The organism is Micromonospora sp. LH3U1, from assembly GCF_028475105.1.
Lineage (GTDB): Bacteria > Actinomycetota > Actinomycetes > Mycobacteriales > Micromonosporaceae > Micromonospora.
The window spans coordinates 740,162-794,637 of the sequence record NZ_CP116936.1; the positions used below are offsets into that span (position 1 = coordinate 740,162).

Below are 54,476 nucleotides of genomic sequence, written 5' to 3' on the forward strand. Positions count from 1 at the left end.
GCCACCCTCGGCGCCGCCGCGCTGCGCCTGCCGGTCCGGGTCACCACGCTGGTCCCGCTCGCCGAGAACATGGTCAGCGGCTCGGCGTTCCGCCCCGGCGACGTCGTCCGGCACTACGGCGGCACGACCAGCGAGACGACCAACTCCGACGCCGAGGGCCGACTGGTCCTCGCCGACGCACTGGCGTACGCGGTGCAGCAGCTCAAGCCTGACGTGCTGCTCGACCTGGCCACCCTCACCGGCGCCAACGCCGTGGCGCTGGGCAAGCGCACCGCCGCCCTGTACAGCGAGAACGACCAGTTGGCCGCCGACGTGCAGGCCGCGGTCGAGGCGGCTGGCGAGTCGGCGTGGCGGATGCCGCTGCACAACGACTACGTCGAGTACCTGGGCAGCGAGATCGCCGACCTCTACAGCGCGCCGGCACAGGGCGCCGGCTCGGTGACGGCCGCGCTCTTCCTACGCGAGTTCACCGGCGAACTACGGGACCGCTGGCTGCACCTGGACATGTCGGCACCATCCTGGGCCGACGGGGACCACGCCGAGGTCAGCCGCGGCGCCACCGGCTGGGGCGTCCGGTCGTTGCTGCGCTGGCTGGCCAGCGTCGACCAGCACCTGCGCCGCTCTGAGTGAGGGTCAGCACTTCACCGCGGCGAGCACCCCGTGCCCGACCGGAAGCAGCGCGGGGATCCAGTGCTCCGACTCCCGGACCGCCTTGATCGTCTCGCGGACCGTCACCGTCTCCGCGTCCCGGGCGGCCGGGTCGCCGATCCGGCCGCCGGCCAGCACGCCGTTGAGCGCGAGCACGCCCCCCGGCCGCAACAGCCGCAGCGCCGCCTCCACGCAGGCATGGAAGCCGGTCGCCTCCGCGTCCACGAACACCAGGTCGTACGCGCCGTCGGCGAGCCGGGGCAGCACATCGAGCGCGCGGCCGGTGATGATCCGCGTGCGACCGGCCGCGAAGCCCGCCTCGGCGAAGATCCGCCGCGCGATCCGCTGGTGCTCCACCTCCACGTCGATGGTGGTGAGTACGCCATCGGCGCGCATGCCGCGCAGCAACCAGACCCCGCTCACGCCGGTCCCGGTGCCGATCTCCACCACCGCGCGGGCGTTTCCGGCCGCGGCCAGCAGCCGCAGGGCCGCTCCCGCGCCGGGGGTGACCGCGTCGAGGCCCACCTCATGGGCCAGGCTGCGGGCAGTGCGCAGGACGAGATCCTCGGTGACGTACGACTCGGCGAACTGCTGAGCCTGGGCCGTCGAACTGTCGGAACCGGCGACCGTGGCGATGAGGCACCTCCGGGGGCGGTGCGTGGTGCGGGGGCGGGTTGGCACTGTGAGCGTAGAGGCGACCGCCGGAGGGCGCAGCCGCGCCTCCGTCCCATCGCGATCACCGGGGGCAACCGCTGACTCCACCGCGCGCATCCGTGCAATCCTGGAAGCGGTATCCCGTCAGCCTCGACCGCGCCGATTCGTGGCCGGGTGGCGCGGCGCGGGATCCGGGGACGGACTGGGAGGCACCGACGTGACCGACGGCTGGGAATGGCGCCGGGGCGGTGAGACTCCGGCTCCGGCGCGACCGCCCGGGGCAGAGGCCCCGCCGGCGGGGCCGCCGACCACGCCGGAGAGCGGCAACGCGCCTGCGCCATCGGGAAACGACAGCGCGCCCACGGCCGGGCCGCCGGCTACCGGGCCAGCGCCCGGTGTGGGTGTGCCGTACGCCGGGCCGCCGGCGATCTGGCCGGCGTCGACGGCGAGCGGGTCCGGTGCGGCCGGCGCCTCGCCCTGGTGGTCCGACGCGCTCCGCGATCCGTGGCGTGACCCGCGGCCCCGGCCGCCGTGGTGGTGCCCGGGGTGGTGGCTGCCGGTGCCGAGCCCGAGCCGGTCACCGACCCGGACGCCCCCGGTCGACCGACCTTGCGCCATCTGCTGCTCATCCCGGTGATCACCGCGTTGCTCGCCGGCACCCTCGGTGGTGCGCTGGGCTACGCGTTCGCGGTGCGCGGCGGTGCCGGCGGGACGGTGCTCGGCGCGGAGGCCGCGGAGCCACCGGTGCTGGCCCAGCGCAAACCAGAGTCGCTGGCCGGAGTCGCCGAGCGTGTACTGCCCAGCGTGGTCACCGTCCGGGTGAGCAGCCTCGGTGGGACCAGTGAGGGCTCTGGCTTCATCGCCAGCGCCGAGGGCCACGTGATCACCAACGACCACGTGGTGGCCGGCGGCAGTGGCAAGGCCTCGGTGGTCTTCAACGACGGCACCACCGCGTCGGCGACCGTGGTCGGTCAGGACCCGGAGTCGGACATCGCGGTGATCAAGGTGAACCGGACCGGGCTGCGGCCGGTGGAGTTCGGCGACTCCGACGGGTTGGCTGTCGGCGACCCGGTGCTCGCCATCGGTTCACCGCTCTCGCTGGCCAACACGGTCACCGCCGGCATCGTGAGTGCCCTGGACCGGACGATGCAGGCCGGCGAGCCGGGCGGCCCGGTGCGCTACTACGCGGCCATCCAGACCGACGCGGCGGTCAACCACGGCAACTCGGGCGGCCCACTGGTCGATGGCGCCGGGCGGGTGGTCGGCGTCAACTCCACGATCAAGTCGCTGGTGGGTGAGGGGCAGGAGGCCGGCAACATCGGGCTCGCCTTCGCCATCCCGATCAACCAGGCCAAGCGGGTGACCCAGGACATCATCGGCACCGGCAAGGCCCGGCGTACGGTGATCGGCGCCCAGGTCGGTGGCCCTGGCGCGGGAGCCAGCGGCGGCGTACGGCTGGCCGCCGTGGAGCCCTCCGGGCCTGCGGCTGGCGCCGGGTTGAAGGTCGGCGACGTGGTCTTGAAGCTCAACGGTCGGCCGATGACCGAGCCGACGGACCTGATCGCCCTGGTCCGCAAGTTCGCTCCGGGTTCGGTGGTGACCGTCGAGTTCCGGCGCGGTGCCGCCCGGCAGAACACCTCGGTCACTCTCGCTGCGGATGCCAAGTGAACAGCGGGTCACCCCCTGCCCAAAGGTCGTCCGACGTGCGTAGTCTTGCTGCTGACGCCGAAAGGAGGCCCGCGGGATGTTCGAGAACCTGAACGTGTGGGAGATCGGTGCGCTGCTGCTCCTGGCGCTGTTGATCTTCGGCGACCGGTTGCCCGCAGTGATCACCGACGGTCTGCGGATGGTGCGCAATCTGCGCAACATGGCCCGCAACGCCACCGGCGACCTGAGCCGCGAGCTGGGCACCGACATCCAGCTGGAAGATCTGCACCCGAAGGCGTTCATCCGCAAGCACCTCCTCAGCGAGGAGGACGAGGCGGCGATCCGTAAGCCGCTACAGGGTGTCTACGACGACCTGCGCGCGGACGTCGGTGGCGTGCACAACGACCTGAAGGACGTGGCCGCCGCCGCCGACATCAGGTCGAACGGCAGCCGTTCCGGCACCGCCACCGGCACCCCGTCGGCGCCGGCCCCCCGGGCCAGCTACGACGACGCCACCTGAGCGGCCGCACCCGCCCGAGCGACGGCCGGACCGCCGCCGCTCGCCCCGTGATCAACTCGGTTTCCAGGAAATCGGCCTGTCAGCGATGCGGGACACCCCGACATCCCTGATGTCGAGGTGATCATCCGCGCGGTGCTCAGCGTCCGGCGGGCTTGAGGCCGAGCGGCTTGCCGAGCAGCGACTCACGGCGCAGCGCGAGCCGGTCGGCGATCGCGCCGAGCGCCTGCGCGGCCGGCGACGTCGGTTCGGCCAGCACGACCGGGTTGCCGGCGTCGCCGGCCTCGCGGACCCGGGTGTCCAGTGGGATCTGCCCGAGCAACGGCACCTGCGCGCCGATGGTCCGGCTCAGCGACTCAGCCACCGCCGTGCCGCCGCCAGCGCCGAAGATCTCCATCCGGGAGCCGTCCGGCAGTTCCAGCCAGGACATGTTCTCGATGACGCCAACCACCCGCTGGTGGGTCTGCAGGGCGATCGAGCCGGCCCGCTCCGCCACCTCGGCGGCGGCGGTCTGCGGAGTGGTGACGATCAGGATCTCCGAGTTGGGCAGCAACTGGGCCAGCGAGATGGCCACGTCGCCGGTGCCCGGCGGCAGGTCGAGCAGGAGCACGTCCAGGTCGCCCCAGTAGACGTCGGCCAGGAACTGCTGCAACGCCCGGTGCAGCATCGGGCCACGCCACACGACGGCGGCGTTGCCGGACGTGAACATGCCGATGGAGATCACCTTCACGCCGTGCGCCTGCGGCGGCATGATCATGTCCTCGACGCGGGTGGGTCGGCCATCAGCGCCGAGCATCCGGGGCACCGAGTGGCCGTAGATGTCCGCGTCGACCACGCCGACGGAGAGCCCGCGAGCGGCGAGCGCCGCCGCCAGGTTGACCGTCACGCTGGACTTGCCGACGCCACCCTTGCCACTGGCCACTGCGTACACCCGGGTGCGCGAGCCGGGCTGGGCGAACGGGATGACGGGCTCCTCGGTGGCGCCCCCGCCGCGCAGCTGCGACTGCAACGACTGCCGCTGCTCGGGGCTCATCACACCAAAGTCGATCTCCACGCCGGTAACGCCGGGCACTGCGGCGACCGCGGCGGTGATGTCCGTACGCAGCTTGTCCTTCAGCGGGCAGCCGGCGACGGTGAGCAGCAGCTCGACCCGGACGACACCGCTGGCACCGATCGTGGCGGAGCGGACCATGCCCAGCTCGGTGATGGGCCGGCGGATCTCCGGGTCGTTGACGGTGGCCAGGGCGGCCTGGATCGCGTCCTCGACGGTGCGCACGGGTGCTGACATGCCCGCAATGCTACGTCGCGGGGCATCCGCTGCCGCTGCTGGCCGGGGCGGTGTGAGCCAATCGATGACCCGCCTTGGCCCGCTGGTCAGCCGTCCGCACGGCGGGGGCCGGTGCCGTCCGGCCGGGCGTCCCGGGTGAAGTCGCCGTCCAGGTCGTCACGTGGTTCGTCCAGGCCGACACCGTCGGTCGGCCGCTGGCCACGCCTCTCCTGCCGGTTGTCCTTGTCCTGCTGGCGGCGCTCCAACCGCTGACGACGCTGCCCCACCTCGTCCAGTTCCTCGGCCAGCCGGGCCAGCTCGGAGCGGAGGAAGTCCCGGGTGGCGACCTCGCCCAGCGCGATCCGTAGCGAGGCGATCTCCCTGGCCAGGTACTCGGTATCCGCCTTCTGCGCGGTGGCCCGTCGCCGGTCCTCCTCCAACGCCACCCGGTCCCGGTCGGCCTGCCGGTTCTGCGCCAGCAGGATCAGCGGCGCCGCGTAGCTGGCCTGCAACGACAACACCAGAGTGAGGAACGTGAAGGTGTACGGGTCGAAGCGCAGGTCCGCCGGGACCAACGTGTTCCAGGCGAACCAGATCGCGATCACCACCGTCATGACGACGAGGAAGTTCGCGGTGCCCATGCCCCGGGCGATGCCCTCCGACCACCGGCCGAACGCCTCCGCGTCGAACCGGGGCAGCTTGATGCCCCGGGGCTCGCGTGGCTGGTCGAGCCGTTCCGCCCGCCGCTGGTCAGCCATCGGCGCCATCCAGCCCATCGTCGGTGGTGCCCGGGGCGGCCATGGCGTCGCGGTCCCGCCAGTCCCGGGGCAGCGAATGGTCCAGCACGTCGTCCACCGTGACGGCGCCGACCAGCCGGTTGTTCCGGTCGATCACCGGCATGGCGACCAGGTCGTAGGTGGCCATGCGGCGGGTGATCTCCGGCAGCGGAGTGGTCGGGCGCAGCGGGTCGATGTCGTTGACCACCACCTTGCCCAGCAGATCCGCCGGTGGTTCGCGCAGCAGCGCCTGGAAGTGCACCATGCCCAGGTAGCGGCCGGTCGGGGTGTTCTGTGGTGCCCGGGTCACGAAGACCTGGGCGGCGACGGCGGGGGAGAGCTGTGGCTCCCGGATCCGGGCCAGTGCCTCGGCGACGGTGGCGTCCGGTGGCAGGATGACCGGCTCCGAGGTCATCACACTGCCCGCCGTGCCGGGCGTGTACTTGAGGAGTTGACGCACCGGGTCGGCCTCGTCCGGCTCCATCAGGTCCAGCAGCACGTCCTGCTCCGGTGGCGGCAGCTCGTTGAGCAGGTCCGCGGCGTCGTCCGGGTCCATCTCCTCCAGGATGTCGGCGGCCCGCTCCCGGTCGAGGGCGGCGAGGATCTCCACCTGGTCGTGCTCCGGCAACTCGCTGAGCACGTCGGCCAGCCGCTCGTCGTCCAACGCGGCAGCGACCTCGTTGCGCCGTGCGTCGGGCAGATCCTGCAGCGCGTTGGCCAGGTCGGCCGGGCGCATGTCCTCCAGGACGGCGAGCAGATTCGCCGTACCCCGATTGTCGGCGATGCCGCTGAGCCCGCGCACCCGGTCCCACTCGACCTGGTGCAGGTGGCCGCGGCGGGTGAGTCGACCGGTCTGCTCGCGTACGGCGACACGGGTCAGCGACCACTCACCACCTCGGGCGCACTCCATCGCGACGTCCACGACTGCGCCAGGCTGGCCGCCCGGGTCGAGTTGCACCCGCCGGTCCAGTAGTTCCTGGAGCACCAGCAACTCGTTCTGGCGCTTCTCGAACCGGCGCAGGTTGAGGGTGCCGGAGCCGAGCACGACGGCGTCCGCGTCGATGGAGGTGATCCGGTTGATGGACAGGAAGATTCGACGACGCATCGGCATCTCGGCGACCAGGCCCACCACCTCCGGCGGACGCTTCGTCGCCCGTAGCCGTGCCACGGCGTCACGAACCCGCCCCACCTGGTCACCGTTCGGGTCGAAGACGGCGACTCCGGCGAGACGGGCGATGTAGACCCGGGTCGGCGTGCTCACGGGCACCAGCCTAAGCGCCTAGTGTTTATCAACATGTCGACCTTGGCCTACGAGATCGTGGACGTCTTCACCGACCGCCCCTTCGCCGGCAACCCGCTGGCCGTGGTGTTCGGCGCGGAGGCGCTGGCCACCGAGCAGATGCAGGCACTCGCGCTGGAGTTCAACCTCTCCGAGACGGTGTTCGTGCTGCCCCCTACCCAGGTCGGTGCCACCTACCGGGCCAGGATCTTCACCCCACTCGAGGAGTTGCCGTTCGCCGGGCACCCGAGTGTCGGCGCGGCGGTCACCGCGAGCCGCCGCGGGATGTTCGGTGTGGGGCAGGTCACCCAGGAGTGCATAGCCGGGGTGCTGCCGGTCGAGGTGACCGCGTCCGGGGCGACGCTGACCGGTGGCACGCCGACGCTCGGGCCGGAGCTGGATCCGGAGCCGTTGCTGGAGATCGCCGGGCTGGTCGCCGACGACCACAGCGGGCCCGCCCCGTGCGTCGCCGGCTGCGGGCTGGAGTTCCCGTACCTGCCGGTGCGGCCGGAGTCGGTGGCCCGCGCCCGGGTGGACCCGGCGGCGGCGCAGCGGTACGGGGTTTCGCACGTCAGCGTCTTCTCCTGGGACGCCGCCGCGCAAACCGCCCACGCCCGGGTCTTCGTGCCGGGGGTCGGTGTCCCGGAGGACCCGGCGACCGGTTCGGCGGCGCTCGGCCTCGGTGTCTGGCTGGTGGCGACCGGTCTGCTGCCCGGCGAGGGGTTGTCCCGTTATGCGGTCCGCCAGGGTGTGGAGATGAATCGCCCGTCCTCGCTGACCTGCACGGTCACCGCGGCGAACGGGGTGGCGGTCGGTGCGACGGTGGCGGGTCAGGTGATGCCGGTGGCCCGGGGCGAGATCGCCGTACCGCCGTTCGTGGGCTGAGCTGAGGTGCCGATGGGGGAGGATGCGGGTGTGACGGACGAGGACGCCCCCGTGGGCACGCCGCTGGTCGACGAGGCGATGAAGAAGGCCGCCGTGGCCTGGGTCAGCGTTTCCGGCGGGGCTGCGCTCGCGCTCTGGTGCGCCCCGCTGGAGGGTGCGCTCCTGGTGGTCAGCGGGCCGGGCGAGCAGGCCGCGCCCGGTCTGGCCGACGCGACCGAGGCGCAGGTCACCCTGCGGGGCGACCATGGTGGTCGGATCGTGACCTGGCCGGCCCGGGTGAGCCGGGTGCAGCCGGGCACCGAAGCGTGGGACACCACCGCGTCGCTGGTGGCGGCGAAGCGCCTGAACGCGCCCGGCCCGACCGCCGATCTGGTGGCCCGGTGGGCTGCCGACGGTTGCGCGGTGAATCGGCTGGCCCCGGCCGGTACGCCGCTGGCCGGTGCCGACCTGCCGGCCGACGCGCAGGCCGAGCCGCCCCGAGCCACCCCGGCGGTCCGGGTCACCCGCAAGCCGTTCCGCCTGCACCGGGTCCGTCGCCGCTGATCGGCTCGTCAGCCCGCCCGACCGCCGACACCCACCACCCCGGCATCGACGTCGACGAGGGCGAGCACCTCGCCCAGGGTGCCGAGCGTGGGGCCGCGCCAGTCCAGGTCGGCGTTGAACACCATGTGCGTGGCCAGGTCCGGCGCGGCGAGTCGGACGGCGGTCATCCCGGCCCGCTCGGCGCCGGTCAACTCCTGGCTGCCGCCGTCGCCGACGTACAGGCAGTCGCCCGGTGCGAGCCCGAGCCGCTGGCAGGCGGTCAGGTAGAGCACCGGATCCGGCTTGCACCGTCCGACCTGTACCGAGAAGACCCGCACGTCGAGCAGCGGCGCGACCGCGAGCTGTGGCAGGAAGGCCGGCAGCTCATGCGTACAGTCGCTGATCACGCCGGTGCGCAGGCCGCGCTGGCGCAGGGCCGCCAGCACCGGCACGGCGTCGGCCCGCAGCCAGGTGTCCGCGCGGACCGCCCGGTGGCGGGACGCGACCGCCGCCCGCACGGCATGGTCACTGGGGTGTACGCCGGCCTGCGCGCACACCCAGCGAAGGGTCGCCTCCGCGTTGCCGAGTCGGCCGGTGGCCCGCTCGTAGTAGGTGCGGTCCAGCACCTCGGTCAACGTGTCGGTGTGGCAGCCGAGCAACTCGGCGGTGCCGGCGTGCGCGACACCGCGCTGCACCGAACGGGTCAGGGTGCCGAAGAAATCGAACAGCACCGCCTGGTAGCTGGGCATGGAGGAGCGCCTCCGGGCGGTCGAGGGTCGGCGGCGCGGACCCGCGTGATCGTAACGGAGTGATGACCCTCCGTGCTGTCCGTCATGCGTGTGAAAATTACGTCCCGTGCGCCCACCTTCACCCCGCCCGTCCCTGGATCCGCTGACCACCGGCGCGGTCGGTCTGGCCGTGGTCGCGGTGTCGTCGTCCGCGCCGCTGATCGCGTACGCCGCCGCCCCCGCGCTGGCCATCGCGTTCTGGCGCAACCTGCTCGCGGTGGCCGTGCTGAGCCCCTTCTCGCTGGCCCAGCGTCGCGCCGAGTTCCGCCGGCTGACCGTGGGTGTGGGCCGGCGGGAGGGGCTGTTCTGCGCCCTGTCCGGGGTCGCGCTGGCCGGGCACTTCGCCACCTGGGTGCCGAGCGCCCAGCTCACCTCGGTCGCCACGTCCACCGCCCTGGTCGCCACCCAGCCGGTCTGGCAGGGGCTGATCGCCCGCGCCCAGGGGCGTCGGCTGCCCCGGGTCGTGTGGATCGGCATCGCGGTGGCCGTCGGCGGCGCGGCGATCGCCACCGGAACGGACGTGGGTGTCTCCGGCAAGGCCGTCCTCGGCGACGTGCTGGCGCTGATCGGCGCCCTGTTCGCCGCCGTCTACACCGCCTTCGGTGAACGGGCCCGGAGCAGCATCAGCACCACCACCTACACCACCATCTGCTACGGGATCTGCGCGCTGATCCTGCTGGTCGTCTGCCTGGTCGGCGGCGTACGGCTGACCGGGTTCGACGGGCGCACCTGGCTGGCCATCCTGGCCCTGGTGGCCGGCGCCCAACTGCTCGGGCACTCGATGTTCAACTACGCCCTGAAGAAGATTCCGGCGACCACGGTGAGCGTGCTGATCCTCCTGGAGGCGCCCGGCGCGGCCCTGCTCGGTTGGGCCTGGCTGGGTCAGTTGCCCCGCCCGTACGCGCTGCTCGGGATGGCGTTGCTGCTGGTCGGTGTGGCGGTGGTGGTGCTCGGCGGCCGGCGGGCCGCACCCAGCGCGCTGCCGGCCGACCCGACCCCGTTGACCGACTGACCGTCGCCGTCCTAGCCCTCGTAGACCTCGATCACCCGGGTGGTCGGGGCGGTTTCACCGAGTTCGGCACGCAGCGCCGCCCGCTCCGGGTCGACGAGGAACGACTCGTATCCGGCCCGGCTCTCGAACCGGATCACGTGCACCTCGGTCTGCCCGTCGGTGCCGCGCAGCCGCCGGTCCAGGTGGCCGCTGTGCCGGCCGAGCAGGGCCAGCACGGCGTCCTCGTAGCGCCGTCCGGCGGCCTCGGCGCCGACGGCGAACTCGACGATCGCGACGAGAGTCAACATGGCGGTGCTACTCCCCAATGCCGACGGCCTTGGCGCTGGCCGCCCAGAGCCGGGCGGCGAGCTGCGGATCGGCCGCCTTCCGGAACGGCCGACGCGGCCGACGGTCGGCGTAGTAACCCCCGTTGATCAGCCGGGAGCGCTCCTGGTTGGCCAGCCACACCAGGGTCTCGGCGCCCTTCTCCGGGCTGCGGAACGGCAGGATCCGCATGCCGAACGCGACCAGCCTGCTGTCGTTGGCGAACCGGGTACGCACCAACCCGGGGTGGAAGCTGTACGCGGAAGTGTCCGGCCAGCGCCGGGCAGCCTCGGCGGTGAACAGGATGTTCGCCTGCTTGCTGGTGCCGTACGCGCCCATCGGCTGGTAGCCGCGCAGCGGCGCGTTGAGGTGGTCCGGGTCGAGCGTGCCGAAGCGGTGCGCACCGGAAGCGGTCACCACGATCCGGCCCACCCGGTCGGCGAGCAGGTTGGTCAGCAGGAACGGGGCCAGGTGGTTGGCCTGGATGGACATCTCGAAACCGTCGACGGTGGTGAGTGGTTGCAGCGCGATGGCGCCGGCGTTGTTGGCGAGCACGTCGATCCGGTCGTACGCGGCCCGCAACTGCTCGGCCAGCCGGCGCACGTCGTCGAGCACCGCGAAGTCGGCCCGGAACAGCTCCGGACGTTCGCCCGAGTTCTCCCGGACCCGTTCCGCGGCGGCCTGTAGGCGGGCCGGGTCCCGCCCGACCAGCACCACCTGGTCACCACGGCAGGCCAGGTGCACGGCGGCGGCCAACCCGATGCCGGAGCTCGCCCCGGTCACCACCACCAGTCGACGCCCAGTGAGATCTTCCACAGGTCCATTCACCCCGGTCATGGCGCGAGGTTACCGTGGCGTCACAACGCCCTTTGGGATCGTTAAGTTTTCGGCATCTGTCGTCAGGTGGCGTCGGCGTGCCCGCCGGACGCTGGAAGAGGAGCGCATCCATGGCCGCAGTCGGTCGTCCCCGCCGATCCTGCCTCGCCGTACCCGGTTCCAGCATCAAGATGCTCGGCAAGGCGCAGGGCCTCCCGGCCGACCAGGTGTTCCTCGACCTGGAGGACGCCGTGGCCCCGCTGGCCAAGCCGGACGCGCGCAAGAACATCGTGGCCACGCTCAACGAGGGCGACTGGGCCGGCAAGACCCGGGTGGTCCGGGTCAACGACCTGACCACCCCGTGGACCTACCGGGACGTCATCGAGGTGGTCGAGGGCGCCGGCGCGAACCTGGACTGCATCATGCTGCCGAAGGTGCAGAACGCCGAGCAGGTGCACTGGCTGGACCTGCTGCTCACCCAGATCGAGAAGACGCTCGGCCTGGAGGTCGGCCGGATCGGCATCGAGGCGCAGATCGAGAACGCCGCCGGCCTGGTCAACGTGGACGCCATCGCGGGTGCCTCGCCGCGGGTGGAGACCATCATCTTCGGCCCGGCCGACTTCATGGCGTCGATCAACATGAAGTCGTTGGTGGTCGGCGCACTGATCCCCGACTACCCGGGCGACCCGTACCACTACATCCTGATGCGGATCCTGATGGCCGCCCGGATGCACGACAAGCAGGCCATCGACGGTCCGTTCCTGCAGATCCGGGACGTGGACGGGTTCCGCGAGGTGGCCAAGCGCTCGGCGGCGCTGGGCTTCGACGGCAAGTGGGTGCTGCACCCCGGTCAGATCGACGCCGCCAACGAGGTCTACCAGCCGGCGCAGGCCGACTACGACCACGCCGAGCTGATCCTCGACGCGTACGAGCACTACACGTCGGAGGCCGGCGGCAAGCTGGGTGCGGTGATGCTCGGCGACGAGATGATCGACGAGGCGTCCCGCAAGATGGCGCTCGTGATCGCCGCCAAGGGTCGGGCCGCCGGGATGAGCCGTACCTCGTCGTTCACCCCACCGGAGTGACCGGCCGGGCCGCCCCCGGGTTGCACCCGGGGGCAGGCCGCCGAACCTAGTAGGTGCTGCTCTCGTAGCTGGACGGATCCTGGTTCGCCACCCAGACAATGAAGATCACGATGGCGATGGTGGCCAGCACGGCCAGTGCGGTGGCGACCCAGCCGACGATGATGCCGGCGGTGGCGAAGCCCTCGCCGCCCTCGCCGCGCTCCCTGATCTGCTTGCGGGACACGTGGCCGAGGATCGCGCCGACCACGCCGATGTAGCCACCGAGGCCGTAACCACAGAGGCCGAGAGCGCCGATGATCGAGACGACCATCGCGGCGATGGCCAGGCCGTTCTGCTTGGGTGCCGGCGGGTACCCGTAACCCGGGTAGCCGGCCGGCGGCGGGTAACCGGGCGTGACCGGGTACGGGCCGGGCTGGGCCGGTATCTGCGGCGCGCCGCCCGCGTACGGGTCGGTCGGCGCGTACGGGTTCGCGGCGGTCGGCTGGGCGGGTACCGGTTGGCCGCTCACCGGGAGGGTGGGGTCGTCGAATTGCTGTCCGGACCACGCCGGGTCGTGCCAGCCGCCGGAGGGCGGGGGATTCGTCATGCGATCTCTCCGTCAGGTCGGGTGCGCCGTCAGGGTAGCCAGCGCGGCGCAAACCTGATGCCCCCGCTACCGGGTGCCGCGTTGCTCGGGCCGGTCGTAACGGGCAGGATCCTGGCATGGCATTCGACGCGCGCGCCGCGGACCGCTCCGGCAGCCGACCCAGACGGGACGTCAGCCGCCCGGGCGTGGCCCGGCGTGCCCGTGCGGCCACGCCGGCGGGCAGCCCTGGTCCCGACGAGCCGGTCGCGCTCGCCGATCCGGTGACCATGCGGCTCGACGGGCGGGTCGCCCTGGTGACCGGAGCGGGCAGCCCGGACGGCATCGGGTACGCCACCGCCCGGCGACTCGCCGACCTGGGCGCTCGCGTGGCCATCGTCTCCACCACCCGGCGCATCCACGAGCGGGCCACCGAACTGGGGGTGACCGGCTTCGTCGCGGATCTGACCGACGAGTCCGAGGTCGGCGCGCTCGCCGACGCGGTAGCCGAGCAGTTGGGTGACGTCGAGGTGCTGGTCAACAACGCCGGCCTGGCCAGTCGGGCCAGCCAGGGTGTGCTGCGGCCGGTCGCGCAGCTGACCTACGACGAGTGGCGCGGCGAGATCGACCGCAACCTGTCCACCGCGTTCCTGTGCAGTCGGGCGTTCATCGGCGGGATGGCCGAGCGGGGCTGGGGTCGGATCGTCAACCTGGCCGCCACGGCCGGCCCGGTCAACGCTCTGCCCACCGAGGCCGCGTACGCCGCGGCGAAGGCCGGGGTCGTCGGGCTGACCCGGGCGCTGGCCATGGAGATGATCGCCGACGGCGTGACCGTCAACGCGGTGGCTCCCGGCACCATCTACACCGCCGCGTCCACGATGGCGGAGATCAAGCAGGGGCTGGGCACCCCGGTGGGTCGGCCCGGCACTCCGGACGAGGTCGCGGCGGCGATCAGCTTCCTCTGCTCGCCGGCGGCCTCGTACATCACCGGTCAGATGCTGGTGGTGGACGGCGGCAACAGCGTTCGTGAGGCCCGGTTCCGCTGACCACGGTGGACCGTCCCGGATCGCCGGTCAGTAACCCCCGTTGTCGCCGGTGTTGCCGAGGGCGACCAGGGCCAGCCACCCGCAGCAGGCCAGCACGGTGAGCCCGGTGAAGACGTAGCCGAGGATGAGCCCCCAGGTGGCGAGCTGGTCGCCCTCCTCGCCGCTGGTGCGGATCTGCCGCTTGGCCACGTGGCCGAGGACGGCACCGGCCGGCGGAAACACGAAGGCGAACACCAGGGACAGGATCGCCAGCACGTTGGTGCCCCGACCGGGCCCGGACGGCGGTGGGCCGTACTGACCGTAGGGGCCCTGCGGGGGGTACGGCGGCTGCTGGCTCCAGTGCGCCGACTGCTGCGGCCCCTGCTGCCCGTACGGCGACGGTTCGTCCGCTGGCGGCCCGTACGGTGAGCGTTCCGCCGGTAGCTCGAACGAGGGCTGGTCGGGCTGCGGCGCGTACGGCGGCTGGCCGGCCGGCGGCGGCGCGTACGGCGACTGATCCCTGGGTGGCTCGTAGGGTGACGGTGGTTGGTCGTCCCCTGGCGGTCCCGACGGCGGCGGGTAGCTCACGGCTGTCCTCCTCCTGCCGGTGCCGGAAAAGTCCCTCTTGCCGGACGCTACCCGTAGCGGTGAACCTTTTCACAGCGGTTGTGTGGACTGGTCATCTTGGCCCTGCTGGCCCGGAGGCCGATACTGACCCAGCGTTCAGTTACCCACGAGTAGTGCGCTGATCTTCGGAGGCTGAGATGGCTCGACTCGCCCAGACGCCCGGCCTGACCGATGTGCAGCGGTCGATCCTGGAGACCGTGCGGGAGTTCGCCGACAAGGAGATCATCCCGCACGCACAGCGGCTGGAACACGCCGACGAGTACCCGACCGACATCCTCGACGGCATGCGCGAGATGGGCCTGTTCGGCCTCACCATCGACGAGGAGCACGGCGGGCTCGGCGAGTCGCTGCTCACCTACGCGCTGGTGGTGGAGCAGCTGTCCCGGGGCTGGATGTCGATCTCCGGCATCGTCAACACCCACTTCATCGTGGCGTACCTGATCTCTCAGCACGGCTCCGCCGAGCAGAAGGCCCGGCTGCTGCCGAAGATGGCCACCGGCGAGGTGCGCGGCGCGTTCTCCATGTCCGAGCCGGAGACCGGTTCCGACGTCTCAGCGATCAAGTCCCGGGCCGTCCGCGACGGCGACAACTACGTGCTCAACGGGCAGAAGATGTGGCTGACCAACGGGGCGTACTCCTCGGTGGTGGCCACTCTGGTCAAGACCGACACCGGCGCCGAGTCGGTGTACGGCAACATGAGCACGTTCCTGCTCGAGAAGGAGCCGGGCTTCGGCGAGACCGCCCCCGGCCTCACCATCCCCGGCAAGATCGAGAAAATGGGCTACAAGGGCGTCGAGACCACCGAGATGGTGCTCGACGGGGTCACCGTGCCCGACTCGGCGATCCTCGGCGGCGCCGACAAGGTGGGCCGAGGCTTCTACCAGATGATGGACGGCATCGAGGTGGGCCGGGTCAACGTGGCCGCCCGTGCCTGCGGCATCTCCATCCGCGCCTTCGAGTTGGCGGTCAGCTACGCCCAGCAGCGCAAGACCTTCGGCCAGCCGCTCGCCAAGCACCAGGCGATCGCCTTCAAGCTCGCCGAGATGGGCACGAAGATCGAGGCCGCCCACGCCCTCATGGTCAACGCCGCACGACTCAAGGACGCCGGCCAACGCAACGACGTCGAGGCGGGGATGGCCAAGCTGCTCGCCTCTGAATACTGCGCCGAGGTCGTCCAGGAGGCGTTCCGCATCCACGGCGGCTACGGCTACTCCAAGGAGTACGAGATCGAGCGGCTGATGCGGGAGGCCCCGTTTCTGCTTATCGGCGAGGGCACCTCGGAGATCCAGAAGACCATCATCTCCCGCGGCCTGCTCAAGGAGTACAAGCTCTAATCTGCGCGTCAGCCGGCTCCCCGGCCAGGTCCTGCGGTCGGAACCGGTACTCCTCGATCGCGGCGATCAGCCGGTCCTCCGGCACCGCCGTGTCCCTGCCGCCGACCACCGGAGCGGGCTGCAGCGACCGCCAGACCGCGGGCCGCAGCCGTACGCCGTTCAGCCGACCGTCGCGCCGGTGCGGGCTGACCCGGTCGATGTTCGTCCAGTCCAGGACCTGGCGGCCGTGCCGGATCGCGCTGGCGGTGAGCGCGAGCTGACCCGTGAACCGCGCCTGCGCGTAGGCCGTCCGACCGAGCCATGCCGCGACTCCGACGGCGAGCACCGGCCGGACGATGTCGACCCAGAGTCCCTGCTCAGGCAGGCTGGCCAGCAGGACTGCCCCGATCATGGTCAGCATGACCCACTCTGCCGCCAGATCGATCCAGCCGGCGAGCGACCGGCGTGCCACCAGGCCGGGTTCGACCGTGTCCAGGCCGGTGACCCGCTCCCGCCAGTGCAGTTGGCCGTCTCGCGGCGGCCACCACCGTCCGGCCAGCGGACGGACGCCGATGGTCAGCCAAGCAGCCAAGCTCACTGCGGAGGAGTCCACCTGGGGCACCCGGAGCAACCCACCGGCCGTCACCCCCGCTACCAGCGCCGCGACCGTCAGTGCCAGGAACCGGCGAGGCCAGAGCCCGTCGTCCAGCGAAGGCACGCGGCTCAGCCGCGAAAAGGACACAACCGCAGCGTACGACCCCCACGCAGCCATGCCTCCCGCCCCTGCTCCGTCGATCATGGAGTTGTGGTGGGGGACAGACGCGGTAATAAACCGCGATTCTGGCACCACAACTCCATGATCGACGTGGGGTGGGGGTTAGGGGAGGCGGGTTAGGTTGGCGGCTGCTCGTTCTACTATCAGGCAGCGGTCTTCCACGTAGTCCATGCCGGCTTCCTCGGCGATCCGCCGCGCTTCGGCCGAGACGATGCCCAACTGCAGCCAGACCGCCGGGGCGCCGATCGCCGCCGCGTCGCGGACGACCTGAACGGCGTCAGCGGCCGGCCGGAACACGTCCACCAGGTCGACGGGGTGCGGGATGTCGGCAAGCGTCTTGTACGCCCGCTCCCCGAAGAGTTCGTCGACGGTCGGGTTGACCGGGATGATCCGCCAGCCGTACTGCTGCATCTGTAGCGGCACGCCGTGCGCGGCCTTGAACGGGTCACGGGACGCGCCCACGACGGCGATCACGGCGGAGTCGGCGAGGATCTGCTGAGCGGTACGCACCCGCCGACTGTAGCTCTGGCGTCGGCTAGAGCAGAGTCAACTGCTCGGCGGTTGGCGGCGGCGGCTCGGGCAGGCTGCGGTTGTCGCCCTGCTCGGCGCGGTGCAACCCGTGCCGGCGGGCGGCGATCCGCACCCGCGCGGTCAACTCCCGCTGGTACGCCTGCGGGGCGTACGCACCGGCCCGGTAGAGCTCGCGGTAGCGGGGCACGAGGTGCGGGTGCTCCCGGGCGAGCCAACCCGCGTACCACTCCCGAGCGCCGGACCGCAGGTGCAGGGGCAGGGCGGTCACGCTCGTCGCACCGGCTGCGGCGATCGCCGACACCGTGGCCTCGATCGACTCGTCGTCGTCGCTCAGGCCGGGCAGGATCGGGGCCATCAGCACCCCGACGGAGAAGCCGGCGTCGGCAAGTGCCCGGACCGCGTCCAACCGGCGGCGCGGGTGCGGTGTGCCCGGCTCGACGGCACGCCAGAGCGGCTCGTCGACGAACCCCACCGAGAAGGAGATGCCGACCCTGGTCACCTCGGCCGCCTCGCGCAGCAGCGGCAGGTCTCGCAGGATCAGCGTGCCCTTGGTCAGGATCGAGAACGGGTTCGCGAAGTCCCGCAGAGCCGCGATGATCTGCGGCATCAGCCGGTAACGCCCCTCGGCACGCTGGTAGCAGTCCACGTTGGTGCCCATCGCGACGTGCGCGCCCCGCCATCTGGGCGCGGCCAACTCCCGACGAACCAGCTCACCGGCGTTGACCTTGACGATCACCTTCCGGTCGAAATCCGCCCCGGCGTCGAGGTCGAGATAGGTGTGAGTATTTCTTGCGAAGCAGTAGACGCACGCATGAGAACAGCCTCGGTATGGGTTGATGGTCCACTCGAAGGGGACGCGGGACTGCCCGGGCACCCGGTTGAGGATGGACTTGGCCTGCACCTCGTAGAAGGTCATCCCGGCGAACTCGGGGGTGTCGAAGGTGCGGGCGATGGCGCCGGGCAGCGCCAGCGGCAGGGGTGGCGTCGCTGGCGCTGCCCGCTCGGGGTCTCCCTCAACCGGGGGAGCGGTGAGGTTGTCCCAGCGCATGGGCACTATTCGAACACACGTACGAATCGAGTGCAAGTGACCCGCCGTACACCGGTGGTCGTTCCGGTGGTCGGAGAGGGGAGGATGGACACCATGGAGACGTCGACCTTCGTCTACGACGGGGACTGCGCGTTCTGCACGCGCTGCGCGGAGTTCATCGCACGCCGCATCCCCACCGCCGCCCGGGTGGTGCCCTGGCAGTTCGCCGATCTGGACGCGCTCGGGCTCACGGCCGTCGAGTGCGAGGAGGCCGTGCAGTGGGTCGGCGCGGACGACTCGCGCGCTGCGGGTCCGGACGCCATCGCGAAGCTGCTCGCCGCGAGTGGTCCGCTCTGGCGGGTCGCCGGTGCCGGCCTGCGGTTTCCGCCGGTACGCGTCGCGGCCTGGCCGGCGTACCGCTGGGTGGCGCGCAACCGGCACCGACTGCCGGGCGGCACGGCGGCCTGCTCCCTCCCGCAGGAGGCCCGGGAACGGCTCTACGGTCCGACCGGTCGCCCGACCACGGGGGCCTGATCGCCGAGCGGCGTTGGGTCCGGACCGACTCCCACCGGGGCCTGGTCGGGTAACGCCGGCTGCGTGTCGACGCCCACCGGGTCGGGTGCCGGGGCGTTCGTCACCGGCCCGGGAGTTTCGCGGCCGACGAGCCGGCGGGCCCAGACCAGTGGGCGGACCCGCTCCAGCGGAAGGAAGCTGGTCATCGCGGCCAGGTGCGGCGCGAACGAGATCGTGATGGTCGCGATGGTGACCGCGTGGAACGAGTAGAAGAAGCCGACCATGGCGAGTCGCCAGCGGGCCGGCAGGAGGAAGACCACCGGGCTCAGCAGTTCGAAGGCCACGATGCCGAACTGGGCGACGATCAGCAGGTACGGCACCTGGGCGATCAGGTCCGCCAGGTCGGTGCCGCGCCGGATGATCGCGCGGGCCAGGACCGAGCCGGTCAGCCAGTCCAGGCCGCCGAACCGCAGCTTGGCCCAGGCGGCGAGGAAATATGTGCAGATCACCGCGATCTGGGTGACTCGCAGGGCCCAGCCACCGGCCTCGGTGCGGGTGGTGTCGCCGTGCCGGGCCCGACCCGCGGTGGGGAGCACGGCGAGTGCGATGAGCAGCCCGAACCGGTCGTGGTCGACCTTTCCGTAGCTCATCGCGATGATCATCCACTCCAGGTACAGCGCGCAGACCGCCCAACCGAGCAGGCGGGGTGCCCGTCCGGTCGCGGCGAGGAGCGCGAGCAGCAGCAACGACCAGAAGATCACCGCCACCAGGGCCGGGGTCGGGGTCGGCAGGGGGAGTAGGCGGCCGATCAGCAGTGGCTGATACAGGTCGCCGGGCACGGTGACCCGGGTGCGTACCCAGGGCGTGAAGATCACCAGGTCGGCGGCGACGAAGAGGTAGATGAGGGTCCGGAACGCGGCCACCCGGCCCCGCGGCACGGGCTCGGTCAGCCAGCGGCTCATCGGGGGGCCTGCCAGCGGACGACGGTCTCATCGGTGTGTTGGCCGGTCGGTCGGCCGGTGCGGATGCCGTGCCAGCGGATGACGATGCGGACCTCGACCAGCTCGGCGGCGGCCGGGTGGCGTTCGGCGTACGCGTCGGCGATCTCGGTGAGCAGCGTCGGGTCGGCGGCGTATCGGGTCTGCTGGCCCTCGATCTCGGCGCGGCGGATGCCGGTCGCCTCCTGGTCCAGGTCGATCACGGCGCCGGAGCTGTTCACCCCCTCGACACGGGTGTCGGGGGCGGGTGCGTTCGGCGGGTTCGACGTGGAGTACATCCGGAACGGGCCGAACGGGAAGTCGTCGTCGTTGCCCCAGAAGGTGCCGACGAGCAGCAGGACGAGGCCGATTGCGGTCGCGCCCAGCCGGGTCACGCGCCCGCGGGTGGTCAGATTCTCCATCGGGTCGTGACGATACGGGATGTACCGACTGCGTCGGGTCCCTCCGACGGTCACCTCGACCTGCCCGGGCAGGTGATCATGCGTGGGCTTCCGGGGGTACGACGAAGGCCGGGCCCGTACCGGGCCCGGCCTCGCGTGCCGTCGTGGGGACGGCTCAGTGGTTGTGCTCGGCCAGCTGCTTGCGGACGTCGTCCATGTCCAGTGCCTCGACCTGTTCGATCAGGTTCTCCAGGGCGGACTCGGGAAGGGCGCCCGGCTGGGCGAAGACGATGACGCCGTCGCGGATCGCCATGATCGTCGGGATGGACCGGATGTCGAACTTGGCGCCCAGCTCCTGCTGAGCCTCAGTGTCGACCTTGCCGAAGACGATGTTCTGGTGCTTCTCAGAGGAGCGCTCGTAGACCGGGGCGAACCGCTTGCACGGACCACACCACTCGGCCCAGAAGTCGACCAGGACGATGCCGTCGTTGCCGGTCACCTCGTCGAAGTTCGTCGAGGTCAGCTCAACGGTTGCCATTGCACTCTCCGATCACCGCGGTTTGTCTGCGTCCCGTAGAACCAGGGCTGACCGTATCGAATTCCCGGGCGGTGGGGCACGAAACGTGCCCAGGGCTGCCAGGGGGTGCTCGGGGTCATCGACCTGCGTCTGTTCATCCCGACCTGCGGAACGCAAATGCATGACGCACTTGCGTGACCTGTGGTGATGGGAGCGTTTCCAAGGAGATCCACCCGATTGAGCGCTACGAATCGGTAACTTGACCCTTGACAAGGACGTATCCGGCCTGCAGAGATCGCTGATCAACCTCCGCTCAATCACGGAGAGTAGTGTTACAAAAAGATAAATGTGACGGCGATCTCTGTTGAACCTACGCTGCCGTAGGGCAGAATTCAGCGCATCAGAGCGTGGGCGGCGGGTGCCGGGGAGGGCCCCGCCGCTCATTGCGTCTCCCCCCGTGCGAGTGACCGGTGTGACATTTCCGCCGGGGTCACGCCCCGGCCGTCGCCTTAACCACCGGTAAGGCATGCTGTCCCGAACTCCATCGCCGCCCGTCGAAGGGGACCAGGATGCAGTTCGGCCGCTACTACGAAGAGTTCGAGGTCGGCGCGGTCTACCGGCACTGGCCGGGCAAGACCGTCACCGAGTACGACGACCACCTCTTCTGCCTGCTCACCATGAACCACCACCCGCTGCACATGGACGCGCACTACGCCGAGACGGCCAGCCAGTTCAAGCGCAACGTCGTGGTCGGCAACTACATCTACTCACTGCTGCTCGGCATGTCGGTGCCCGATGTGAGTGGGAAGGCGATCGCCAACCTGGAGGTCGAGTCGCTGCGGCACGTCGCGCCGACCTTCCACGGCGACACCATCTACGGCGAGACCACGGTGCTGGACAAGCGTGAGTCCGGTTCCAAGCCCGACCGGGGCGTAGTGTCGGTGGAGACCCGCGGCTACAACCAGGACGGCACCATGGTCTGCGTCTTCCGGCGCAAGGTCATGGTCCCCAAGCGGGAGTACGCGGCCAGCGCCGTCCCCGACGGAGTGGATCCGGAGCGGCCCAGCTTCCCCGAGCCGCGCTGAGCATCACGGCGGGTCGACCGCCGTCGGACTCCGGGCTTCTTCCCCCACAGCGGGTTCTGCGGGGGAAGGAGCCCTGGTTCCGTTTTCGGGGCATATGCTGACGCCGGAGGTTCCGATGAGCCACTCCGTCGCCGGAGAGCCGCCCTCTGCCGGCCGCCGAGCCGCACCCTTGACCACCGCTGTCTACTCCGTCGCCGAGTGGGACCTGCTCACCAGCCTGCCCGGTCGGGTCCTCGTGGCCGCCGCAGCTCCCGGCCCTGGCCGCACGGAACGGGGGGTCACGGCGGGTCTGGCCGGCCTGGAGGCCGTGGCCGCAGGCCGAGCCTTCGACAGCGATCTGGTCCGCGCGGTGGTCGCCGCGATCTACGCCCGTCACGACGGCCCCCCACAGCCCGCCGAGCAGCTCACCGATCTGGTGGACCTGCTGGCCGCCTGCCGGGTGGCGAGCCGGGTCCTGCGGCGGCGCGCCGACCCCGCCGACTCGGCCGCGTACCGCCAGTGGGTGCAGTCGGTCGCGGCCCGGGTCTGCCGTGCGGCCCCCGGCCCCGGCGAACGCCGGCTGGACCAACCGGCCAGCCCGGCCGACCGGCGTTTCCTGGACCGGCTCGGTGCCGCGCTCGGGCTGGGCTGATCCGGCAGGCCGGCGCGTCGAGCGCCGGCGCGGTCCGTACCCTCTGATGACCGTGACCGACGACCAGCTTGAGGTGGGTGTGGGCCCCTGGCCGGGGGACCCACCGGACGACCCGCGGTACGACCCGCAGTTGCTGGCCGAGGGGGACCGGCGCAACGTCGTCGACCGCTACCGCTACTGGCGGCACGAGGCGATCGTCGCCGACCTGGACCGGCACCGGCACGGCTTCCACGTAGCGATCGAGAACTGGCAGCACGACTTCAACATCGGCACGGTGGTCCGCAACGCCAACGCGTTCAACGCCGCCGAGGTGCACATCGTCGGACGGCGACGGTGGAACCGGCGCGGTGCCATGGTGACCGATCGCTACCAGCACGTACGGCACCACGAGACGATCGAGGAGTTCGTCGCCTGGGCGGCTGAGCGGCGGCTGCCGGTGTTCGGCATCGACAACCTCCCCGGTTCGCGTCCGCTGGAGACCGGCGCCCTCCCTCGGGACTGCGTGCTGCTGTTCGGCCAGGAGGGACCCGGGCTCTCCGCGCCGGCCCGCGCCGCGTGCGACCAGCTCTACTCCATCGCGCAGTACGGCTCGACGAGGTCGATCAACGCGGGCGTGGCCAGTGGCATCGCCATGCACGCCTGGATTCGCGCTCACGCCGACGTGCCCCCGGACTGACCCGCACCCCCGGGTGCCGAATCGGACGTTCCGGCTTGACGTGCCGGCGGTCTGGGGTGACGGTGGAGATGTGAGTGTCGCGGTGAGTTGTCCGAGATGCGGGGGCCCGGTGCGGGCGCCGGATCTGATGCACACCGACTCGAGGTGTCTGCGCTGCGGCCCGGTGCCGCCGCTGCACGTGCCTGAGCACATCGGAGCGGAGATCGTGGCGAGCGTGGTGGAGCGGATCACCGCGACCGGGGATCCGCCGGTGACGCCGCTGTGGTGCCCGTGGCCGCTGCCGCCCGGCTGGACCCTCACCGGCGTGGCGTACGCCGGGGACGAACGGACCGGAGTGCGGGCGACCGCGGTGGCTCTCGCGGGCCCGGCGCCCCTCGGTGGTGGTCCGGCCGACCTGGTCTTCGTGGCCGAGGAGCCGGGCGTCGGCCTGGGCACCCGGCTCGCCGGACTGACCGGCCCGGACCCGGGGCCGGAACTGGCGGACGCGCTGACCGATCCGGGGCCGGGTCACCCCGACCACGTGGGGCAGGCCAGGATCCGGGTCGGCGGGCACCCGACTCCACTGTGGTTGGTGAATTCTCCGACGGATCGAAGCGCGTACGCCGGCGAGGCTCGGGGAATGTGGCTCCATGCGATAGCCTGGCCGGCGAGTGCGGGTCACCTGCTCGCGGAAGACGTCGTGCTACACGACCTGACCGAGTGGACTCCGCCCGAGCTCGTGTACGGCGCACCATCCCCGTTCTTACCCGGTAGGGCTTGACAACCCATCCGGATTGACGGAGAACGGACGCAGATATTCACTGTACGACACCACACTGATACTCTGGGTGCCGCTGCGGTAATGGGACCCGGCGCCGCGCGAGAGGATGGCCCGCCATGGTCAAGAAGGTCCTCACCTGGGCCGGAATCGCATTCTTGATCTTCTTCGTCGCCTACCGACCAAACTCTGCGGCAGACGTGTTCAAGTCGCTCGGCGGCGGGATCATGGACATCGCCCAGGGGTTCGGCGACTTCTTCACCAGCCTCGTCGCCTAACCGCCGATGGGCAGCCCCTCCGGTCCACCCTTCGACCCGGACGACCCCGACCGGGAACGCCGCGAGCGTGACACCGAGCCGATCCCGCGGATCGGGCCTGATGACGGCCCGGGCTACGGGGCCGGGCCCAGCCTGTCCGACGGTCCGTCCCTTTCGGACGACGTCGGCTATGGCGACGGGCCCGGCTATGCCGGTCAGGGTCGTTCCGGGCGGGCGTGGATCCGCGATCCGGAGTCCGGCTACCAGCCGCCGCAGATCTCCGAGGACGAGCTGGCCGGGTTGCGTGCCGACGCGACCGGCTCGACCCCTCGGCGGGTGCTGCCACTGGAAGACGAGCCCAGCTCGTTGGTTGCCCGCTACCTCTTCCCCACCGAGCGCTACCGGGGTGAGTGGAAGCGGCACTGGATCCACCTCACCACCCCGCTGTTGATCGGCATCGCGGCGACCTTCGTGCTCGGCTACCTCTCCGGCTTTCTCGCCGGTCAGAACGTGGGCGCGCTGACCACCATCGCCGTGCTGCTCTGGTTCGCCGTGATGGGCTGGGTGGCCTGGAAGGTCGCAGACTGGTGGTATGACCGGTTCATCCTGACCAACAAGCGGGTCATGGTGGTCGCCGGCCTCATCACCCGCCGGGTCGCCATGATGCCGCTGGTCCGGGTCACCGACATGAAGTACGAGCAGACGCCGACCGGTCGAGCGCTCAACTACGGCACCTTCGTGCTGGAGTCCGCTGGCCAGGAGCAGGCGCTCCGCGAGATCAAGAACCTGCCCAACCCCAACGAGCTGTACCTGCGCGTGGTCGAGGAGATGTACGAGCCGCAGGCGGTCGAGGCCCGGCTCGGCAAGGAGGCCGACGAGGCCAAGGCCGACGACGGCGCGTGAAGGTTTTCGACCGAACATCGGAGTAAGTGCGCACCTTTCGTCATGGACCAGAACGCCTCTGACGTGGCACTCTGCCAGGACGACTGGGGTGTGGAGGTGGGCGGTGGCGAGCAAGGACTCGTTGGAGGAGCAGTTCCGCGAGTTCGTCGCGGCCCGCTCCGCCGCGCTCCTACGCACTGCTTACCTGCTCACCGGGGACTGGGCCACGGCCGAAGATCTGCTCCAGACGGCGCTGACCAAGACCTACCTCGCATGGAAGCGGCTCGGTGGCATCGAGGCGGTCGAGCCGTACGCCCGGCGTGTAATGGTGAACACGTCGACGAGTTGGTGGCGGCGGCGCTGGCACGGTGAACGCCCGACCGAGGTGCTGCCCGAGCGGGCCGGTGTCGACGAGATCGAGCAGCAGCTTGACCGTGACCTGCTCTGGCGGCATCTCAGGGCGCTGCCCGTCCGGCAGCGGGCGGTTTTGGTACTGCGCTACTACGAGGACATGTCGGAGGCGCAGACCGCCGCGATGCTGGACATTTCACCGGGCACCGTGAAGAGCCAGTCGTCCCGAGCGCTGGCCACGCTGCGCCGCCGGATGGGCGCCGACGCACCGGACCTGGCTGCCGCAGCCGGCACCGCCGGGAAATCGGCCGCAGCCGGCACTGCCGGCCAGCCGGCCGCAGCCGGTGTCGCCCGGCCACGGGGCTCGGGTGCCCCGAGCGGACAGGTCCCCACCACCGGTGCTGCCGCGACGCTGCGACCCCGGCAGACGGCTGGCCGACCCGTGCCACGCCCGGCCACTCCCCGCCCAGCCGCGCCGCGTCCGATCGGCCCGCAGGTCGTGCTGCCCCCCGCCCCGGCGGCCGTGCCCGTCGGCACGCGCTCCGGGGAGCAGCAGTGAGCGGATTCCCAGGCCGGCCCGACAACCTGACGGACGGCCCGCGGCGTTCATACCAGGTGCGGCCTGAGGAGCTCGAAGGTGCGGTGCGGGAGACCCTCTCGCGCCAGGTCGCCCTTGCCCGCCCGCTGGGTGCCGACCCTGCGGGCCAGGCCATCCGCCGCGCGAACCGGATCTCGCGTCGGCGCACCGCGGCGGGCGTCGCCCTCGCGGCGGTCGCCACCGTGCTGCTCAGCGCCGGCATGGCCCAGCTCGGCACCGAGACCGGGCGGGACGGGACACCCACCGTGGTGATCGGTGACCCGGACCCGTCCATCCGGCCGATCCCGACCAGCGTTCCCGGTCCCGACCCCTCACCCGGAACGTCCGCTGCCCTGCTCGTGAGCGAGACCCTGGTCAGCGCCGACGGACGGCGGCTGGTGCTGCCCGACGTCGGGCCGGCCGAACGCGCCCAGCTCCTGCCCGGCGGCGGTGGTTGGCTGGTGGTCAGCACGCCGACCACCGCAGGTCGCTCCCTCTGGGTGGTGCAGAACGACGGATTGGTGCAGGTGCTGTTGGCTGGGGCGGGCCCGATCGTCCTGGCACCGGACAGCCGCCAGGTCGCCTGGCGCGACGGCAGCGATCTGCTGACGGCAGGCGTGGTCGGCACCCAGCTCATCGGGGCGGTGCGCACCCCGGCGCCCGCAGCCGCGGAACCTGTCCGGTTCGTCGGTGACAGCGTGCTGGTCCGACTCGACCCGGCCAACGCCGGTCATACCCTGTGGCGGCCCGGTGCCGGGCAGTTGCCCGAGGCCGTCGACCAGAAGACCCTCAACGTCTACGGAAGGCTGCCCGACGGGCGGCTCGTCGGTCAGGTCTCCACGACCGATCCGGGCCGAACCTGCCTGGCCGTGCTCGAACCGACGCGTCCCCTGAACCCGGTGGACACCGGTTGCGGTCCGGAGCTGAGCCAGGACGGAGTCGGCGGGATCTCCGCCGACGGGCGGTGGCTGCTGGTGAACGGGTCGGTCGGCAAGGCCGGCCGAGCACTGCTGGTCGACCTGTTGCGGCTCGGGCCGAGCACCACCGCCGTTTCGGCCGGGCCGCCGATGACCGGCGCGATCATCTGGAGCAACGAGTCCCACGCCTCGTACCTCGACGACGCTGGCGAGCTGGTCCGGGTCGATGTCAACCGGGTGCGGGCAGGGAGGCCGGCCAGCGCCGCCCCGGTGCCCGGCGTGCCAGCCGGCGACCGGCCGGTCCTGGTGGCCAACTTCTGAGCCCACGCGGCCGGGGTCACCTCCGTGAGCCGGGCTCGGTGGTTTCTCGGTAGCGTCGCACGGTGACCTCGCGTACCGGCTCCGTCCCGCGGATCGATCTGCACACCCACTCGACGGCCAGCGACGGCACGCTGACCCCGGCCGAGCTGGTCCGCGCGGCCTCCACGGCCGGACTGGACGTGCTGGCGATCACCGACCACGACACCACCGCCGGCTGGGCGCCGGCCGTGGGCGCGCTGCCGCCGGGAGTACGCCTGATCCGCGGCGCGGAGTTGTCCTGCCGCTGGTCCGGCGCGCAGCCAGCGGTGCCGCTGCACCTGCTGGCGTACCTGTTCGACCCCGAGCACCCGGAACTGGTGGCCGAGCTGGTCCGGGTGCGGGCCGCCCGGGAAGAGCGCGGCGAACGGATCGTGGCGCTGCTGCGCGCCGACGGCATCGACGTGAGCTGGCCGGACATCCTGGCTGGTGCGGGCGGCGGCACCGTGGGCCGCCCGCACATCGCGCAGGCGCTGATCCGGGCCGGCCTGGTCGGCAGTACCCGCGAGGCGTTCGGCCCGGACTGGCTGGGCGAGCGGTACCGGCTCCCCAAGGACGACATCGACGTGTTCCGGGCGATCCGTCTGGTCCGGTCGGCCGGCGGCGTGCCGGTCTTCGCCCATCCTCGGGCCACGCGGCGCGGCCGGGTGGTGCCCGACGAGCTGATCGCCGAGCTGGCCGCCGCCGGGCTGGCCGGGCTCGAGGCCGACCACGAGGACCACAGCCCGGCCGAGCGGGAGCACGTGCGGACGCTCGCCGCCGAGCTGGGCCTGCTCGTCACCGGCTCGTCGGATTTCCACGGCACCCACAAGACCGTCCAGCTCGGAGCGTTCAGCACCAGCATCGACGCGTACGAGCGGATCATCGCCGAAGGGGTGACCGAGGTCGCTTCCGGCTGATCCCAGTTTCGGCGCTTGGCGGCGCGGCTAGGTTGATCACGTGGATCTGAAGCTGTTCGGCGAGGTTTTCGTGACCCTGCTGGTGATCACTGACCCGCCGGGCATGATGCCGATCTTCCTGGCGTTGACCGGCCCGCTGCCCGCCCGCGACCGCAATCGGGCGGCCTGGCAGGCCGTCACGCTGGCGTTGGGCGTGATCGTGGTCTTCGCGGTGGCGGGGCAGACCCTGCTGGACTACCTGCACGTGGACCTGCCAGCGTTGCAGGCCGCCGGTGGGCTGCTGCTCGTACTCGTCGCCCTGGAGCTGCTGACCGGTAAGACCGACGGCCCGAGCTCGGACGCCACCTCGAACATCGCGCTGGTGCCGCTGGGCACCCCGTTGCTGGCCGGTCCGGGCGCCATCGTTGCCACCATGCTCTTCGTCCAGCAGGCCGACGGGCTGGGTGACTTCACCGCCATCGCCGTGGCGATCCTCGCCGTGATGCTCGCGGTCTGGATCGTGCTGCGCTTCTCCGGTGGCATCGTGAAGATCCTGCGTCCCGGCGGGATCGAGGTGCTGACCCGGATCGCCGGCCTGCTGCTGGCCGCGATCGCCGTGCAGCTCATCGCCGACGCGGTGTTCGCCTTCGTCACGCAGTACGTCAACATGACCTGACCGGCACACCCACGGTGTCGGAGGTGGATGGCAGGATCGCAGGCGTGCGACGATCCTCCTCAGCGGGCCGACCCGCCGCCGGCGGCCGGGCCCCGAAACAGCGCGCCGGCGACGCCGAGCAGCTCGGCTTCGAAGGCATGCCGGAGCGGCTGTTCGTGTGCACCCCGAGCAAGCTCGGCGCGTACGCGGACTGCCCACGCCGCTACCGTTACTCCTACGTCGACCGGCCGGCCCCGCCCAAGGGCCCGCCATGGGCGCACAACTCGCTCGGCGCCAGCGTGCACACCGCTCTCAAAAACTGGTATGCGCTGCCCGCTGACCGACGCCGCCCCGAAGCCTTGGCCACCCTGCTCAAGGGCACCTGGGTCCGCGAGGGCTACCGCGACGACGAGCAGGAGCGGGCCGCCTACCGGCGGGCGTTGGGTTGGTTGGAGGCGTACGTCGAGACGCTGGAGCCGGATACCGACCCGCTCGGCGTGGAGCGGGTGGTGGCGGTCAAGACCGCCGTGCTGGCGTTCAACGGCCGCACCGACCGGATCGACTCGCGGCCCGGGCCGGAGGGGCCGGAGCTGGTCATCGTCGACTACAAGACCGGTCGCACCGGGCTGGACACGGACGACGCCCGGGGCTCGCAGGCGTTGGCGCTCTACGCGTACGCGGCCGAGCGGGTGTTCCGCCGACCGTGCCGTCGGGTGGAGCTGCACCACCTGCCGACCGGCACGGTCGCCGGCCACGACCACACCGTCGAGTCGCTGGCCCGGCAGTTGACCCGCGCGGAGGAGACGGCCCGCGACATCATGGCCGCCGAACGGGCGGTCGCGGACGGCGCCGACGCGGACGAGGCGTTCCCGGTGGCACCCAGCTCGCGCTGTGGCTGGTGCGACTTTCGCCGGCACTGCCCGGCCGGCGCGCAGGTGCCGGGCAAGGAGCCGTGGGCGGCCATGGACCGCCCCGCCGACGGTTGACCCCCCCGGGCGCAAAGGACAGGTCAGCCGGCCAGCGGAGTAGCGGCGTGGCGCGCGGCCCGCTCCTTGGCGGCCTGCATCAACGGTCCCTCCACATAGCGACGGGGGACGGCAGTGAACGCGAGCCGCAGTGCGCGCACGCTCAGGTCCGCCGACAGTGCGGTGGTAGGCAGACCGAGTCCGCCGTACATCCGGCGCGCCCACGCCGGCAGCAGTGCGAACGCGGTGCCGGCGATCCCCAGGTACGCCCAGCGCGGCGGGCCGAGGGTGAGCCCCAACCGGGCCGGCAGGCTGAGCTTCCACGGCAGCGGCGGAGCGGTGAGGAAGAGCGCCGTCTCGGCGGCCTCCCGGGTCATCCGCAACTGCGGCCGTACGGTGCGGTAGTAGTCCGTGACCTCAGCCGCGGTGCCCGGGACGGTGGCCGGGTCCAGGCCGACCAGGGCGGCGGAGCGGCGCTGCTCGGTGTAGTAGCCGTCCACCTCGTCGTCGCTGAGCGGCAGCCCGGCACGCCGGGCCGTGCTGAGGAACGACTCGACCTCGGTGACGTGCACCCACCGCAGCAGGTCCGGGTCGTCGATCCGGAACTCCTCGCCGGTGAGCGGGTCGGTGGCCCGCAGCCGGGCGTGCAACCGGCGCAGCCGGGCCCCCGCCGCCTCCGCCTCGGCGGTCGTCCCGTAGACGGTGGTCCCCACGTAGGTGCTGGTGCGGACCAGGCGGCCCCAGGCATCGGTGCGGTAGTTGCTGTTCTGCGCGACCCCGGCCATCGCCCGGGGGTGCAACGCCTGGAGGTAGAGCGAGCGCAGGCCAGCGACGATCAGGATCGGCTCCTCGTGCACCTTCCACGTGACCGAACCCGGACCGAAGAGGCCGAGGTCATCGGAGTCCACCGTCCAAGAGTGCCACGGCCGGGGCGGCCTCGTCGGCCACGTACTGCCGGCGCTCAGACGTCGGCGGAGCGGCGGGCCCGGCAGCTCGGGCAGAGGCCCCAGAAGGTCACTTCCGCCTCGTCCACCTCGAACCCGTGCGCCACGTTCGGCTCCAGGCACGGGGCGCTGCCCACCGCGCAGTCGATGTCGGCGATCTCGCCGCAGCCCCGGCAGACCACATGGTGGTGGTTGTCGCCCACGCGTGCCTCGTAGCGGGCAGGACCGCCGGCCGGCTCGATCCGCCGGGACAGCCCGGCCCGGGACAGCGCACCCAGCACGTCGTAGACCGCCTGGGTGGAGACCGAGTCGAGGCGTTCGCGGACCCGCCGGGTGATCTCGTCGACCTCCAGGTGGCCGCCGCCGGCCAGCACGTCGAGCACCGCGAGGCGTGGCCGCGTGACACGCAGGCCCTTCGATCGCAGGAGCTCCTCGGTACCGGACATTTGCCAATGACAGCACGCCCGACCAGCATCGACAACCGCCACCCGGCCCGGGTGGCCATCGACACATCCCGAAAGATCAGGAGCGCGGGCCAGCGACGATGAACCCGATCGAGGTGCCGCGCGTGTGTCCGGTCGAGAGCCTGGGGACGACCGGCGGACCGTACGCTGACCATCCTCAGACCATGATCGACCTGGAGGGTTCGATGTTCGAGGAGATCCTGGGTCTACCAGTACACGTCCTGGTGGTCCACGCGGTTGTCGTGTTCGTGCCGCTGCTGGCGGTGCTGTCCATCGCGTACGTGGGGCTGCCGCGGTGGCGGCAGCGGCTGGACTGGGCCCTGGGCCTCCTCGCCGTGGCCGCGCCGGTGACCGCCTTCGTGGCCGTCGAGTCGGGTGAGGCGTTCACCGACGCGCTGGTCGCCCGGGGCTTCCAGGGTCAGATCCTCGACCAGATCTTCGAGCACTCCCGGTACGGCGACATTCTGTTCCGCATCGTGGTGCCGCTCGGGATCGCGGCCATCCTGCTGCTGGTGGCGACCAGCGGACACCCCCGGGTGCCGCGGCTGCCGGCGCTGGTCACCCCGGTGCTGGCGGTGGCGGTGGTGGCGCTGTCGATCGCCGCCCTGGTCTACGCCTATCTGACCGGCCACACCGGCGCCGAGGCCGTCTGGAGCACCACCCTCTGACCGGCAGACGCGTCGCGGATCAGAAGATGACCCGCGAGCAGAGCAGACAGACCAGGACCACCAGCACCACACCGGCCGCCGCCCCGAAGCCGTAGGTCACCCGCTGCGAGCGCTGCTCAGCCGCGTCCAGGTCGGCCATGTCCTGCGGCGGCAGCCGTCGTGGCGGCGCCGGCTGCAGGTGTACGGGTGGACGCCAGCCGGTCGGCGGCGGCACGCTCGGCGGCGGGCCGGCGTACGCGCTCGCCGGTGTCGTCGCGGGCGCGGCGGGAGGTTGATTCGCCACCGCGTCGTCGCCGGTGCCGGGGCGTCGCCAGTAGTCGTCCGGGGTGCTGCCACCGCTGGGGGTCGTCACGCCGTCCGACGCTACCAACGCGGCCGGCGGCCCGGTCGTTTCTGGCCGGCGTGCCATCGTCGGCGCGGGTCCCCTGCGGTCGGCTGCGCTAGTCTTGCCGCTCGTGAGCACCGAGGACCCCGGCACGCAGGGCGCGCGCGGCGACGATGAGCGCGCCGTCGACCTGAGCGAAGATTTCGTGGTGCTGCCCGAGCAGACCTCCGACGACACCGACCGCGGCTGGGGCGAGCGGGCGAGCGGCAACGACGACTGGCTGCTCGCCGAACGCCCTCCGCACTGGGACTGACCCGGACGGCCGGCCCGGTCCCGACGAGGTCGGCCCGGCCGGCTGCGTGGTGACCTCGGACGGCCCGGCCGGCTGCGTGGTGACCTCGGTCGGCCCGGCCGGCTGCGTGGTGACCTCGGACGGCCCGGCCGGCTGCGTGGTGACCTCGGACGGCCCGGCCGGCTCGCGGCCCGGCGGAGGGTCTGCGGGCTGGCACTCAGCTGCGGACGACGATGGCGAACCGGGTGCCCTCGGGGAGCCCGACGGTGCGTTGTGCCTGGTCGGGGCGGAGTGCCAGATAGAGCGCCGAGGTCCCGTCGGTCGTGCCGGCACCCAGCACGTCCAGCACCAGCGCTGCGGGAGCGAGCACCGTTGCCTCGCTGCCTGCCCCACCCGGCGCCGCCGCGAGCAAATCGACCCGGGCTCCGGGGCGGACCACCGCCAGCGCGGCCGGCTCGGCCAACCGGACCGGCACCCCGACAGCGCCGTTCGGCAGCGGCAGCGCCCTGGTCCTTCCGCTCGCGGCGGGCGCGCCGCTTTCGTCGGTCGCGCCGGACGGCGGTGGCCCGGCCGTTCCGCTTCCGTCGGTGGGGCCTGCCCTGTCGGCGTCGGTGGGGCCTGGCCCGTCGGGGTCGGCCCGCCCCGGATCGGTGGAGCCTGTCCTGTGGGGGTCGGCCGGCCCGACCTCGTCGACCTGCCCGGCCGTGCGGTCTGCTCCCGCGGATGCCTCGGAGGGCGCGGTGGTCGGCGGGCAACTGCTCGGGGTGTGCAGAACGGCGGCGGCCAGACCGAGCAGCGTGGCAACCAGGCCGGCCCGGAGCAGGGTGCGTCCGCCGGGCAGGGTGGGCCGGCGCAGCGGACGCAACGCCCGCGCGGAGTCTGGATCACCCATCGTCTCTGCCGCCTCCCGTCCCCGGGTGCCGCAGCGACACCCGTGGCGGCAGGTTAGGCCGTTCCCACCCTGGTCGGCCGGCCGTCGGACGGTGCCTGTGGATAACCGGCCGCCCTGTGGATAACGCCCACCAGTCGGCTCGACCTGCTATCGCACCGACCTTGATCGACTCGAGGTCAAGGAAAGCGGGCTATCGCGCAGCCGGGACAGCCCGACATCCATGAACCCGAGTGGATCAAGGTCCGGCCCGCCGGGTCCGGCGAGCGTCCGGCGGACGGGTCAGGACCGTGCGTGCGGCGGACGGGTCAGGACGCGGAGCTGGCCGCCGGAGCCTTGCCGCCGCTCGACCCACCCGACGAGGACGACCCCGAAGAGGACGACCCCGAAGAGGACGACGACCCCGAGGACGACGAATCCGACGACGAGGAGGAGGAACCGGACGACGAGGACGACGAGGATCCCTCACCGGAGGACGACTCGGACTTCGCCGGCTTGCTGGCCGCGCCACCCGCCGTCGCCTCGGAGCCGGACGCCCGCGAGTCGGTGCGGTAGAAGCCCGAGCCCTTGAAGACGATGCCGACCGAGTTGAAGACCTTGCGCAGCCGCCCCTGACACGCCGGGCACTCGGTCAGCGGCTCGTCAGAGAAGGACTGCACCGCCTCGAGCTGGTTACCGCACGCGGTACAGGCGTACTGGTACGTGGGCACGTTCTCCTCCGGATCTGGGCTCAGCCAGTTGGCACTCGACGTATTCGAGTGCCAATGGTGCGTCATTCGGCCCGGGTTCGTCCAGCGGACGTGTGGGGCGCGACACCCTGCGCCGCACCCGGGCCGCCATCAAGCGTACGCACCCCGTCGGCAGGGGTGACGACCGCGCGGACACGGCGGTCGTGCGGCTCCGCCGGCAGCGCCTCAACCAGCTCGCCGTCGTGCAGAGGCACCACCGTCAGCGTCGCCTCGGGCACCCGGGCGAGTGCGCGGTCGTACGAGCCGCCGCCGCGTCCGAGCCGTCGACCGTGGCGGTCGACCGCGAGAGCGGGTACGACCACCAGCTCCGCGTCCGCCACGGCGGCCACCCCGAGACGGGCACCAACAGGCTCTCGGATACCCCGACCCGCGGCGATCACGTCGTCCGGCCCGGTATACGCCGCCCAGTCCAGATCGAGGTCGGCGAGGAGCACCGGCAGCAGCAACTCGGCGTCGGCTGGCAGTGCCGCCCGCAGCACCTCCGGCAGGTCGGCGCCGCCCGGTTCGGAGCCGACCGGCACGTACGCCGTCATCCTCTGCGGGCGCAGCCGGCGTACCAGCGCGACCAGCTCGGCCTGCACGCGCCCGGCGGCGGCGACCCGGGCGGGACCGGGCAGCAACCGGCGGCGGGCGAGCAGCTCGACGCGGGCGTCCCGCTTCGCCGCACGGGCCACTTCTGCTTCATCAGAAAATTCCGGCACGCAACACTCCTGACGCAACGCCTCTCCCACGGTTGCTCTGTGTCAGCATCGCAAGCATCGGAGGCGGAACTTCCGGGGGGACCGAGTGACGCTACGCGGGCGGTTGACAGCAGCCTTCCTCGTGGTGGTGCTCGGGCCGGTCCTGCTCGGCGCGCTCTTCGTCGCCTCCACCGTCGCGGCTGTCGACCGCAGCCGCTCGATCGAGCGCCTGGCGGTGGCGGCGTCCACCGTGCGTACCTCGGTCGACGCGCTCTGCCAGCAGCTGCGCGCTGCCGCCGACGCGGTGGCCCTCACCGCCGATCCGGCCGTCGCCGCCGCTCAAGTGGTCAGCCGGGGCCTGGCCGCCGCGGTGCTGATCACCGACGTGGACGGCCAGGTCACCTACGTCTCGCCCGGCGCGCCGTCGACCCCGTGGCGGGACTGCTCCGACTCGACCACGGGTTCGACCAGCCCGGTCCGCGCGCTGGCCACCGAGGTCGACCTGCGCGACCGCGCCGGCACCCTCCGGGGCAGGGTGACCGCCGCGCAACTTGTCGACCCGGCCTTCGTCGCCCGGCTGGCGGCGGTGACCGGGGTGGCGGTCACCCTGCTCGACAGCGGAGCGACCGCCGCGCGGGTCACCCACACGACCGAGTCCCGCGAGGTACGCGACGCGGTGCTGGCCGCCGCCAGCTCCGTCGATGGTGAGCGGGTCACCGAGACCAGCGAGGGTCGGTACGTGCGGAGGATCGGCCCGTCCGACGCGGAGCCGCTGCCACTGGTGCTCTCCGTGCCCAGCGAGCGTCCGCCGGGGCTGCACGCCACGCTTGTCGGGGTGGTCGTGCTGGCCGGGCTGCTCGCCGTGCTGACCGCCTGGCGGCTGGCTCGGGTGACCACCAGACCGCTGGTCGAGTTGGCTGGCGCGGTCGACCGGGTCGCCCACGGCGACCTGACCGCCCGGGTGCCGGTACGCAGCCGTGACGAGCTGGGCCGGCTGGCCGCCGCGTTCAACCGGATGACCCGGGAGACCGGGTCCTACGTCGCGGCGCTGACCAGCAACCGGGACCAGCTCCGTGGGCACCTCGCGGTGCTCGGTGACACCCTGGCCAGCACACACGACCTGCAACGCATCCTGCGGGTGATCCTGCGCAGCGCCATCGGAGCCACCGGCGCGCGCGCCGGCGCCGTGCTGCTGGTGGAGACCGGCGGGGTGCTCGTCGCTCAGTGCACCGAGGGATTGGACGGGCGCTGGCCGGAGGGGGACGCGGACGGATCGCAGACGCTTCGGGTGCCGGTGGGCGTCGGCGTGGTCGGTGCCGTCGCCGCCACCGGCGAACCGCAGCGGGGCAGGGCCGAGCCGACCGAGGCCCCGTCGGGGGAGCCGCGCTGCCGCACGTACGTCGCGGTCCCGTTCGCCGCCCCCGGCGGCGGCGCCGCGGCCACCCTCAGCGGGACCCCGGGGGCTGCCGACGAGGCCGGTGCCGCCGCGGCGCTCGGCGTGCTGGCCCTCTACGACCGGTTGGGCGCCGACGAGTTCGACGACGACGACCTGGTCACCCTGCGCACCTTCGCCAGCCATGCGGCGGTCGCGGTGGACAACGTCCGGGTGCACGAGGAGGCGCAGCGGCTCTCGCTCACCGACCCGCTCACCGGGCTGTGGAACTACCGCTACCTGCGCGAGTCGATCCGGCGGGAGGTGGAACGGGCCAGCCGCTTCGGGCGGATGCTCAGCATCCTCGCGCTGGACCTCGACCGGTTCAAGGACGTCAACGACACGTACGGGCACGCTGCGGGGGACACGGTGCTCGCCGAGTTCGCCCGGCGGGTGCGCGGCGAGATCCGTGAGGTCGACCTGGCCTTCCGACAGGGCGGTGAGGAGTTCGTTCTGCTGCTGCCGGAGACCGACGCGCGGGGCGCGGCGATCGTGGCCGAGCGACTCGGCGCGGTGGTCCGCGAGACGCCGATCGCCGTCGAGGCGTACGCCGGGCCGGTCCTGGTGACCGTGTCGGTGGGCATCGCCGTCTTTCCGGACAACGGCAGCACCGGGCGGGCGGTGCTGGAGGCCGCCGACGACGCGCTCTACGCGGCCAAGGCGGCCGGCCGCGACACGTACCGGGTCGCCGAGGTGCATCCGGAGGTGCCGACGCGGGAGATACCGGTGCTCGCGGGGGCCGTGAGCCCACCGGATGGGCTGCCGCGCGCCGGCCAGCCCGTGCAGGCCATCCGGGAGCCGGGCGGGCCCGCCCGGTCGGAGCCGGCTGTGGGCGTACCGGAATCATCGCCGGCAGGCCCGGCGCACGCCCGGCCGGAGCCGGCCGACGACCCGACGGACAGCGCGACGGGTGGGGCGCGGGCCGGCCCGGACGCCGCGCGGCCGGGGTCGGGTGGCGGCGCGTCTTCTGGGCCACACCCGCCGCGGCAGAGCCGTGGCCGATAGTCTCGCGGCATGTCGGAGCACTCAGCGAACCCCTCATCGACGGTCGCCGCAACTGGCCGTCCCCTGGCGGTCAAGGCCGTCATCCCGGCCGCCGGACTTGCCACCCGGTTCCTGCCGGCCACCAAGGCGGTGCCCAAGGAGCTGCTGCCGGTGGTGGACCGGCCGGTTCTGCAGTACATCGTCGAGGAGGCCGCCCAGGCCGGCATCGGTGACGTGTTGCTGATCACCGGCCGGGGTAAGACGTCGATGGTGGACCACTTTGACCGCCGGCCCGACCTGGAGGCCAGGCTGGAGGAGAAGGGCGACGCCGAGCGGCTGGCCGCCGTGCGTCGGCCCAGCGAGCTGGCCGAGATCTACACCGTGCGGCAGCCCGAGCAGCTCGGGCTCGGTCACGCCGTCGGGTACGCCGAGTCGCACATCGGCGACCAGCCCTTCGCGGTGCTGCTCGGCGACGAGTTCGTCAAGCCGGCGGAGCCGCTGCTGCCGGCGATGCTGGAGCTGCAGGCCCGCACCGGCGGCGTCGTGCTCGCCTTCTTCGAGGTCGACCCGGCCGAGACCAAGCGGTACGGCATCGCCTCCGTCGAGCCCGCCGAGTCGGAGCTGACCGACATCGGTGAGGTCGTCAGGGTCACCGGGATGGTGGAGAAGCCGCAGCCGGAGGACGCCCCGAGCAACCTCGCGGTGCTCGGCCGCTACGTGCTGCCCGGCACGATCTTCGACGCGATCCGGCGGACGAAGCCGGGCAGCGGCGGTGAGATCCAGCTGACCGACGCGATGGAATTGCTGCGCACCGAGGGCACCCCGGTGCACGCGATCGTCTACCGGGGCACCCGCTACGACACCGGCATGCCTCTGGGCTACCTGCAGACGGTGGTGCAGATCGCCGCCGAGCGCGACGACCTGGGCACCGAGTTCCGGTCCTGGTTGGCCGAGTTCGTCAAGGCCGACGCGGCAGGCGGATCTGGTACATGACCGCGACGGCCGACGCCGAGGCGGCCGCGAACGAGTTGACGCCGCTCGCCGACTACCTGGGCAGTGTGCTGCGCAGGTTGCGTGCGCTGCCGCCACTCGACCTCGACCTCACGCAGGCGCACGGCAATGTCCTCGCCGAGGACGTCGTCGCGCCGCACGCCTTCCCGGCCTTCGACCAGGCGGCCGTGGACGGCTACGCCGCCCGCTGGGAGGACATTTCGGGAGGGGGCCGGGGCCCGAGCTATGTCCCGGCCCCCTCCGGCACGCCCGGGGGCCGGACCATCCGGCTGAACGTGGTCGGCGATCTCGGCGCGGCGAGCTGGCGGCCGGTCCGGCTCACCCCGGGCTCGTGCTTCTCGGTGGCCGCCGGGGCGCCGCTGCCGATCGGCGCGGACGTGGTGGTCCCGGTGGAGTGGACCGACCAGGGCATGGCCGCCGTGGAGATCTTCCGCACCCCCAAGCGGGGGTACGGGGTACGCCGAGCCGGTGAGGAACTGCCCGCCGGCACTCTGCTCGCACGGGCGGGCACGTACGTCTCCCCGGCCCTGGTCGCGGTCTTCGCCGCCACCGGCATCGGGCACGTGGTGGTCCGGCCCAGCCCACGGGTGGTCATCGTGGCCACCGGCGACGAACTGGTCGACGTGGGTCGGGGCAGCCAGCCCGGGCAGGTGGTGGACGCGAACTCGCACGCGCTGACCGCCGCTGCGGCAGAGGTGGGCGCGCAGGCGTACCGGGTGGGCATCTGCGACGACGACCCGGAGGGGCTGCGCGGGCTGCTGGAGGACCAGACCCTGCGCGCCGACCTGATCATCACCACCGGGGGGACCGGCACCGGCCCCGGAGACATGGTGCGTCGGATCCTGTCCCGGCGGGAGGGCAGCCGGGCCGGGCCGGTCACCTTCACCGACGTGGCGCTCTATCCCGGCACCGCGCTCGGCTTCGGCACGGTCGGCGCCGAGGAGGTGCCGGTGGTCTGCCTGCCCGGCGATCCCGGTGCCGCGCTGATCGGCTTCGAGGTGCTGGCCCGCCCGGCCATCCAACTGCTCGCCGGCGCCGAGCCGGTGTTCCGGCCCAGCGTGCGGGCGCACCTGCTGGAGACCGTGTCGTCCCCGGGCGGGCTGCGCGAGTTTCGGCCCGCGCACGTCGCCGAGCGGCGCGGCGGTGGTTACACCGTCCAGCCGCTGAGTGGGGGGCCGTTCACCCTCTCCGGGCTGGCCGAGGCCAACGGGCTGCTGGTGCTCGGCGAGCGGGTCACCACCGCTGCCGCCGGCTCCACGGTGGACGTCCTACTGCTGGACCGCCGTCGGTGACGCTGTCCCGGTCGGCCCGTCGGCGGTCTGCGTCAGGTGGTCGCCGGGTCGTCCTGGTCGTACCGGTGGGTGTGGTTGGTGCGGTGGGTCCACTTGCGCGCGACACGGTCCCGCGCGGGAGACTGTGCGGGTGAGTCTCTTCGGACCCGCACGGGCACCGGGCTGGCCGGTGGAGTTGGCGGACGGCCCGGTGCTGCTGCGGCCATACCGACGCTCCGACGCTGCGGCGTGGTCGGAGGTGCGCCGGGCCAACCGGGCCTGGTTGGCGCCCTGGGAGTCGTCAATGCCCGGCGGTTGGGACGAACTGAACTCGCCGGCCGCGTTCCGCTGGGTGCACCGTGACCAGCGGCGTTCAGCCCGTGAGGGTGAGGGCATGCCGTTCGCGGTCTGCCTGCGCGAGGCCGACCGGGATCGGCTGGTCGGGCACATCAATGTGGGCAGCATCGTGCGGCGCGCGCTCTGCTCCGGCTACGTCGGCTACTGGGTGGACGCCCGGGTCGCCGGCCAGGGTGTGATCCCAACGGCGCTCGCACTTGCCGTGGACCACGCGTTCGGCCCGGGCGGGCTGCACCGGGTGGAGATCAACATCCGTCCGGAGAACCAGCCGTCCCGGCGGGTGGTCGAGAAGTTGGGCTTCCGCGAGGAGTCGTACCACGTGCGCTACATGCACATCGACGGTGCGTGGCGAGACCACATCGGATACGCGATGACGAGCGAAGAGATCGCCGCCGAGGGTGGACTGCTGGCCCGCTGGCACCGGATACGCGCCAACGCCCGTTGAGCCGTCCCACGGACGGGATCGGCGCGGCGCGGTGGCATCCCGGTCGGCGCGCCGTAACCTCAAGTAACTGCAAGCTGCGGCAAGCGCCCCCTGGCCGGACGATCCACGCATTCAGGTGCCATCGGTGGAAGATCCTGCGGTCGGGTGGCGGTTGCTTCGAATTCGGTGACGGGAGGGGTGAGGGTGCCGACCTCGGTGCTCCTCGCCGTCCTCGCCGCCGCCGGCCTGCTCGCCCTGGCCCCGGCGCTGGTTCGCCGGTACGACGCCACCGAGCGGCTGGTGGCGGAGCGGGCGCAGTCGACGGCGCGGGTGCTCCAGCGCCGCCGACGGCGCCGCACTGTGCCGGGACGGCAACCCGTCCACCCTCCGCGCGCACTGACCATCACACTCAGTGAAGACGCAACTACGGGAGCGTTGGCCGCGCCGGTCTCCGCACCCCCGGCCGCCCGTCGCTCCGGTCGGCTGCGCGCCGTGCCACCCGCGCCGAAACGGTCCCGCCGCCGCCCGCCGCCCCGCCGACAGCACACCCCTGCCGTATACCGGCGTCGTCGGGTGCTCGCCGCTCTGCTGTTGCTCAACGTCGTCGAGCTGATCGGCGTGCTGTTCGTGAGCCCCGGCTTCTGGATCGGCTTCTCGGCCACCTTCCTGCTCCTGGCCATGTACGTCGTCCACCTGCGTGGCCAGGCACTCGCTGGACGCCGTCGCCGCCGCGCCCGGGCCCGGGAGGCGGCCTGGCTGGCGGCCCGACAGGCCGAGGTGCGCCGGGAGCAGGCTCGCCGGGCTGCGGCCCGCCGGGAGGCGCAGCGCCGCCTGGCCGCCCAACGCGAGGGGGTACGCCGAGCCGCCATGGGCCTGGATCGATCGGGAGACCTGCCGGCGGCGGTCAACGGTGGGTCGGTCTCGTACCGGCGATCCGGCGGACTACGTGGGCGCCCCTACGAGGCCGGCCGAGGCGCCTGACGCCCTGCCCTGCTCGGCCGATGTGCTCGGTCGACGTGGCTCGGTCGACGTGGCTCGGTCGCCCGGATGCGTTGTCGGCTTGATCGACTCGGATTCCTGGAAGGCGGGGTGTCGCGGCGTCCCGGATGCCCCGATTTCCGGGACGCCGAGTGGATCTTTGGGTGGGGAGGGGCGCCGCGCTGGGGGCGGATTCGCGGTGGGGGCCGGCGACCTGTTAGCCTTGCTGCCGGCCCGCCCGGTGTAAGCCGGGTGGGACCGAAGCCGGTTCGCCGGTGGGGGGCTGTGGCGCAGACTGGTAGCGCACCTCGTTCGCATCGAGGGGGTCAGGGGTTCAAATCCCCTCAGCTCCACCAGCAACAACACGTACGACCTGGGGAAACCCGCCGACGAAATTCGGGGCCTTCGGGCCCCGTTTTCTTTTGGCGCTCGCGTCGCGCAGAGCGTCGCTGTTGAGGTGGCCCCCGCGATAGGCCGCAGAGCCGACATCCTCGGCAACGGCTAGTGGCAGCGTCAATCAAACGCGGGGCCTCGACACAAGGTTCACCGCTCCAAGAACGCTGCACCGCCTCGATCTTGCAGTTTCGGTCGCCGAGATGCGTGGAATGTCCCCTACGTCGAGGCAGCAAGTGCAAGATCGCGAAAGGGGCCAGGCCGGCCCGCGTCGATCATGGAGGCGTGGTGCCCGTTTTGGCGTTATAGCGGTTACTTTGTCGCCCACCACAACTCCATGATCGACGGGGTGGGGTGGGGTGGGGCGGGGCGGGGCGGGGTGGGGTGGGGGTGGGGGTGGGGGTGACGGGGTGGGGGTTAGTAGTGGTTGTCGATTGGTTGGCGTGCCTCGTCGAACAGCGCTGGGCCTTCGTACCGCACCGGGGGCAGCGGTGGGGTGGCCGGCTTGATGTCCTCGAACTGTTCGCTGGACAGGGCGTACACCACCCGGCCGAGGCCGGAGCGGTCGATCGCGGTCGCGCACATCGGGCAGGGTTGGCAACTGGTGTACATGGTGGTGCCGGCGGCCACGTCCGAAGCAAGTTCGCGGGCGGCCCAGCGGGCCAGCTTCAGTTCCGGGTGGGCGGTGATGTCCGAGTCGGAGACCACGGTGTTGTGGTCCTCGATCAGAACGGTGCCGTCCGCAGCGACGAGCAACGAGCCGAACGGCCGTTCGCCGGACGCCCCGGCCTCGCTGGCAATGGCCACGGCACGGCGGAGAAACTTCTCGTCGTCGGGCGTCATCGGTCCTCCTGGGTTCGGTGATACGCGGCCACGGCCGCGAGTGTCTGCCAGGCGCGTTCGGGCTGGCGGATCTCGGTCAGGTCGCCGTTGAACGGGTCGAGCACCACTGTCTCGGCGCCGAGCAGACGGATCTGGTCGAGGTCGGCGATGATCTGCTCGATGGTGCCGACGCCGGCGAGCCGGTCCGGGGCGGTCACCGGTTCAGGGGTCTCCCGGAGCGCGATGCGCGGCATCAACGCGGGAGTGGGGCGACCCAGTTCGTCGGCGATGGCCTTGAGTCGTCCGACGGCCTCGGCCAGCCATCCGGGTGTCATCCGTAGCGGGTGCCACGCATCTCCGAGTCTTACCGCGCGACGCATGCCGGCGTCGCTGTTGCCGCCGACCCAGAGCGGGATCGCCTCTGTGTCGTAGTCGTCGGTGTTGCGCCAGGCGTCACGCATGGCGTGCAGGTACTGGTCGGTGAGCGCGCCGCGTCGCTGGTATGGCACGCCGAGCGCCTCGAACTCCTGCCGTGCCCAGCCGACGCCGACGCCGAGGACGAGGCGGCCGCCGCTGAGCCGGTTGAGATTCGCCGCCATCCGGGCGGTGAGCAACGGGTGCCGGTACGGGACGATGAGCACGGTGGTGCCCAGCCGGACCCGGCGGGTGAGGCCGGCCAGCCAGGACAGCGTGGTGAACGGCTCGTAGAACGGCGCGGGATACTGCTCGGCCACGTCCGGGGTCACCGCGATGTGGTCCGAGACCATCAGCAGGTCGAAGCCGAGGCCCTCGACCGTCTGTGCCCACTGTCGCAGCAGGTCAGGATCGGTGCCCGGGGCAAAGTTCGGTACGTTCACGCCAATCTGCACAGGTTCGAGATTAGTCAGTGTGGATCAGGCTGTGAACAGCATGTTCACGGGCCTTGGTGGTGTTGGCCGTGGATCCATCGGTAGATTCGCCATGTGGCAGAGAATCTTGACGCCGTCGATTGGTCCATTCTGACCGAGTTGCAGGGCAACGGCCGCCTGCCGATCACCGAACTCAGCCGGCGGGTCAGACTGAGCGCGTCGGCCACCAGCGAACGGGTGCGACGCCTGGAGGCGACCGGTGTCATCACGGGCTACCGCGCCGAGGTCGACCTGACCAAGGCGGGCTTCGCCGTGCTCGCGGTGGTGCGGCTGAAGTATCCCGGCAGTCGACACGAACCGCTGCGCCAGCTGCTGGAGCGACGGTCGGAACTACTGGAGTGCCTTCGCACCACAGGCGACGACTGTTACGTGTTGAAGGTTGCCGCGACGTCCATGGCACACCTCGAACAGGTCGTCAACGAACTCGCCGCGTTGGGCAGCACCACGACCAACGTCGTCTACAGCGCAACGCTGCCCTATCGCGGCCCGCGCCCGACGGTCTCCATCGGAGACCCGTCCACCGATCCGGTCGCGTGATCGGGGCAACCCCAGCGACGGGGCAACCCCAGCGACGGGGCAACCCCAGCGACGGGGCAACCCCAGCGATGGGGCAACCCCAGCGACGGGGCGACGCCCCGCAGGGCGACTAGCATCCGGATCTCGACGTGAGGAGCCCAGATGACATCGGCGGCCCAGACCCGGTTCGGCATCGTCGGCAGTGGCTGGCGAGGTGAGTTCTTCCTCCGCCTGGCTCGGCTGCTGCCGGAGCGGTTTCGGGTGACCGGGGTGGTGACGCGTACCGAATCGCGTGGTGCCGTGGTGGCGGCCGAGTGGGGCGTGCGGACCTTCCGCACGACGGCGGAGTTGCTGGCCCACGAGCGACCGGACTTCGTCATCGTGTCGGTGCCGTGGCCCGTGACACCCGATGCGACCCGCGAGCTGGTCGCGGCCGGCGTACCGGTGCTCGCCGAGACACCGCCCGCACCTGACCTGGCGGGGTTGCGGTCGCTCTGGGCGGACGTCGGGGGCAGTGGCCTGGTGCAGGTCGCCGAGCAGTACCTGCTGATGCCGGGGCACGCGGCCCGTCTGTCGCTGGTCCGCGCCGGGGTGCTCGGCGAGCCGACCTCGGTCCAGATTTCGTCGACCCACCTCTACCACGCGGTCTCGCTGATCCGTGGCCTGCTCGGCGTCGGGTACGACGCCGCCGAGGTCAGCGCGCGCGCCTTCGTCGCGCCGCTGGCCGATCCGCTGTCTCCGGCCGGTTGGAGTGGCGACGCCACCCCGCAGAACCTCTCCACCATCCTCGCGACCATCGACTTCGACGGGCGGATGGGGCTGTACGACTTCACCGACAACCAGTGGTGGAATCCGCTGCGTACCCGCCGGTTGGTGGTGCGGGGGTCGCTCGGCGAGTTGGTGGACGACCGGGTCGTCCGCCTGGTCGACCCGACCACGCCGGTGGAGTCGTCCCTGGTGCGGCGGCAGACCGGTCTCGACCTGAACCTGGAAGGGCTCGACCTGAAGCACATCAGCTTCGATGGCGACGTCGTCTACCGCAATCCCTTCGTCGGCAGCGGAATGTCCGACGACGACATCGCGGTGGCCGACATCATGGCTCGCGCCGGTGCGTGGGCGCGGGAGGAGGGCGCGGCGCCGTACCCCCTGGCCGAAGCCTGCCAGGACCATCTGTTCAGCCTCGCCATCGAGGAATCGGTACGCACCGGCGGGCCGGTCGTCACCACCAGGGAGGCGTGGGCACGGTAGCCCCGCGGGGCATGAGCCGTTCGGACAGGATCGAGCCCACCGCCTCGGCGGCGTCAGTCCTCAGTAGGACGGGTCAGGTCGAGACACCAGGCGAGGGTGTCACCAGGTGCCTGAGATCGATCTGTGCCCCGCTCGTGTTCGGACCCTGACCCGCCGTAATTACCGTCGCGGATATGACGTCATCGATGGGTACGCCAAACAGGTCTGTCGGTCAGCGGGGTTGGAGGCCGTGGACCGTCATCGCCGTATCCGTGGGGGCGGTGCTGGCCGTAGCGTGCCTACCGGTTCTCGGCTTCCTCGTCTGGTTGTACGGAGGCCCGGACATTGATGAGCCGCGAGCGGTGGCCGATCGCTTCATGCAGCACCTGGAACGGAACGAGGACGGCACCGCCTACAGCTTGATGTGTCCGGAGGTGCGGGACCGGATCGCGATCGGGCAGTTCACCGAGGTCGTGGAGCGCCTGGGTCGGCCTGTCTCCCATGACGTCGGCAAAGGCGGATTCGGCGACGAGGCCGGCAACAGCGCGTGGGTGACTGTACGGCTGACCGACCGATCTGGTGCGACGACCTCAATGGACCTCCGCCTCGAAACCGAGCCAGGCTGGAGCGTGTGCGACCGGGCCTTCGGCTGACCCCCTGCCGTGTGGTCCGGGGTGGGGCCGGCCCGGTCGGGCCAGCCCCGCCCCTGCGCATCACGGCTTCCAGGAGCCGGCGGTCCTGAGCTGGTGCTGGTACTCCAGCGCGCCCGACGTGTCGTGCACGTCGAACACCACACTGCCGGTGCGTTTGGTGCCGGCGGCCAGGTCATTGCTGGCGGGTATCGGTTTGCCGCAGCCGGACAGGGACCCACCGATCGCGTTGGTCTTGGTGCCGTCGGCGGCGACCCAGTGGAAGAAGCGTGGGTTCGCCGCAGCGGTGCCCTTGGTGACGGCGACGGTCACGTCGGCGATCACGTACATGCCCTCGTCGGGCTTGAGGCCCCGGGAGGTGCAGGGTTTGGTGGCGCTGCGGAACTTCGTCACGGTGATCTCGACGGTGCCGTCGTCGCCGTCGATGACCAGGGTGTCTCCGGGCGACATGTTGCGGGTGTCGTCGTCGACCGGCGGTGGTGTCGACGAGGGAGCGGTGGTCGGTGGCTGCCCGGCGCTACGGGTCACGTCGGGGGTGGGTAGCGCCTCGGACACGTTGGGCGCGGTCCGGTTGGCGCCGATGACGACCGCCACGATGCCGCCCGCGCAGCAGAGCAGGGTGAGCACGGCAGCGGTCACCGCGACGAACACCACGGTCTTCTTGGCGCTCTGCGACTGCACCGGTGGCGGTGCGATGAGCGGATAGCCCGGCCCACCAGGCACCCGGTATCCGCCGCCAGCGCCCGCGTAACCGCCACCAGCGCCTGCGGACCCGCCACCAGCGCCCGCGTACGCGGCGCCCGAGAACGGCGGCTGCGGTGTCGCCGGATACCGATCGGTCGGCGGGTCCACGTTCGGCTGCTGGGAATCTTGCGGCCCGACGGGGGGCTGAGGGTGGGTCACCGTACTCCTTGACGCCTCGTACGTGCGGTTCGGGAACTCGCCGACGCTACCGTGCGTGGCGGAACGCCCGATCGCCGCGCCGGAACGCATCCCACTGTCCGCGAGGATGTGTTGGACCGGCCAGCCTGGACGGTGTTCAACTGATCACTGAACGCCTATGTGGATAGGTCGCGCGTACGTCGCTCTGAGTGACCATGGGTGGTCAGCGCAGTGGAAGTACGGCGGCGGTGCGGACCAGCCCGTCGGCGACCACGAAGCGGCCGGTGATCAATGCCGGTGGGTCGTCGGCGGCGGCGGCGTCCACCCGTGCTGGCGCGATCCGGGCCGTGAACGTGCCTGCGTCCGGATCGAGGTCGAGCTGGGCGTCGTGGAAGTCCAGCCAGCTTCCGACGACCGGGTACCAGACCTTGTAGACGGTCTCCTTGGCGCTGAACAAGACGAGTGGCCAGGACGTGCCGCTGGGCAGCCGCGCGCAGTCGGCCTCCTCCTCGGGCAGCAGCACGAGTCTGCGTACTCCAGGAGTGACCTCGCGGTGCTGCTCGGCATCCATCCCGACGGACCTGATGTCGGAGGTGTGCGCCGCCGCGGCGGCGCAGTAGCCGGTGGTGTGGGTGATGGTGCCGACCACCCCGGCCGGCCAGACTGGCGCCCGGTCGGCGGCGGACGGCACGGCGGTCGGTGGCAGGCCGAGATCGGTCAATGCCCGGCGGGCGCAGGCCCTCCCAGCAGTGAAGTCCCGCCGACGGGTCTGCACGGCCCGCTCGCTGAGGCATGCCTGCTCAGCGGGGAGCAGCTCGCCCGTCCAGTCATCCGACCCGGCCACGGCCACGGCGACTGTCGACGGCAGCAGGTCACGCATCGCCTCGGCCTACCCGTCTGTAGAAATGGAGTATCCGGTCAAGCGTCAACTTTCCGACTCCCACGACCGGAGAAGGTACCGCAAAGATGTAACACCGGAGGGACGCGTCATGCCCTCCCTGATGGCTCCGGGGGGACCACCATCAAACCTGGCCGGCACGGCAGCCCGCCAGTCCCGTGGACATCTGGAAGGACGTGCGATGACCGATGGTGTGGAACGGCCGGGGGTGCGGGCTGATGATCACGCCCCGAAGACCCCCTGCTGGAGCTGCGGCTCCTGCGGTGACGAGTGGCCGTGCGCGACGAAGCGCAGCCGGCTGCTGACGGAGTACGGGGGCGACCGGGCGATGCTCAGCGTCTATCTGGGCTCCTGCCTCGCGGCCGCCACGGAGGATCTGCGCGCCGCCCCGGTGATGTCGCTCCAGGAGAGGTTCATCGGCTGGTTGCCGCGCGGCTCCCGGCGCAGCTGAGCCTCTGGTGGCCCCGCCGCCGGGCGGGGCCACCAGAGGGGGCGTTCAGCGACGCCGGGGCCGCCGGGTCACAGCGAAGCCGACCACGCCGGCCACCGCGGCGAGCACGCCGCCGATGGCGGTCCAGACCCAGCGCGAGCCGAGATCCGGCAACCAGTCCGTGAGCGAGTCGCCCTCGTCGTCGGCCTCCGGGTCCGCCACGGGTACGGCGTTGAGCACCGTGCCCGCCTTGGTGTTCGGCACCAGCGGTGCGGCCAACTCGCCGTCGTCAGCCGAGGCGCCCCGGTCGGCGATGGTGCCGACCAGCAGGTCCACGTCGATCGGCGCACCAAGATCCGGCTCCGGCAGGTCGATCACGGAAAGCCGGATCACGTACGTCCCGGGCAGTGGATCGGCCGACCAGGGCTCGGCCCACGGCCGCACCTCCCGCAGCGTGCAGCCCAGCACCACGCTCGACGCCTTCGCGTCCACGGTCGGGGTCTGCGCCCCGGCGGTGCACGCCTGACGTCGGCGCAACCCGTCGAAGACGTCGACCGTCCAGGTGGAGGCGCCGCTGCGCCCCTTCGGGAAGGTGACGGTGGCAGTGATCTCCTGCACCTGCCCGGCCTTCGCCGGGAACGACCAGTAGAGGTGATCGCCGATCGAGGCGTCCACCCGCACCGGCTGCCCGGCGGAGATCGGAGTGGCGGTGAGGAACGACGTGCCGGCCCGGTTCACCGGTGTGGCACCCGGTGAGGGGGTCGGGGCGGCGACGGCCGAGGCGGGGACCAGCGCGGCCCCGCCGGCGGCAAGCAGTGCCGCCAGCGACCGGAACAGTGCGGTACGCATCAGTTCTCCCTCCAGGTGGCGACCCACCAGCGGGTGAGCAGGCCGGCGAGCAGGCCGGTGATCAGCCCGGCAAGGGTGAGCAGGGCGAGCAGCACCCAGCCCCGGCCGAGGTCCGGTCCGTTCGGTGCGGGCGCGGCAGCGACCACGTCGATGGTCAACTCCACCGGCATGCCCGGGGTCGCCGCGGTGCCGGGGCGCGGGGCGAACGAGTTGCTCACGACCAGGCAGACGGTGGTGGGTTCGACGACCGGGGCGGAGGTCTCCTCGGTCTTGTCGGCATCCTCGTCGTCGGCGGCGGCTGACCAGCGCAGCCCGGCGGAGAGCACATCAGCCCGCCCGCTGCCGGCGTCCGCGCCTCGGACCAGTTCCCGGCCGTCCGCCGCGGTGGCCCGCAGCAGCACCCCGTAGTCCCGGTTCACTCCTCGGTCCAGCGCCATGCTCACCGACGCCCGCAGCTCCTGCCCGGGGCGTACCGGCACCCGGTAGTAGCGGTGCTCGGAGAACTCCTCCCGGTCTGCGTACACACCGGGGGCGAGCAGTGGCGCCGAGTCGCAGGCGTTCGCGCCGCCGACCACGGTCGGGGCGCGGGTGTGCGTGTCGCCGGCCCGCTCGACGAGCTGTTTGATCCGGTCGGTCAGCTCCTCGGCGCTCTGCGCGGCGGTGTAGGTGCCACCGGTCGCGCTGGCGATGCAGAGCAGCTGCCGGCGGACCTTCTCGTCGGGGGCCAGGCCGAGGGTGTCGACGACCAGGCTGGTGCCCTGAGCGGCCAGCTCCCGGGCCACCTCGCACGGGTCCGGCGGGGCGCAGGTGTCCTCGCCGTCGGTGATCAGCACGATGCGCCGTGTCGTGGCTCCGGCGCCGAGGTCCTGTGCGGCGGAGCGCAGTGCGAGGCCGACCGGTGTGAACCCGGTCGGCCGCAGCGTCGCCACCGCGGCCTTGGCCGCGGACCGGTCCACCGGGCCGACCGGCACGATCTGCTGCGTGTCCTGGCAGCCGACCTTCTTGTCCTTGCCGCGGTAGGTCGCACCGAGCACCCGGATGCCGAGCTGGGTGTCCTCCGGCAGTGCGTCCACCACCTCGTTGAAGGCCTGCTGTGCGACCGAGATCCGGCTGCGTCCGTCGATGTCGGCGGCGCGCATCGAGCCGCTGACGTCGAGCACCAGCTCGACCCGGGGCGGCTCGGGCACCGGCTCGTCGTCGGCCTGGGCCGGGGCGGGCCCGGCCAGCGCGGTGGTCGCCAGCAGTCCGAGAAGGACAGCCGTCGATCGTCTGAAGTTGATCACGGCCCGCAGTGTAGTGAGATCCACTTTGGATGATCGTCTGGGTATCGGGCGTTCCAGCGCTGGCGCCTCCGGCGAGGGCGACGAGCGTCTCTGACCGGATGGTCCCGCGCTCTGGGTCCACGCCAGGTCACCCTCGGTCAACTGCTGAAGGGGAGGCGTCGGCCCGGCCGGCTTCGGTCGGAAATCTGACCCAAGTTGACCCGTTGTGCCGGTGGTGCACGGTGGTTAAGCTCTTCATGCGCGCCCCAATCGCCCGCTTCCCCCGTGGCAGGCGATCGGGGCGCGCGTCTCTGTCAGAAGGGCCCGCACGCTTCGGCGTGCGGGCCCTTCTCCGTCGCGCTATGCGGCGCGTCGCCTGTCGGTGCTTATATCCACCGACCGTCGAGCCACATCCGGGACAGCCAGTCCGAGTACGGAATCAACCGCCCGACGAAGATCGGATAGAAGTACGCGAAGCAGAGCGCCACCAGCAGGACGTACGCCCCAGCCGCGACGCTGCCCACCAGTCGGCGTTCGTAACTCGGGTCGCCGGGCACCAGCGGCGCCACCTCACCCACGTCACCCCCGGCGGGGGCGATCAGCGCGCCCAGCACGTACACCACGGCCAGCACCAGGAACGGCAGCGCCGGGGCGGCGTAGAACGAGAACATCGTGCGGCCATCGAGGGCGAACCAGAACCAGGGCAGCAGCCCGGCCGCCACGCTGAGCAGGATCGCGCCGGCCCGCCAGTCCCGACGGGCCACGCCCAGCCAGACCAGCGCCACGAGGGCGGGCAGGAACGACCACCAGAGCAGCGGGGTGCCGAGCAGCAGGATCTCGGAGGCGCAGCTCGGCGCGCCGCAGGCGCCGTCACCGGACCAGTGGAACGCCACCGGGCGACCCAGCAGCAACCACTGCCACGGCCACGACTGGTATTTGTGTGCATCGTCGAGCTGGGCGTGGAAACCGTACGCCGCACGGTGGTATTCGAAGAGGTTGATCAGCGGACCGATCACCGGGCGGTCGCTGAGCGGGGCGCTCGGGTAGGCCGACGCGAGCCGGTAGTAGCCGTCGTCGGTGAGCAGCCAGCCCGACCAGGTGGCGAGATAGGTGCCCACCATGAGCACGCCGGCGAGCACCAGCCAGGGCAGCTCGTCGAGCAGGGCGTCCCGCCAGGGCCGGCGGACCCCCGCCGAGCGGCGGACACCGACCTCCCAGAGGAGCACCAGCAGCGCGAAGGCCGGAACGAAATACAGTGCGCTCCACTTCACCCCGCAGGCGCAGCCGAGCAGCACCCCGGCTGCCAACCGCCACCACGGCCAGGTGCGCCAACCGGTCGCCGGCCGGCCCGCACGGCCCGACTGGCTCGGGTCGAGCCCGTCGTCCAGCGCCCGCGCCCAGCGGCGTCGGCGGGCGTCCCGATCGAGCACCAACGCGCCGAACGCGGCCAGCACGAAGAACAGCAGGAAGATGTCGAGCAGCGCCGCGCGGGACAGCACCAGGTGGAAGCCGTCCAGGGCGAGCAGCAGGCCGGCCGCGCAGCCGAGCACCGTCGAGCGGAACATCCGTCGACCGATGCGGACCAGCAGCAACACCGACAGGGTGCCGACCACAGCCGCCGAGAACCGCCAGCCGAACTCCGGCGCGGTGGTGATCAGGTGCCCGGGGACCGAGACCTTGGAATCCGCGTCCTGATAGCCGAAGGCCCACTCGCCGAGGCCGATCAGCCACTTGCCCAGCGGCGGGTGCACCACGTACGACGGGCCGTTGTCCTTGTAGTTCCACTCGACGCCGCGGGTGATCAGCCCGTAGCCGTCCTTGGCGTAGTACGTCTCGTCGAAGATCTTGCCCTTCGGGCTGGACAGCCCGACGAAGCGCAGAATCGCCGCGATGGCCACCACCACCGCCGTGGCCAGCCAGGAGATGCGGTCCATCTGGGTGTCGACGGTGGCGAACCGTCGCCGGACCACGGCGGACAAACCTCCGCCATCGGCGTGTGGCGCCGTTGGCTCCTGGTTGGTGCTGGGCTCGCCCGTCACCTCGACCATCCTGGTCGGGTCGGCGCTCGGGCTCTGCGCTGTCGACGCACTCGTCACCCGGCGATCGTAGGCTGCCAAGGTGTCTGGTGGCGTCCGTCGTCCCTGATACCGGTATTCGCAGTCGATGAAGGAGACGAATTCGTGGGTGAAATGTCCGAAGCTGGGCGCCTGATCCTGCTCGGTGCCCCGCTCGGCAACCCCGCCGACGCCTCGGCCCGGTTCCGGGAGGTGCTGATCAGCGCCGACGTGGTCGCGGCAGAGGACACTCGCCGGCTCACCCGGCTGGCCCGCGATCTCGACATCACTGTCGGTGGTCGAATCGTCTCCTACTTCGAGGGCAACGAGGAGCGGCGAACCCCCGAACTGGTCGAGGTCATCCTCGGCGGGTACGTGGTGGCACTGGTCACCGACGGGGGGATGCCAAGCGTCTCCGACCCCGGCTACCGGCTGGTCCGGGCCGCGTTGGACGTCGGGGCACCGGTCACCGTCGCTCCCGGGCCGAGTGCGGTCACCACCGCGCTGGCGGTCTCCGGGCTGCCCTGCGACCGGTTCTGCTTCGAGGGCTTCCTGCCCCGGACCCCCGGCGCCCGCCGATCCCGGTTGCGGGCGCTCGCCGCCGAGGAGCGCACCCTGGTCTTCTTCGAGGCCCCGCACCGGATCGGTGCGGCGCTCACCGACCTGGCCGACACCTTCGGCGCGGAGCGGCCGGCCGCGCTCTGCCGTGAGCTCACCAAGACCTACGAGGAGGTCATTCGCCGCCCCCTCGGCGAGCTGGCCCGGTGGGCCGCCGACGGCAACCCGCGCGGAGAGATCACCCTGGTGGTGGCCGGGGCGCCGGTGGAGGCCCCGGAACGCCCCGACGACGAGACCCTGCGCGCGGCGGTCGCCGAGCGGGAGGCCGCCGGCCGGTCCCGCCGGGACGCCATCACCGACGTCGCCACCGAGTACGCGCTGCGCCGCCGGGACGTCTACACGATCGTGCACAGCTGACCGAACCTCTCGGCGGCGGTGCGGCTCACCAGGCGGCGACCAGGAAGCCGACGGTGATCAGCACCGGACCGCCGATGGCGGTGGCCACCGCCCAGCGGCGGTGTCGGCGGCCGGGTAGCCGGGCCGACCCGGTCCACCGGACGATGCCGGCGGTGCAGCCCAGCACCACCAGCAGTCCGGGCAGCCAGTGCAGGTGCCGGTCCACGCCGACGTCCGCGTACGCGGTGCCGCCGTCCGGGCCGGTCATCCGTGCCGGTAACGGCGTCCCGGGAGCGTCGCCTCCGGCGAGCACACCGCTGACCCGTACACCGTGCGCGATGAACCGCCCGTCCTCCGCCGTGAAGATCCCCCGGCACCGCTGGGTGAGCCCGCCGCCGGTGCAGTCGTCGATCACCACCGTGCCCGCCCGGGCGTGCCCGACCGCGAGCCAGAACGGGCCGGCGCTGACCCAGGCGAAGAAGGCGGTGGCCAGGCTCAACGCCACCAGCGCGGCGAGCCCGGGCAGCGGATCCGGCGGTGGGACCGTACGGCCCGGTGCCCGGCGCCACGCCCAGGGGGAGCGGCGATCCCGCTCCGGCGCCGGGTCCTTCCGGACCGGGGTGCCGTCCCAGTGCACCTGCTCGATCGGTGCCCAGAAGACCACGTCGTCGGGCGTGTCGCCGTCGGGCCGGCGGCGCCGGCGGCTCTGCTGGCGTACCGGTACTCGACGCGGCACCGCGTCCACCGGCGCCCCGGTGGTCGGCTCCACCTCGACGGCCACCTCGACGGCTTCTGCGGTGGGCTCCGCGGCGGCGGATGCCGAGCCGACCGTCAGGCCTGGTGAGCCGGGCCGGGCCGGGCTGGGTACGGGTGCCGCCGGGGTCGGACGGGCCGGAGTGGGCGGCGGCGCGGCCGGCGTGGGCCGGGCCGGGGTGGCGGCGATCTCTCCCGGACCGCTGCGCCTCGGCGCGGTCGCTCGTCCCGACGGCGTGGCCTGCTGCTCCTCTGGCCGGTCGACGGCAGGCCCGGGGGAGGGGCTCGGTCGTAGGGTGGGACGGTCCTCGTGGTCCCGCGCCGCTCGTCTGCCAGTCACGACGTTCATTGCACACCGGTCCGGGAGGCGGAACGGGCAGCTGAGCCGCGTGTCGGCGACAAATCGGACCATTGGTTGGGGTGCTCGGCCCGGTCCGCCGCCCCGGCACCCCCTATTGGTTCGCGGACGCCCCGGACGGGTCACTAGGCTTGCTGCTCATGAGTCATGTTCTCGCGGCAGTGGCCTGGCCGTACGCCAACGGCCCCCGCCACATCGGCCACGTATCCGGTTTCGGCGTTCCCTCCGACGTCTTCGCCCGGTACATGCGGATGGCCGGTCACGACGTGCTCATGGTCTCCGGCACCGACGAGCACGGCACCCCGATCCAGGTGCAGGCCGACGCCGACGGGGTGACCCCGCGCGAGCTGGCCGACCGGTACAACAGGGTGATCGTCGAGGACCTGCACGGCCTCGGTCTCACCTACGACCTGTTCACCCGCACCACCACCCGCAACCACTACGCGGTGGTGCAGGAACTGTTCGAGGGGATGTACCGCAACGGCTACATCGTGCCGAAGACCACCATGGGCGCCATCTCCCCGTCCACCGGGCGCACCCTGCCCGACCGGTACATCGAGGGCACCTGCCCGATCTGCGGGTACGACAGCGCCCGCG

Annotated in this window: 62 protein-coding genes, 1 tRNA gene and 2 pseudogenes (2 of these 65 running past the window's edge); 36 read left to right on the top strand and 29 right to left on the bottom strand. The window is 71.9% G+C overall.

The annotated features are described in order from the left end of the window. On the top strand, window positions 1-630 hold the end of the coding sequence (locus PCA76_RS03470) for a leucyl aminopeptidase family protein (RefSeq protein WP_272615245.1). The gene continues 867 nt to the left of window position 1, outside the view; only the last 630 of its 1,497 coding nucleotides appear in the window; the start codon falls outside the window, past its left edge; it ends in the stop codon at window positions 628-630. A gap of 3 nt (window positions 631-633) precedes the next feature. On the opposite strand, the gene PCA76_RS03475 is transcribed toward PCA76_RS03470, so the two are convergent. After that, complete coding sequence (locus PCA76_RS03475; protein ID WP_442930234.1) at window positions 634-1,203, bottom strand: O-methyltransferase; 570 nt, start codon at window positions 1,201-1,203, stop codon at window positions 634-636. A gap of 496 nt (window positions 1,204-1,699) precedes the next feature. On the opposite strand from PCA76_RS03475, the pseudogene PCA76_RS03480 reads away from it, so the two are divergent. Further along, window positions 1,700-2,970 (top strand): annotated as a pseudogene (locus tag PCA76_RS03480) (S1C family serine protease). A gap of 76 nt (window positions 2,971-3,046) precedes the next feature. Further along, window positions 3,047-3,469 carry a preprotein translocase subunit TatB gene (locus PCA76_RS03485; protein ID WP_272615247.1) on the top strand — a complete coding sequence of 141 codons (423 nt, stop codon included), beginning with the start codon at window positions 3,047-3,049 and terminating at the stop codon, window positions 3,467-3,469. 136 nt (window positions 3,470-3,605) lie between these two features. Here the strand turns inward: PCA76_RS03485 and PCA76_RS03490 are convergent, their stop codons facing one another. From PCA76_RS03490 to PCA76_RS03500, 3 genes are all read right to left on the bottom strand, one after another. Then, complete coding sequence (locus tag PCA76_RS03490) at window positions 3,606-4,754, bottom strand: Mrp/NBP35 family ATP-binding protein (RefSeq protein WP_272615248.1); 1,149 nt, start codon at window positions 4,752-4,754, stop codon at window positions 3,606-3,608. Window positions 4,755-4,840: 86 nt separating this feature from the next. Next, the gene (locus PCA76_RS03495; RefSeq protein ID WP_272615249.1) at window positions 4,841-5,491 is read right to left on the bottom strand and encodes a DUF1003 domain-containing protein; all 651 of its coding nucleotides are present in this window, start codon (window positions 5,489-5,491) and stop codon (window positions 4,841-4,843) included. Continuing rightward, on the bottom strand, window positions 5,484-6,770 hold the full coding sequence (locus tag PCA76_RS03500) for a magnesium transporter MgtE N-terminal domain-containing protein (protein ID WP_272615251.1): 1,287 nt from the start codon (window positions 6,768-6,770) through the stop codon (window positions 5,484-5,486). The genes PCA76_RS03495 and PCA76_RS03500 overlap by 8 nt, the downstream gene beginning before the upstream one ends. Before the next feature lie 33 nt (window positions 6,771-6,803). On the opposite strand from PCA76_RS03500, the gene PCA76_RS03505 reads away from it, so the two are divergent. Both PCA76_RS03505 and PCA76_RS03510 read left to right on the top strand, forming a co-directional pair. Further along, the gene (locus PCA76_RS03505; RefSeq protein ID WP_272615252.1) at window positions 6,804-7,673 is read left to right on the top strand and encodes a PhzF family phenazine biosynthesis protein; all 870 of its coding nucleotides are present in this window, start codon (window positions 6,804-6,806) and stop codon (window positions 7,671-7,673) included. A 12-nt stretch (window positions 7,674-7,685) separates the two neighbouring features. Next, entirely contained in the window at window positions 7,686-8,216 is a 531-nt protein-coding gene (locus PCA76_RS03510; protein ID WP_272615253.1) for a hypothetical protein, read from the top strand. An 8-nt stretch (window positions 8,217-8,224) separates the two neighbouring features. On the opposite strand, the gene PCA76_RS03515 is transcribed toward PCA76_RS03510, so the two are convergent. Next, complete coding sequence (locus PCA76_RS03515) at window positions 8,225-8,944, bottom strand: HAD family hydrolase (RefSeq protein WP_272615254.1); 720 nt, start codon at window positions 8,942-8,944, stop codon at window positions 8,225-8,227. 106 nt (window positions 8,945-9,050) lie between these two features. On the opposite strand from PCA76_RS03515, the gene PCA76_RS03520 reads away from it, so the two are divergent. Continuing rightward, window positions 9,051-9,995 (top strand): DMT family transporter, encoded by a 945-nt coding sequence (locus PCA76_RS03520; protein WP_272615256.1) that lies wholly within the window; start codon window positions 9,051-9,053, stop codon window positions 9,993-9,995. Between the two features lie 11 nt (window positions 9,996-10,006). On the opposite strand, the gene PCA76_RS03525 is transcribed toward PCA76_RS03520, so the two are convergent. Next, window positions 10,007-10,282 (bottom strand): hypothetical protein, encoded by a 276-nt coding sequence (locus PCA76_RS03525; protein WP_272615257.1) that lies wholly within the window; start codon window positions 10,280-10,282, stop codon window positions 10,007-10,009. Between the two features lie 7 nt (window positions 10,283-10,289). After that, window positions 10,290-11,114, bottom strand: coding sequence for an SDR family NAD(P)-dependent oxidoreductase (locus tag PCA76_RS03530; protein ID WP_272619150.1), 825 nt, complete (start codon window positions 11,112-11,114; stop codon window positions 10,290-10,292). A 131-nt stretch (window positions 11,115-11,245) separates the two neighbouring features. Here PCA76_RS03530 and PCA76_RS03535 point away from each other — a divergent pair, with 131 nt between their 5' ends. Next, window positions 11,246-12,199 carry an HpcH/HpaI aldolase/citrate lyase family protein gene (locus PCA76_RS03535; protein WP_272615258.1) on the top strand — a complete coding sequence of 318 codons (954 nt, stop codon included), beginning with the start codon at window positions 11,246-11,248 and terminating at the stop codon, window positions 12,197-12,199. 46 nt (window positions 12,200-12,245) lie between these two features. Here PCA76_RS03535 and PCA76_RS03540 read toward each other — a convergent pair whose 3' ends face one another. Continuing rightward, a complete protein-coding gene (locus PCA76_RS03540; RefSeq protein ID WP_272615260.1) occupies window positions 12,246-12,785 on the bottom strand; it encodes a DUF4190 domain-containing protein in 540 nt (179 codons plus the stop codon). 185 nt (window positions 12,786-12,970) lie between these two features. Between PCA76_RS03540 and PCA76_RS03545 the strand changes: the two genes are divergently transcribed. Beyond that, window positions 12,971-13,807, top strand: coding sequence for an SDR family NAD(P)-dependent oxidoreductase (locus PCA76_RS03545; RefSeq protein WP_272619151.1), 837 nt, complete (start codon window positions 12,971-12,973; stop codon window positions 13,805-13,807). A gap of 27 nt (window positions 13,808-13,834) precedes the next feature. On the opposite strand, the gene PCA76_RS03550 is transcribed toward PCA76_RS03545, so the two are convergent. Continuing rightward, a complete protein-coding gene (locus PCA76_RS03550; RefSeq protein ID WP_272615261.1) occupies window positions 13,835-14,374 on the bottom strand; it encodes a DUF4190 domain-containing protein in 540 nt (179 codons plus the stop codon). A gap of 176 nt (window positions 14,375-14,550) precedes the next feature. Here PCA76_RS03550 and PCA76_RS03555 point away from each other — a divergent pair, with 176 nt between their 5' ends. Continuing rightward, a complete protein-coding gene (locus tag PCA76_RS03555; RefSeq protein ID WP_272615263.1) occupies window positions 14,551-15,747 on the top strand; it encodes an acyl-CoA dehydrogenase family protein in 1,197 nt (398 codons plus the stop codon). Here the strand turns inward: PCA76_RS03555 and PCA76_RS03560 are convergent. The 3 genes from PCA76_RS03560 to PCA76_RS03570 form a co-directional block, all read right to left on the bottom strand. Then, window positions 15,728-16,444, bottom strand: coding sequence for a hypothetical protein (locus PCA76_RS03560; protein WP_272615265.1), 717 nt, complete (start codon window positions 16,442-16,444; stop codon window positions 15,728-15,730). The genes PCA76_RS03555 and PCA76_RS03560 overlap by 20 nt on opposite strands. 159 nt (window positions 16,445-16,603) lie before the next feature. After that, a complete protein-coding gene (locus PCA76_RS03565; protein ID WP_196928457.1) occupies window positions 16,604-17,011 on the bottom strand; it encodes a CoA-binding protein in 408 nt (135 codons plus the stop codon). 25 nt (window positions 17,012-17,036) lie between these two features. Continuing rightward, window positions 17,037-18,080, bottom strand: coding sequence for an Rv2578c family radical SAM protein (locus tag PCA76_RS03570; RefSeq protein ID WP_272615266.1), 1,044 nt, complete (start codon window positions 18,078-18,080; stop codon window positions 17,037-17,039). Between the two features lie 93 nt (window positions 18,081-18,173). Here PCA76_RS03570 and PCA76_RS03575 point away from each other — a divergent pair, with 93 nt between their 5' ends. After that, entirely contained in the window at window positions 18,174-18,593 is a 420-nt protein-coding gene (locus PCA76_RS03575; RefSeq protein ID WP_272615268.1) for a thiol-disulfide oxidoreductase DCC family protein, read from the top strand. On the opposite strand, the gene PCA76_RS03580 is transcribed toward PCA76_RS03575, so the two are convergent. From PCA76_RS03580 to trxA, 3 genes are all read right to left on the bottom strand, one after another. Then, window positions 18,557-19,534, bottom strand: a complete 978-nt coding sequence (locus PCA76_RS03580; protein WP_272615269.1) for an HTTM domain-containing protein — start codon at window positions 19,532-19,534, stop codon at window positions 18,557-18,559. The two genes, PCA76_RS03575 and PCA76_RS03580, sit on opposite strands and share 37 nt — an antisense overlap. Beyond that, window positions 19,531-19,971 carry a hypothetical protein gene (locus PCA76_RS03585; protein WP_272615270.1) on the bottom strand — a complete coding sequence of 147 codons (441 nt, stop codon included), beginning with the start codon at window positions 19,969-19,971 and terminating at the stop codon, window positions 19,531-19,533. The genes PCA76_RS03580 and PCA76_RS03585 overlap by 4 nt, the downstream gene beginning before the upstream one ends. Before the next feature lie 154 nt (window positions 19,972-20,125). Next, on the bottom strand, window positions 20,126-20,488 hold the full coding sequence (trxA, locus tag PCA76_RS03590) for a thioredoxin (RefSeq protein WP_272615271.1): 363 nt from the start codon (window positions 20,486-20,488) through the stop codon (window positions 20,126-20,128). 548 nt (window positions 20,489-21,036) lie between these two features. Between trxA and PCA76_RS03595 the strand changes: the two genes are divergently transcribed. From PCA76_RS03595 to PCA76_RS03645, 11 genes are all read left to right on the top strand, one after another. Continuing rightward, window positions 21,037-21,552, top strand: a complete 516-nt coding sequence (locus tag PCA76_RS03595; RefSeq protein ID WP_145786186.1) for a MaoC family dehydratase — start codon at window positions 21,037-21,039, stop codon at window positions 21,550-21,552. A gap of 94 nt (window positions 21,553-21,646) precedes the next feature. Further along, entirely contained in the window at window positions 21,647-22,183 is a 537-nt protein-coding gene (locus PCA76_RS03600) for a hypothetical protein (RefSeq protein ID WP_272615274.1), read from the top strand. A 52-nt stretch (window positions 22,184-22,235) separates the two neighbouring features. Continuing rightward, window positions 22,236-22,859, top strand: a complete 624-nt coding sequence (locus PCA76_RS03605) for a TrmH family RNA methyltransferase (RefSeq protein WP_272615275.1) — start codon at window positions 22,236-22,238, stop codon at window positions 22,857-22,859. A gap of 82 nt (window positions 22,860-22,941) precedes the next feature. Then, window positions 22,942-23,619, top strand: coding sequence for a DUF6758 family protein (locus PCA76_RS03610; RefSeq protein WP_336298045.1), 678 nt, complete (start codon window positions 22,942-22,944; stop codon window positions 23,617-23,619). 116 nt (window positions 23,620-23,735) lie between these two features. Next, window positions 23,736-23,894: a hypothetical protein gene (locus PCA76_RS03615; protein ID WP_007455302.1), complete on the top strand. Its 159-nt coding sequence runs from the start codon at window positions 23,736-23,738 to the stop codon at window positions 23,892-23,894. Window positions 23,895-23,900: 6 nt separating this feature from the next. Continuing rightward, the gene (locus tag PCA76_RS03620; protein WP_272615280.1) at window positions 23,901-24,776 is read left to right on the top strand and encodes a PH domain-containing protein; all 876 of its coding nucleotides are present in this window, start codon (window positions 23,901-23,903) and stop codon (window positions 24,774-24,776) included. A gap of 103 nt (window positions 24,777-24,879) precedes the next feature. After that, entirely contained in the window at window positions 24,880-25,665 is a 786-nt protein-coding gene (locus PCA76_RS03625) for a SigE family RNA polymerase sigma factor (RefSeq protein ID WP_272615282.1), read from the top strand. Further along, window positions 25,662-26,921 (top strand): hypothetical protein, encoded by a 1,260-nt coding sequence (locus PCA76_RS03630; RefSeq protein ID WP_272615284.1) that lies wholly within the window; start codon window positions 25,662-25,664, stop codon window positions 26,919-26,921. The genes PCA76_RS03625 and PCA76_RS03630 overlap by 4 nt, the downstream gene beginning before the upstream one ends. Window positions 26,922-26,983: 62 nt before the next feature. Beyond that, the gene (locus PCA76_RS03635; protein ID WP_272615285.1) at window positions 26,984-27,856 is read left to right on the top strand and encodes a PHP domain-containing protein; all 873 of its coding nucleotides are present in this window, start codon (window positions 26,984-26,986) and stop codon (window positions 27,854-27,856) included. A gap of 40 nt (window positions 27,857-27,896) precedes the next feature. Then, entirely contained in the window at window positions 27,897-28,511 is a 615-nt protein-coding gene (locus PCA76_RS03640) for a MarC family protein (RefSeq protein ID WP_272615287.1), read from the top strand. Window positions 28,512-28,555: 44 nt separating this feature from the next. Further along, window positions 28,556-29,476 carry a RecB family exonuclease gene (locus tag PCA76_RS03645; protein ID WP_272615288.1) on the top strand — a complete coding sequence of 307 codons (921 nt, stop codon included), beginning with the start codon at window positions 28,556-28,558 and terminating at the stop codon, window positions 29,474-29,476. 23 nt (window positions 29,477-29,499) lie between these two features. Here PCA76_RS03645 and PCA76_RS03650 read toward each other — a convergent pair whose 3' ends face one another. Both PCA76_RS03650 and PCA76_RS03655 read right to left on the bottom strand, forming a co-directional pair. Then, on the bottom strand, window positions 29,500-30,363 hold the full coding sequence (locus tag PCA76_RS03650; protein ID WP_272615289.1) for an oxygenase MpaB family protein: 864 nt from the start codon (window positions 30,361-30,363) through the stop codon (window positions 29,500-29,502). Window positions 30,364-30,416: 53 nt separating this feature from the next. Further along, window positions 30,417-30,845 carry a Fur family transcriptional regulator gene (locus PCA76_RS03655; RefSeq protein ID WP_272615291.1) on the bottom strand — a complete coding sequence of 143 codons (429 nt, stop codon included), beginning with the start codon at window positions 30,843-30,845 and terminating at the stop codon, window positions 30,417-30,419. A 203-nt stretch (window positions 30,846-31,048) separates the two neighbouring features. Between PCA76_RS03655 and PCA76_RS03660 the strand changes: the two genes are divergently transcribed. Then, window positions 31,049-31,531, top strand: coding sequence for a DUF2231 domain-containing protein (locus PCA76_RS03660; RefSeq protein ID WP_272619155.1), 483 nt, complete (start codon window positions 31,049-31,051; stop codon window positions 31,529-31,531). Between the two features lie 19 nt (window positions 31,532-31,550). On the opposite strand, the gene PCA76_RS03665 is transcribed toward PCA76_RS03660, so the two are convergent. After that, a complete protein-coding gene (locus PCA76_RS03665) occupies window positions 31,551-31,883 on the bottom strand; it encodes a hypothetical protein (protein WP_272615292.1) in 333 nt (110 codons plus the stop codon). Window positions 31,884-31,986: 103 nt separating this feature from the next. Here PCA76_RS03665 and PCA76_RS03670 point away from each other — a divergent pair, with 103 nt between their 5' ends. After that, the gene (locus tag PCA76_RS03670) at window positions 31,987-32,169 is read left to right on the top strand and encodes a hypothetical protein (RefSeq protein ID WP_272615293.1); all 183 of its coding nucleotides are present in this window, start codon (window positions 31,987-31,989) and stop codon (window positions 32,167-32,169) included. Between the two features lie 196 nt (window positions 32,170-32,365). Here the strand turns inward: PCA76_RS03670 and PCA76_RS03675 are convergent, their stop codons facing one another. Further along, complete coding sequence (locus PCA76_RS03675) at window positions 32,366-33,040, bottom strand: flagellar biosynthesis protein FlgA (protein WP_272615294.1); 675 nt, start codon at window positions 33,038-33,040, stop codon at window positions 32,366-32,368. Window positions 33,041-33,331: 291 nt separating this feature from the next. Between PCA76_RS03675 and PCA76_RS03680 the strand changes: the two genes are divergently transcribed. Beyond that, the gene (locus PCA76_RS03680; RefSeq protein ID WP_272619828.1) at window positions 33,332-33,592 is read left to right on the top strand and encodes a hypothetical protein; all 261 of its coding nucleotides are present in this window, start codon (window positions 33,332-33,334) and stop codon (window positions 33,590-33,592) included. Window positions 33,593-33,654: 62 nt separating this feature from the next. Here PCA76_RS03680 and PCA76_RS03685 read toward each other — a convergent pair. Together PCA76_RS03685 and PCA76_RS03690 are read right to left on the bottom strand one after the other, a co-directional pair. Beyond that, window positions 33,655-33,813: pseudogene (locus PCA76_RS03685) on the bottom strand (FmdB family zinc ribbon protein); the annotation flags it as partial. Then, a complete protein-coding gene (locus PCA76_RS03690; protein WP_272615295.1) occupies window positions 33,810-34,487 on the bottom strand; it encodes a 5-formyltetrahydrofolate cyclo-ligase in 678 nt (225 codons plus the stop codon). The pseudogene PCA76_RS03685 and the gene PCA76_RS03690, both read right to left, overlap by 4 nt. 85 nt (window positions 34,488-34,572) lie before the next feature. Here PCA76_RS03690 and PCA76_RS03695 point away from each other — a divergent pair, with 85 nt between their 5' ends. The 6 genes from PCA76_RS03695 (at window position 34,573) to PCA76_RS03720 (ending at window position 41,279) form a co-directional block, all read left to right on the top strand. Continuing rightward, entirely contained in the window at window positions 34,573-36,903 is a 2,331-nt protein-coding gene (locus PCA76_RS03695; RefSeq protein WP_272615296.1) for a diguanylate cyclase, read from the top strand. A 9-nt stretch (window positions 36,904-36,912) separates the two neighbouring features. Further along, window positions 36,913-37,875 (top strand): UTP--glucose-1-phosphate uridylyltransferase, encoded by a 963-nt coding sequence (locus PCA76_RS03700; RefSeq protein ID WP_272615298.1) that lies wholly within the window; start codon window positions 36,913-36,915, stop codon window positions 37,873-37,875. Further along, complete coding sequence (locus tag PCA76_RS03705) at window positions 37,872-39,185, top strand: molybdopterin molybdotransferase MoeA (RefSeq protein WP_272615299.1); 1,314 nt, start codon at window positions 37,872-37,874, stop codon at window positions 39,183-39,185. The genes PCA76_RS03700 and PCA76_RS03705 overlap by 4 nt, the downstream gene beginning before the upstream one ends. A 130-nt stretch (window positions 39,186-39,315) precedes the next feature. Continuing rightward, window positions 39,316-39,966, top strand: coding sequence for a GNAT family N-acetyltransferase (locus tag PCA76_RS03710; RefSeq protein WP_272615301.1), 651 nt, complete (start codon window positions 39,316-39,318; stop codon window positions 39,964-39,966). Between the two features lie 177 nt (window positions 39,967-40,143). Continuing rightward, entirely contained in the window at window positions 40,144-40,926 is a 783-nt protein-coding gene (gene sepX, locus PCA76_RS03715; RefSeq protein ID WP_272615303.1) for a divisome protein SepX/GlpR, read from the top strand. Between the two features lie 276 nt (window positions 40,927-41,202). Next, window positions 41,203-41,279, top strand: a tRNA-Ala gene (locus tag PCA76_RS03720). Between the two features lie 454 nt (window positions 41,280-41,733). Here PCA76_RS03720 and PCA76_RS03725 read toward each other — a convergent pair. Together PCA76_RS03725 and PCA76_RS03730 are read right to left on the bottom strand one after the other, a co-directional pair. Further along, window positions 41,734-42,159: a nucleoside deaminase gene (locus PCA76_RS03725; protein WP_272615304.1), complete on the bottom strand. Its 426-nt coding sequence runs from the start codon at window positions 42,157-42,159 to the stop codon at window positions 41,734-41,736. Beyond that, window positions 42,156-42,995, bottom strand: coding sequence for a TIGR03619 family F420-dependent LLM class oxidoreductase (locus PCA76_RS03730; protein ID WP_272615306.1), 840 nt, complete (start codon window positions 42,993-42,995; stop codon window positions 42,156-42,158). The genes PCA76_RS03725 and PCA76_RS03730 overlap by 4 nt, the downstream gene beginning before the upstream one ends. 105 nt (window positions 42,996-43,100) lie before the next feature. Here PCA76_RS03730 and PCA76_RS03735 point away from each other — a divergent pair, with 105 nt between their 5' ends. The 3 genes from PCA76_RS03735 to PCA76_RS03745 all read left to right on the top strand — a co-directional run bounded on the left by PCA76_RS03735 (window position 43,101) and on the right by PCA76_RS03745 (window position 45,442). After that, entirely contained in the window at window positions 43,101-43,583 is a 483-nt protein-coding gene (locus PCA76_RS03735) for an Lrp/AsnC family transcriptional regulator (protein WP_272615308.1), read from the top strand. A 141-nt stretch (window positions 43,584-43,724) separates the two neighbouring features. After that, window positions 43,725-44,810 (top strand): Gfo/Idh/MocA family protein, encoded by a 1,086-nt coding sequence (locus tag PCA76_RS03740; protein WP_272615310.1) that lies wholly within the window; start codon window positions 43,725-43,727, stop codon window positions 44,808-44,810. A gap of 251 nt (window positions 44,811-45,061) precedes the next feature. Continuing rightward, entirely contained in the window at window positions 45,062-45,442 is a 381-nt protein-coding gene (locus PCA76_RS03745; RefSeq protein WP_272615311.1) for a hypothetical protein, read from the top strand. Between the two features lie 60 nt (window positions 45,443-45,502). Here PCA76_RS03745 and PCA76_RS03750 read toward each other — a convergent pair whose 3' ends face one another. Continuing rightward, window positions 45,503-46,291, bottom strand: a complete 789-nt coding sequence (locus tag PCA76_RS03750; protein ID WP_272615312.1) for a DUF4352 domain-containing protein — start codon at window positions 46,289-46,291, stop codon at window positions 45,503-45,505. A gap of 253 nt (window positions 46,292-46,544) precedes the next feature. Next, the gene (locus PCA76_RS03755) at window positions 46,545-47,201 is read right to left on the bottom strand and encodes a 4'-phosphopantetheinyl transferase family protein (protein WP_272615313.1); all 657 of its coding nucleotides are present in this window, start codon (window positions 47,199-47,201) and stop codon (window positions 46,545-46,547) included. Between the two features lie 199 nt (window positions 47,202-47,400). Between PCA76_RS03755 and PCA76_RS03760 the strand changes: the two genes are divergently transcribed. Next, window positions 47,401-47,670, top strand: a complete 270-nt coding sequence (locus PCA76_RS03760; RefSeq protein WP_272615315.1) for a hypothetical protein — start codon at window positions 47,401-47,403, stop codon at window positions 47,668-47,670. A gap of 45 nt (window positions 47,671-47,715) precedes the next feature. On the opposite strand, the gene PCA76_RS03765 is transcribed toward PCA76_RS03760, so the two are convergent. From PCA76_RS03765 to PCA76_RS03775, 3 genes are all read right to left on the bottom strand, one after another. Further along, complete coding sequence (locus tag PCA76_RS03765) at window positions 47,716-48,498, bottom strand: peptidase (protein WP_272615317.1); 783 nt, start codon at window positions 48,496-48,498, stop codon at window positions 47,716-47,718. Continuing rightward, on the bottom strand, window positions 48,498-49,781 hold the full coding sequence (locus PCA76_RS03770; RefSeq protein ID WP_272615319.1) for a VWA domain-containing protein: 1,284 nt from the start codon (window positions 49,779-49,781) through the stop codon (window positions 48,498-48,500). The genes PCA76_RS03765 and PCA76_RS03770 overlap by 1 nt, the downstream gene beginning before the upstream one ends. 365 nt (window positions 49,782-50,146) lie before the next feature. Further along, window positions 50,147-51,694: a dolichyl-phosphate-mannose--protein mannosyltransferase gene (locus tag PCA76_RS03775; RefSeq protein ID WP_442930235.1), complete on the bottom strand. Its 1,548-nt coding sequence runs from the start codon at window positions 51,692-51,694 to the stop codon at window positions 50,147-50,149. A 255-nt stretch (window positions 51,695-51,949) separates the two neighbouring features. Between PCA76_RS03775 and rsmI the strand changes: the two genes are divergently transcribed. After that, on the top strand, window positions 51,950-52,789 hold the full coding sequence (rsmI, locus tag PCA76_RS03780; RefSeq protein ID WP_442930236.1) for a 16S rRNA (cytidine(1402)-2'-O)-methyltransferase: 840 nt from the start codon (window positions 51,950-51,952) through the stop codon (window positions 52,787-52,789). 25 nt (window positions 52,790-52,814) lie between these two features. Here rsmI and PCA76_RS03785 read toward each other — a convergent pair whose 3' ends face one another. Beyond that, a complete protein-coding gene (locus tag PCA76_RS03785) occupies window positions 52,815-53,870 on the bottom strand; it encodes a hypothetical protein (protein ID WP_442930196.1) in 1,056 nt (351 codons plus the stop codon). A 149-nt stretch (window positions 53,871-54,019) separates the two neighbouring features. Between PCA76_RS03785 and metG the strand changes: the two genes are divergently transcribed. Beyond that, window positions 54,020-54,476: the start of a methionine--tRNA ligase gene (gene metG, locus PCA76_RS03790; RefSeq protein WP_272615323.1), read on the top strand. Its footprint extends 1,346 nt past the window's final position; the window shows 457 of its 1,803 coding nt (coding positions 1-457); its start codon is at window positions 54,020-54,022; its stop codon lies beyond the right edge, outside the window.

What these genes read in the sequence shown, in the direction of transcription:
- PCA76_RS03740 (WP_272615310.1), top strand. Translation starts at nt 43,725, where the DNA reads ATGACATCGGCGGCCCAGACCCGGTTCGGCATCGTCGGCAGTGGCTGG.
- PCA76_RS03580 (WP_272615269.1), bottom strand. Translation starts at nt 19,534, where the DNA reads ATGAGCCGCTGGCTGACCGAGCCCGTGCCGCGGGGCCGGGTGGCCGCG.
- PCA76_RS03515 (WP_272615254.1), bottom strand. Translation starts at nt 8,944, where the DNA reads ATGCCCAGCTACCAGGCGGTGCTGTTCGATTTCTTCGGCACCCTGACC.
- rsmI (WP_442930236.1), top strand. Translation starts at nt 51,950, where the DNA reads ATGTCCGAAGCTGGGCGCCTGATCCTGCTCGGTGCCCCGCTCGGCAAC.
- PCA76_RS03785 (WP_442930196.1), bottom strand. Translation starts at nt 53,870, where the DNA reads ATGAACGTCGTGACTGGCAGACGAGCGGCGCGGGACCACGAGGACCGT.
- PCA76_RS03775 (WP_442930235.1), bottom strand. Translation starts at nt 51,694, where the DNA reads ATGGACCGCATCTCCTGGCTGGCCACGGCGGTGGTGGTGGCCATCGCG.
- PCA76_RS03705 (WP_272615299.1), top strand. Translation starts at nt 37,872, where the DNA reads ATGACCGCGACGGCCGACGCCGAGGCGGCCGCGAACGAGTTGACGCCG.
- PCA76_RS03755 (WP_272615313.1), bottom strand. Translation starts at nt 47,201, where the DNA reads ATGCGTGACCTGCTGCCGTCGACAGTCGCCGTGGCCGTGGCCGGGTCG.
- PCA76_RS03485 (WP_272615247.1), top strand. Translation starts at nt 3,047, where the DNA reads ATGTTCGAGAACCTGAACGTGTGGGAGATCGGTGCGCTGCTGCTCCTG.
- PCA76_RS03760 (WP_272615315.1), top strand. Translation starts at nt 47,401, where the DNA reads ATGACCGATGGTGTGGAACGGCCGGGGGTGCGGGCTGATGATCACGCC.
- PCA76_RS03725 (WP_272615304.1), bottom strand. Translation starts at nt 42,159, where the DNA reads ATGACGCCCGACGACGAGAAGTTTCTCCGCCGTGCCGTGGCCATTGCC.
- PCA76_RS03655 (WP_272615291.1), bottom strand. Translation starts at nt 30,845, where the DNA reads ATGTCCGGTACCGAGGAGCTCCTGCGATCGAAGGGCCTGCGTGTCACG.
- PCA76_RS03575 (WP_272615268.1), top strand. Translation starts at nt 18,174, where the DNA reads ATGGAGACGTCGACCTTCGTCTACGACGGGGACTGCGCGTTCTGCACG.
- PCA76_RS03540 (WP_272615260.1), bottom strand. Translation starts at nt 12,785, where the DNA reads ATGACGAATCCCCCGCCCTCCGGCGGCTGGCACGACCCGGCGTGGTCC.
- PCA76_RS03505 (WP_272615252.1), top strand. Translation starts at nt 6,804, where the DNA reads ATGTCGACCTTGGCCTACGAGATCGTGGACGTCTTCACCGACCGCCCC.
- PCA76_RS03675 (WP_272615294.1), bottom strand. Translation starts at nt 33,040, where the DNA reads ATGGGTGATCCAGACTCCGCGCGGGCGTTGCGTCCGCTGCGCCGGCCC.
- PCA76_RS03600 (WP_272615274.1), top strand. Translation starts at nt 21,647, where the DNA reads ATGCTGACGCCGGAGGTTCCGATGAGCCACTCCGTCGCCGGAGAGCCG.
- PCA76_RS03510 (WP_272615253.1), top strand. Translation starts at nt 7,686, where the DNA reads ATGGGGGAGGATGCGGGTGTGACGGACGAGGACGCCCCCGTGGGCACG.
- PCA76_RS03620 (WP_272615280.1), top strand. Translation starts at nt 23,901, where the DNA reads ATGGGCAGCCCCTCCGGTCCACCCTTCGACCCGGACGACCCCGACCGG.
- PCA76_RS03555 (WP_272615263.1), top strand. Translation starts at nt 14,551, where the DNA reads ATGGCTCGACTCGCCCAGACGCCCGGCCTGACCGATGTGCAGCGGTCG.
- PCA76_RS03765 (WP_272615317.1), bottom strand. Translation starts at nt 48,498, where the DNA reads ATGCGTACCGCACTGTTCCGGTCGCTGGCGGCACTGCTTGCCGCCGGC.
- PCA76_RS03495 (WP_272615249.1), bottom strand. Translation starts at nt 5,491, where the DNA reads ATGGCTGACCAGCGGCGGGCGGAACGGCTCGACCAGCCACGCGAGCCC.
- PCA76_RS03595 (WP_145786186.1), top strand. Translation starts at nt 21,037, where the DNA reads ATGCAGTTCGGCCGCTACTACGAAGAGTTCGAGGTCGGCGCGGTCTAC.
- PCA76_RS03615 (WP_007455302.1), top strand. Translation starts at nt 23,736, where the DNA reads ATGGTCAAGAAGGTCCTCACCTGGGCCGGAATCGCATTCTTGATCTTC.
- PCA76_RS03700 (WP_272615298.1), top strand. Translation starts at nt 36,913, where the DNA reads ATGTCGGAGCACTCAGCGAACCCCTCATCGACGGTCGCCGCAACTGGC.
- trxA (WP_272615271.1), bottom strand. Translation starts at nt 20,488, where the DNA reads ATGGCAACCGTTGAGCTGACCTCGACGAACTTCGACGAGGTGACCGGC.
- PCA76_RS03660 (WP_272619155.1), top strand. Translation starts at nt 31,049, where the DNA reads ATGTTCGAGGAGATCCTGGGTCTACCAGTACACGTCCTGGTGGTCCAC.
- PCA76_RS03570 (WP_272615266.1), bottom strand. Translation starts at nt 18,080, where the DNA reads ATGCGCTGGGACAACCTCACCGCTCCCCCGGTTGAGGGAGACCCCGAG.
- PCA76_RS03535 (WP_272615258.1), top strand. Translation starts at nt 11,246, where the DNA reads ATGGCCGCAGTCGGTCGTCCCCGCCGATCCTGCCTCGCCGTACCCGGT.
- PCA76_RS03525 (WP_272615257.1), bottom strand. Translation starts at nt 10,282, where the DNA reads ATGTTGACTCTCGTCGCGATCGTCGAGTTCGCCGTCGGCGCCGAGGCC.
- PCA76_RS03490 (WP_272615248.1), bottom strand. Translation starts at nt 4,754, where the DNA reads ATGTCAGCACCCGTGCGCACCGTCGAGGACGCGATCCAGGCCGCCCTG.
- PCA76_RS03585 (WP_272615270.1), bottom strand. Translation starts at nt 19,971, where the DNA reads ATGGAGAATCTGACCACCCGCGGGCGCGTGACCCGGCTGGGCGCGACC.